Source organism: Vibrio kanaloae (assembly GCF_024347535.1).
GTDB classification, from domain to species: domain Bacteria; phylum Pseudomonadota; class Gammaproteobacteria; order Enterobacterales; family Vibrionaceae; genus Vibrio; species Vibrio kanaloae.
The window spans coordinates 1265464-1323134 of sequence record NZ_AP025497.1 but is presented as its reverse complement, the minus strand read 5'-3'; the positions used below and the strand labels follow the sequence as shown (position 1 = coordinate 1323134).

Genomic DNA, 57671 nt, shown 5'->3' with positions numbered 1-57671 from the left:
TGGATCCTGACTTTTTCGCTGAACACAGCGTAACGTCCTTGTTATCACAAACAGATTACTGGCTGGAATACCAAGGCCGAATAACCCATCCGATGAAGTACGACGCAGCATCCGACCACTATATTCCTATTTCATGGGACGAAGCCTTTTCGCTCATAGCCAAGCATTTGAAGCAACTCGACTCACCACATCAAGCCGAATTTTACACCTCGGGTCGCGCCAGTAATGAAGCAGCATTTTTGTACCAACTCTTCGTTCGTGCGTTTGGAACAAATAACTTCCCAGACTGTTCAAACATGTGCCACGAAGCCAGTGCAATTGGCATGAAAGATACGGTCGGTGTCGGCAAAGGAACCGTGATTTTTGACGACTTTGAACAAGCAGACGCGATCTTTGTGCTCGGGCAAAACCCAGGCACTAACCACCCTCGCATGCTTGAGCCATTGCGTGAAGCGGTAAAACGCGGTGCGCAGGTGATCTGTTTCAACCCATTGAAAGAACGTGGGCTTGAACGCTTCCAAAACCCTCAAGTTCCGATTGAAATGCTAAGCAATGGTTCAAAACCAACCAATACTGCTTACTTAAGACCAGCATTAGGTGGTGATATGGCGGTCTTTCGTGGGATGGCTAAATATTTACTGCAATGGGAACGTGATGCGCTCGCAACGAAAGGAAAAGCCATATTTGATCGTCAATTCATCAACGAACACACCACAGGTATTGATGAATACTTAGCAGAAGTTGATGCGACAACATGGGAGCATATTGCTGAACAATCGGGATTAGCTTTAAGCGAGATAGAAATGGTCGCTGACATGTATCGCCGTTCAGAAAAAGTGATTATGTGCTGGGCTATGGGGTTAACACAACATCGTCATTCGGTACAAACCATCAAAGAAATAGCCAATGTACAATTGTTGCGCGGCAACATCGGTAAGCCCGGCGCTGGGCTATCACCCGTTCGGGGGCATAGTAATGTTCAAGGCGATCGTACAATGGGTATCGATGAAAAACCCTCAAACCAATTGCTTGATAACATTGAACGTCGCTTTAACTTCAATGTCCCACGAGATGCAGGGCACAACACCATACAAGCGATTAAAGCGATGGAGGAAAAACGCTCGAAAGTCTTTATTGGTTTAGGTGGTAATTTTGCGCAAGCCACACCCGATACTCCTCGCACGCATCTAGCGATGCAAAATTGTGACCTAACCGTTCATATCTCAACTAAGCTCAATCGCTCTCACCTTGTTACCGGTCAAGATGCCCTGATTCTGCCATGTTTGGGACGCACGGAAATCGATACACAGGCTAATGGGCCACAAGGCATCACCGTTGAAGATACGTTCAGCATGGTTCATATCTCTTACGGGCAGCTCAAGCCTCGATCAGAACATTTACGTTCTGAGCCAGCCATTATTGCGGGTATTGCTAATGCCACTCTGGGCAGCCATCCAATAGATTGGAATTGGGTCGTTGAAGATTATGGGCATATCCGCGATCTCATTGCAGATACGATTCCAGGCTTTACCGACTTCAATCAGAAGCTGGAAAATCCGGGGGGATTTCATTTAGTTAATCCTGCCGCAAATCGTCAATGGAACACCCACAGCGGTAAAGCGCAATTTGGCTCCAATGAACTGCCAAAACAGCTAATTAATGAAGCGGTTTTGCAAGGTGTTAATAAACCCGATTTGATCTTACAAACCATGCGTTCCCATGATCAATACAACACCACGTTATATGGCTTGAATGATCGGTACCGCGGTATCTTTGGTATGCGTGAGGTTCTGTTTATCAATGAAGCAGATATATCGAAGCTCGGTTTTGAACCGGGTGACAAGGTCGATATGGTGTCACTTTGGGAAGATGGTGTAACGAGAAAAGTGAAAGGGTTTACCTTGGTGGCTTATGACGTTCCACAAGGTCAGGCAGCGGCTTACTATCCTGAAACCAACCCTTTAGTTCCTCTAGACAGTTATGGTGAACGAACGTTTACCCCGACCTCGAAATTTATAGCCATTAGATTAGAAAAATCTGTGTCTGACACCATTCCCCTTGAAACCGTCAGCTAACTTTCAATCAACAACTAACCTTCAACCGACAACTAAAAAAATCCACCTGTTTTAGCAGGTGGATTCTAATGTTTACGCTTCGCCAATATAAATACAACCTGCAGTACAGGTTTCTTTAATTTCAACTTTGCTCAAAAGCGGCAAGTTTGGTTTTAGCTCATTCCAGATCCACTTAGCCAACACTTCACTTGTAGGGTTCTCTAAACCCTTAATGTCGTTGAGGTAGTAATGATCTAAACGGTTGTAAATCGGTTTGAATACCGCTTTAATTTCCGAGAAGTCAATTACCCAGCCTGTATGTGGATCAACTTCACCTTCTACGTACAAGCGAACAAGAAAAGAGTGGCCATGCAAACGACCGCATTTATGCCCTTCTGGCACATGAGGAAGATGGTGGGCAGCTTCAAACATAAACTCTTTGTATAACTCAGTTCTCATTGTGTTTCTCAGGCTAAAAAAATGACACGCAATTTTACGTAAAACCACTACACACTACAAGTTCTATCACCGTTGGACGTCCTTACTCGAGTAAGGATTCCCCCAAAAGCTAATTATGCTGCTTCATAAAATCAATATGCACATTAATGGAAGCTCAACACTAAATTAAAACCTAATTTACATAATAGAAGCGCCACAATCTCGCTACATCACAGAAACAAAACCACAACCACAACCACAACCGGAGTATGGTCACATAATTCACCCTACTCCATAGGTAGTAGAGACTCTAACAAGTAAAGTGTGCGCGTCATTATAATTAAAAAAAACAAACACCTTATGCGCTCAACGATCACCTTTAAAATCCTAGTGGCTCTCGCCATCGTGTTCACTTTTTTGCTAGTAATATCGACCTACTTTCAATATTCGCAGCAAAAGCAGCTTGTTCATTCTGTATTAAGTGAACAGCTCCATGATAAGGCGAGCAACTATTTCGATAGCCTCAATATGATGATGCTGACTGGCACCATGGCACAGAAAGAGACGCTTCGTCAGAAAGCATTGGCACAAGAAGGTATTGAAGATGTTCGCGTATTACGGGCTGATACTGTGAGCAGGCTATACGGCCCTGGAAATGACAACCAAACACCTGTAGATGATATTGATAAACGCGCGCTAGCGGGTGAAACTGTCATCGAGTCATTTTCTGCAGATTGGGGGAAGGGCTTAGTTATCGCCCTACCTATGAAATCGAGCGAAAACTATCGTGGTACCAACTGTGTGGCCTGCCATATGGCACCGGAAGGTGAAGTGTTGGGGGCCATTCGTCTTGAATACAACCTAAATCACGTCAACTCCTTGATCAACACTCAAACGATGGCCGCAATCGGTATTATGGCAGTGATCTCTTTTGCTGGGTTTATTCTAACAATGGGGTTGGTTCGTAAAATTATTGTTCGCCCACTGCAACACACCTCGCGCTTTATGACTCAAGTTAGCAACGACAAAAACTTATCAACTCGTCTACCAGATCAAAGCAAAGATGAAATAGGTACTTTGGCGAACTCTATTAATTCATTTATGGGGACGGTGTCTGACAGCCTAAAACAGGTGCAGAATACATCTCACAAACTGAATGCTTCCGCCACCCAACTAACTAGTGTCGCCCAAATTACAGAGCAAGCCGCCAGTGATCAGCAGAATGAAACCGCTGAAGTACAAAATAATGTGGAAGGGATACAAGCTCAACAAGTCAATGTAGAACAAGCTACTTTAACGGCATCAGACCTTATCAACCATACCGCTGACGTAGCATGCCAAAGTGCCAACCAAGCACACGACGCCAGTAATGAAATAAAGAACTTAGTGGCCAGCATTGAAGAAGTTAAACAGAAAATACTAATGCTCAATGAACAAACTGGAGAAGTGTCTTCGATATTGGGCGTAATTCGGGGCATTGCGGATCAAACAAATTTATTGGCACTTAACGCTGCAATTGAAGCTGCTCGTGCGGGTGAACAGGGTCGTGGCTTTGCGGTGGTCGCTGACGAAGTCCGTCATCTAGCATCACGAACCGCTGAAGCGACAAGTAGTATTGAATCGATTATCCTCCAATTCCAACAAGGCAGCGAAGAATCATTAACCTCTGCCGATCGCGTTTGCGAACAAGCACATCAAAGTTCAACAGATATTGATACGCTGTCCAATGAAATGAACGGTGTTGTGGAAGAGATGAAACAAGTATTAACACACGCTCGAAACATTCAGCAACAGACGCAATCCACCACACTAGCGACCATGGATGTTCAACAAAAAGTCGAAGCTATTACTTCTCATGCCGATAATACCTCACAATCTGCGGCTGAAACCCGCGACATCAGCAATGGCCTAGAAGAACTTTCTGATCACCTTGAATCACTGATTAATCAATTTACTCTATCTAACTCAAGCACCCATTATAAGAACAATTCATAGCACCGCCAAACTGCAGTATTACCATCTAATCCAAAAGTGCTCAGCCATGAGCACTTATGTCTTTGCCCAATATTAGAAAGCAACCTCAGTGCACTGCCACTATCTCCGAAGAATCTACTAACCTAGTTTAATAATAAAATCGAGCCCTCTTCACCCCTTCAGCTTTACTTTAAATAGGCTCTGTTATTAGATCTGCCACAGCAACGCATTATGAGATCGAACAAAAAATAACCCTTCATGGTTTTTCTTGTCTGTAGACACAATATTTCTTTCACCGAACAAGAATAAAGGTTGAAGCTGTCCGTATGACAGGTAATATGTTCAATCGATTTAGAAAGTATATACAACTCAATGTTTCGGCCAATAATTGTTCATTATTTATATTAATTTGAGGCCATGCTAATAACATTGAGTTGAATTTGTCCCTCAATGGAGAATGAAATCAACATGACTTACGCGCCTGTAACAGACGTACTTGGCGGCAAGCTAGCGGTAGACAGTGAAGTAACTGTTCGTGGCTGGATCCGTTCACGTCGTGATTCCAAAGCTGGAATCTCTTTCCTTGCCATTTATGACGGCTCTTGTTTCGACCCGATTCAGGCCGTGGTTCCTAATAATCTTAATAATTACGAAAACGAAGTATTAAAGCTAACGACTGGCTGCTCTGTTGAAGTAACGGGTAAGATTGTTGAGTCTCCTGCGAAAGGTCAAGACTTCGAACTAGCAGCAACTGACGTTAAAGTTGTAGGCTGGGTTGAAGACGCTGACACTTACCCAATGGCTAAGACACGTCACTCTATCGAATACCTTCGTGAAGTTGCTCACCTACGTCCACGTACAAACGTGATTGGCGCAGTAGCACGTGTACGTAACTGTCTATCTCAAGCGATTCACCGTTTCTACCACGAGCAAGGCTTCTTCTGGACTTCTGCTCCGCTTATCACTGCATCTGATGCAGAAGGCGCTGGTGAAATGTTCCGTGTTTCTACGCTAGACATGGAAAACCTACCACGCACTGAAAAAGGCGACGTAGACTTCAACGAAGATTTCTTCGGTAAAGAGACGTTCCTAACAGTATCTGGCCAACTTAATGCTGAAGCTTATGCTTGTGCACTAAGCAAGGTTTACACGTTCGGTCCTACGTTCCGTGCTGAAAACTCAAACACAAGCCGCCACCTAGCCGAGTTCTGGATGGTTGAGCCTGAAGTTGCGTTTGCAGACCTTAACGATGTAGCGAAACTGGCTGAAGACATGCTTAAGTACGTTTTCGCTGCTGTTCTTGAAGAGCGCCGCGACGACCTTGAATTCTTCGCTTCTCGCATCGACAAGCAAGCAATTACTCGTCTAGAGCAATTCGTTGACGCTGACTTCGCACAAGTTGACTACACTGACGCAATCCAAATCCTACTAGACTCTGGTAAGAAATTTGAGTTTGACGTTGAGTGGGGCATCGACATGTCTTCTGAGCATGAGCGTTACCTAGCTGAAGAGCACTTCAAAGCACCTGTTATCGTTAAGAACTACCCGAAAGACATCAAAGCTTTCTACATGCGCTTAAACGACGACGGCAAAACAGTTGCAGCAATGGACGTACTTGCACCAGGCATCGGTGAAATCATCGGTGGTGCACAACGTGAAGAGCGTCTAGACATTCTAGACGAGCGTATGATTGCTATGGGTATCGACCCTGAGCACATGAGCTGGTACCGCGACCTACGTAAATACGGCACAGTGCCACACGCTGGTTTCGGTCTTGGTTTCGAGCGTCTAGTATCTTACGTAACAGGTATGGGCAACGTTCGTGACGTGATTCCATTCCCACGTACACCACGCTCTGCAAACTTCTAATTCGAAACTAATTCGATATTAAAAGTTAAGAACAAATAAAAAACCTCCGCACTTGCGGAGGTTTTTTTATGTTCGGAATAAAACGAGACGACGGTTGCTTCTGCGTACCACCGCCTAAGATTCGTTATTCAAAAGCTAATCAACATCTTGGTCGATAGCGTATTTTATTGCGAGACCGCAGATTGCCATCATAACGAACGGGATAGCCGCAGTAGTGTATTCTGCCCAGGCCATATCAGCGAATGCTTTTGCCAACAATACGTGGCCGAGAATAAGCAGAAGCGCACACACAATCGCGACAATAATCAGCTTAGCTTCGTTTCCCATAGTCATTTTCAACATAACGGTATCTCCAATATTTAATCTACCGTTATTGAATCACAATTATTTACTTTATAAGGCGTACAATTACACTACAAACAACCCGTACAGTTACAATCGCTACCTCTTATTTTAGTACGTCATCTGATGCGCGATCTTACCAAGTAGGATAAGTGCCTGTTCTTTCTCTACAGTGAGTTCATAAGAAAAATTCAATCGAATTGCATTGCCTACTCTGCCTTGCTCACTAAATAAGTCACCCGATGCCACACTGATGTCTTGTGCAATAGCTAATTGATGGAATTGCTGGCTGTCGAAGTCAGGAGAGAAACGAACCCAGACAAAGTAACCACCAGCAGGCTCTTCAATCTTGATGGAATGCGGGAAGTACTGTTTGATGACGCTAATAAAGCGCTCTTTTCTAACCAACAGGTTTTTGCGCAGTTTACGTAGGTGATTATCGTAGCTTTCATGAGTCAAAAAATGTGCAACTCCAAGCTGCACAGGTGCGCTGCTCGACAAGGTAGAAAGAAGTTGAAGCTTTTGAATCGCGTCATTAAAGCGTGTGTTCACGACCCAACCGACACGATAGCCGGGGCACAGGCTTTTCGAATACGAACCACAAAGCAAAACAGAATCGGTATTATCAAAGGCTTTTAATGGCTTAGGTTTGTGCCCCTCATAATAAAGGTCTCCATACACGTCATCTTCAATAATGTAGGCTTCATGCTGCTCCGCAATCTTTACCACAAGGCGCTTCGCCTCTTCAGACAGGCTAGTTCCGGTTGGGTTTTGAAAGGTTGTCATCAGCCAGCACGCTTTTACATCTTGGTTTTTTAAGGCACGTTCAAACTGTTCGATGTTCAATCCATTAATTGGGCAAACATCCACTTCAATCGGGTTAAGCCCTAACCTCTCAACAGCCTGCAAAGCCCCGTAGAATGCAGGCGACTCAATCACCACGTTGTCGCCCGACTTAGTAACCGTTTGTAGGCTTAAATTTAGCGCTTCCATCGCGCCTGACGTAATCACAATATCTTGATGGTTAACCGTTATACCTTGCTGCAGATAACGCTGTGCGATTTGTCTTCTTAGGGACTCGCTTCCAGGTGGCAAGTTGTTAATCACACTGGCGCCGGTCATCTTCCTGCCAGCACTGGCAAGGTTTCGAGTCAAAGTCGGCAATGGGAAAAGGTCAGGGTCTGGGAATGCGGAGCCAAAAGGAATGACACCCTCTGCAGAGCTAGATTTCAAGAACTCGAATAGGCGGTCGTTGATCGCTTTCTTTTCGCGCACGAATGGCAGTTTATAATCAATGCCATCCACTCGTGGCGCTACAAAATAGCCAGACTGAGGCTTAGCGATGATCCAACCCTCACTTTCGAGCAATTGATAAGCTTGTAAGACAGTACTGTTGCTGACGTTATAATTACGGCAACTCACGCGTACAGAAGGAATCTTTTCCCCAGTTCGCCAAGTGTTATTAGCAATCTGAGTTCGAATATCCTTTGCAAGCTCTTCATAACGCGCCATCTAATTGTACTACCTAGAGAAATTCTGTGGGCCCAGATTTTATCACTAACGTTAACAACTATTGCTGCTAACCAAGTGATTACTTCTGATTTCTATAATTGTGTGAAATAGTTCACAGATAACTTTGTAAGCTTTGATAGTTTTGTACTCAAGGCGCGAGCTAAGGTCGCTCTTCGCCTCAATTATTTGATGTAACCCAGAAAACATGCGAGACAATAATGAAAAAAATAGAAGCAGACCAACTAAGTTACAAAGGAAAGTCAAACGGTGTTCATAGTTGGACAACACCGAGTGGACAGCCATATTACTGGCACCCAGACTGGCTCCATATCGCTGAAGATGCGACAGGTTCACATCCAAAGCAGAAACTCGACGTCGATCAAAACCAAGCACCAACTGAAAAACACGCGGTGTCGGCCATTCTTAAGCATTTAAACCAATGGGCTGCAGACAAGCTAGCGTCTCATCCTGAGATTGAAACAGGCTCCATCGAAGCTGAAATCAATCTGAAAAAGTAACAGGGTAAAGTAGATAACGAACCCAATCACTCGCGATTCTAACCCAGTATACAGACTGAATAGCCTCGAACCTCGACCGAGGCTATTCAAGTATCTTCATAAAAATGCAGCAATAACCCACACCTAGCTAACAAATATCCAACACAAACCAGTTTCTTGTATCAATCCACGAAAGCTATCGATAGAATCTCCGGTCTTATTCACGTCAGTTATGCTAATCGTTCGTAATTCTAAAGTCGTGAATCAATGAATGCGTAAATCTAATAAGAATGAGAACAAAGGCTTACGATGGATACTTCAAATTACAATCAATCGCTAACGACTAAGTTATACGTCATTGCTGGCGTGCTGTTTGGCACCTATGGCAGTCGGGTGTGTCCTATGCTCGAGAGCTTAACGACGTTAGAGATTTTCACACAAGTCAGTATTGTGTTTGTCTTATTATGGCTCGCGCGTCGTTACCTATTAGCGCAACATACCTTGGTCAAGCAAGGCCGATTCGCGCAACTCGATACCCTGCTATTTTTTGTTGCAAGTGTGCCTTTCGCGCTCTACTACAACTTAAGCTATGAATTCACCATAGATAGTAATTTGAAGGTGCTGTTTGGAATGAGTCTATTCGGCTTCTTTACCGGAACCATTCTTCAATTGAACGCTAAGCTCAGCCAAATGGATAAAATGGAGACGACTGGACAATTCAACTTCCAACTGGTTGGTGAAAGAAGTTCACTAGTCAAGCAGATGATAGGCTTGGTTATCGTGCTTCTGGTAACACTGACGACTATGTTGACGATGATTGCTGTCAAAGACATCTTCTGGTTAGAACATAACCCTGACCGCTTATTGGATGGCACCGGCAAGATCAGCGTGATCAAAGAGTTTATTTATTTGGCTGTGGTACTGGGTGGCTACGCGATAACCATCATGACGCTTTGGAGTAAGCTAATTAAGCGTATTCTCCTAAGCCAAGAGCACGCATTAAACAAAGTCACCAATGGCGAGCAAGGCGTTCGCTTACCTATTTTCGGCTACAACGAGCTTGGATCAATGGCATCTATGACCAATACCATGCTTGATAGCCTTGAAACCGCGCAAAACGAAGTGAAAACCACACGTGACGTGGCCATTGTGAGCTTATCGGCATTGGCTGAATCTCGAGACAATGAAACGGGCGCACATATCCTAAGAACTCAAGAGTACGTCAAGGTGCTCGCACAAGAGCTCAGCAAATCAGAAACCCACTCAAGCTTGTTAACACCAAACTACATCGAGTTGCTTTACAAATCTGCGCCTTTACACGACGTAGGCAAAGTCGGTGTGCCTGATAGCGTGTTATTGAAGCCGGGCAAATTGACTGACGAAGAGTTTGAGATAATGAAAGGTCACCCCGCGATTGGTGCTGAAGCACTTTCTATTGCAGAAAAGCAGCTAGGAAGTAGCTCTTTCTTAAGAGTCGCAAAGGAGATATCTCTGACTCACCACGAGAAATGGAATGGCAATGGTTATCCTAATCAGTTGTCTGGTGAAGATATCCCGTTATCTGGCCGTTTAATGGCATTGGCCGATGTTTATGATGCGCTCATCTCGAAGCGAGTCTACAAGCCAGCCTTTACTCACGAACAAGCCAAACAGATCATCTTAGAAGGCAATGGGACGCATTTTGATCCGCAAGTTGTCCAAGCTTTTCTAGCTGTTGAACAAGCGTTCGTTTTAATTGCCGCGACCTACAAAGATGGAAAAAATGTAGCCAACGAACTCGAGCGCGAAAGCTTTATTGCTCAACCTGCCTAATCTATTCAAAAACCACTAACTTCTTGCACCCTATGGGTAACCCGTAGGGTGTTTTGTTATCAAATTTCCTCTTTAGTCAATAAATCTGATTGAAATGGATTTTTTTTGGTCTTTCTGTTCACTTCGTATTGTCATAAAAATCCCATACAGGTATAAATACCCATAGATACTATCCCCTCTCAATTGACATGGATGAAGATTATGTTTGAAAAAGTGTTAGCTGCTCCCGCCGATCCTATCCTCGGCCTTACTGAAGAGTTTAAAAAAGACTCTCGTGCAGAGAAAATCAACCTTGGTGTGGGCATCTACAAAAATGAAGATGGTCAAACGCCTGTACTTAAAACAGTAAAGAAAGCAGAAGCTGCACTTCTTGAAAACGAAAAAACCAAATCTTACCTAACAATTGAAGGTACAGCTGAATACGGTTTAGCGGTTCAGAAGCTTCTTTTCGGTTCAGATACTGAGATCGTTACGTCTCAACGCGCTAAAACAGCACAAGCGCCAGGTGGTACAGGTGCACTTCGCGTAGCGGGTGAATTCATCAAACGCCAACTGGGCGATGTGAAAATCTGGATCAGTAACCCAACTTGGGCTAACCACAACGGCGTTTTCGCTGCTGCGGGTATCGAAACGGCTCAATACAGCTACTACAACGCTGAAACTAAAGACAAAGACTTCGCTGGCATGGTTGCTGACCTAGAGAACGCTTCTGAAGGCGATATCGTTCTTCTTCACGGCTGCTGTCACAACCCAACAGGTATCGACCCTACTGCTGATGAATGGGAAGTACTGGCTAAACTGGTTGCTGAGAAGAAACTGCTTCCTCTATTCGATTTTGCTTACCAAGGTTTTGCAAAAGGCGTTGAAGAAGATGCTGCTGGCCTACGTGTTTTTGCTCAATACAACAAAGAGATCCTTGTTGCTAGCTCGTTCTCTAAGAACTTCGGCTTGTACAACGAACGTGTAGGTGCATTCACTCTGGTTGCAGAATCTGCAGACGTAGCAACGACAGCGTTCTCTCAAGTTAAGAGCATTATCCGCTCTATCTACTCTAACCCACCAGCGCACGGCAGTGCTGTCGTTACTCACATCCTTGGTGATGCTGATCTACGTGCTGAATGGGAAGCAGAAGTAGCAGAAATGCGTGACCGTATCCAAGAGATGCGTGAGCTATTCGTAACTACACTGAAATCTGAAGGTGTAGACGCAGACTTCACATTCATCGAACGTCAAAACGGCATGTTCTCGTTCTCTGGCCTAAGCAAAGAGCAAGTAACTCGCCTAAAAGATGAATTCGCTATCTACATTGTTGGTTCTGGCCGTATCAGTGTTGCTGGTATGACTAAGTCAAACATGGGTCCTCTATGTAAAGGTATCGCTGCGGTTCTTTAATCGTAAAGCGAAACCTGTATTTGTAGACCTATAGATATGCAAAAGCCAGCGACTAAGCTGGCTTTTTTGTGTCTGTCTTCTTTATTTATGAGCGGTTAAGACACGTTGTCTTTGCGTTACTAGTTAGTACTCTAGGAAAAACTCCACGCCCAGTTCATTAGTACGTTCACTACGAATCTTACCTTCACCATCTCGATGTTGGTATGACCCACCAATCGCAAACTTGTTGGTCACTAGATAACGTAAACCTAAATGATAGATCTCTTCATCAAACAGATCACTTCGATTCACTTGCACACTCCCGTTGGCAATCCAACGTTTCGCAAAGCCATAGTTAAGCCCAACTTTTACCCCTTGAATGAACTCCGTGTCTGAAGATTCAGTTCGGTTGGTATCATTATCTTCGACCTGACCTTTAGTGATACCAAGCAGGTAGTAAGCAACCACATCTAGATCTTTCTTAATGCCGTAACGGTAACCAACACCCGGCATAAGCGTATCAATTCGAGTTGTGGTGTCATCTGGGTGAATGAAGCGTGCACTGTAGTCGCCCAACAACAACCAACCGCCAGTCATCGCATAACTGCCACCCAATCCAAACGACGAAGCATTGTTATTTCCACCAGCATCTTCATTTAAGCTCCCCGAATACGCCGTGGCATATATATGGTCATAATCAAGAATGGGTACACTATGAGTTTCTGCCCACAAACTTGGAGAAAACATAAAAACGGTAGATACCAAACTAAGCTTCCACTTCGACATTTCTATCATCCTTAAACTAGCACTCCATTAGTTGAAAGATTAGCCTATCCATAAGACTTCAAAAAGGTTTTACCTCACAGATTGATTTGTGACGGCAAATTATTATGAAATGTTGTACCATGAAATCATACGAACTAATGGATGATCATTATGGATGCTGAGTTATTAGAGATTCAAAACTTTCTGGCACAATACCCTCCTTTCACCGATCTCCCTGAAGATATGTTGGCGAAAGTCACCAGTAGTGTGGAAATTTCTTATTATCGCCAAGACACACCTATCATTCACTTTGGTGACCAAATTCACGACCTTTACATCGTGCGAAGCGGTGAGGTTGAGGTGTATCGTCGTAAGGGCGAACTCTATAATCGCCTTGATGAAGGTCACCTATTCGGCCAAATGGGTCTACTCACTAACAACAAAGTTCGCTTCCCTGTTAAAGCAATAGAAGACACTCTGCTCTACTGTGTCCCAGAGGCAATTTTTCAAGAACTTTATGACAACTATGACTCTTTTGCTGATTTTGTCGAAGTGGAAGACAATGCGCGATTACGCCAAGCCAATTCCAATAATAACGATGCTAACGATCTATCGACATCAAAGGTAAAAACGCTGCTCACCGGCGAAGCCCCAATGATAGAGAAAACGTGCACTATCCAACAAGCCGCCACCATGATGGCAGAAGACAACGTCTCTTCCTTACTGATCATCGACCCAGATATTGTTGAAGATGATGAGGACGATTCAACCCCTGTGATCGGTATTATTACCGACCGCGACTTGTGTACACGTGTACTTGCAGAAGGTCTAGAGCCATCAAATGAAGTTTCAAGTGTCATGACGCCAGAAGTTATCTCACTCGACCACAATGCTTACGTATACGAAGCCATGATGACCATGCTTCGCTATAACGTACACCACCTGCCCGTGCTAAAAGATAAGAAGCCAATCGGCATTATCGAAGCGACTGATATCGTACGGTATGAATCTCAAAACTCTCTGCTACTGGTAAGTAGTATCTTCCAACAACAAAGTATTGAAGACCTTAAAGTGCTTTCGGAACAAGTGAAAGATAGCTTTGTACGCTTGGTTAACGAAGATGCCAATGCTCACATGGTCGGCACCGCGATGTCAGTAATTGGGCGTAGCTTCAAACAACGTATTATCGAGTTAGGGGAAGAGCAATTGGGTACGGCGCCCATTCCTTATTGCTTCCTAGCTCTCGGCTCTATGGGGCGTGATGAACAGCTGCTTGTGACCGACCAAGACAACGCCATTATTCTTGATGACACATACGACGAAGCAAAACACGGCAAGTACTTTGAAGAGCTTTCAAAGTTCATTTGTGACGGCTTAGACCAATGTGGTTATGTTTACTGTACCGGTGACATCATGGCAACCAACCCGACTTGGCGTATGACACGTAGAGAATGGGAAGAGTGCTTTGCGGACTGGATTGATGATCCAAATCCGAAAGCCTTACTGAATGCTTCTATCTTCTTCGACTTAGATGGTGTCTACGGCCGTTTGAAATGGGCTGAACAGCTGAACAGTTTCATCGTAAGACGCGCACGCAAGAACAACCGCTTCCTAGCGTGTCTTGCTCGTAACGCACTCAATCGAACACCGCCTCTGGGCTTCTTCAAAGATTTCGTTATGGAAAAAGATGGCCGCCATAACAACTCAATCAACCTTAAGCGTCGCGGTACTGCACCGTTGGCGGATCTGATTCGTGTTCACTCTTTGGCGGTGGCCTCTCGTTCGAAGAACTCATTTGAACGATTAGATGACATTATCGACGCAGGTATTTTGCCAAAAGGCAGAGCACAAGACCTGAAAGATGCCATGGAGTTCATCTCTTTGGTTCGTATTCGCCACCAAGCGCACGATGTCGACAACAACATCGAGCCTGATAACAACATCGAGCCAGAGAACCTGTCTGACTTCGAGCGACGTAACCTAAAGGACGCATTCCAAATCTTAAGTAATGCGCAAAACTTCCTTAAGTTCCGTTACCAAGCTAGCAATAAGTTTAAGTAGGGCCTATGAACAAACTATTTAGATCACCTGCGGTCGATTGGCCTTTTAAATTTGCTCAAAAACTAGAGCGTTCAAAGGATAAGCGTTTAAAGAAGTTCTACAGTGAGCCACTTCCCGATCCAGACACTCCGCTGTCTGAGGTGACCTTTTTAGCTGTGGATTTTGAAACCACAGGCTTAAATTCGGCGAAGGATGGCATTATTACCATTGGACTAGTACCTTTTACACTCAATCGTATTTATCTAAGACAAGCAAGGCATTGGACGCTAAGGCCTAAGCAAAAACTGGAAGAAGAATCTGTCGTTATTCACGGTATCACACACAATGACATCATCGATGCGCCGGACTTAAACGAGGTGCTTGATGAGATTTTGGACGCAATCGCCGGGCATATTCCTGTTGTTCACTACCGCCGTATTGAGCGTGAGTTCTTAGACAACGCGTTGAAAGTAAGGTTAGGAGAAGGTATTGAATTTCCAGTATTAGATACACTAGAAATCGAATCTCAAATTCAGAATAGATTGGTTGGTGGTTTCTGGAATAGACTAAAAGGTAAGAAACCCGCATCAATAAGGCTTGGACAAAGCCGACGTCGCTACCATTTACCAGATTACACCCCACACCACGCTTTGACTGATGCCATTGCAACAGCAGAGTTACTACAAGCGCAGATTGCGCATCATTTTAGCCCTGACATGCCGGTTAAAGATTTCTGGTTATAGCTAGATTTAAATACTGTTTAAATCGTACGTGAAGCGATTAGGCATTAACCATTAGCCATTAGCCGTTTTACACCTTAATACTCATAACGCTCACATCATCTAAATAGTGAGCGTTTTGTTTTTGCGTATTAGGAAAAGCTTACTCCGCTGTCGGACCAACTAATCGCATTTCCCAATCTTCGACTTTGCCGGTTTCAAGGCGACGATCTATAAGTGCTCCCCAAGATTCGACTAAAGGTAGCTCCGCCAATTCTTTAAGATCTTGTTTATCTAAACAACCTGTGAACACCGCTCCCATGATTCGAGTTAACGACCATTCTGGATAAGGTCTTTCACATAGAATGATCTCATCTCCAGCACCGATATCCCCCTCTTCCAATACACGGAAATACCAGCCAGTTCTTAGCGTATCTTGCAGCCTTCTTGCCATATCATTTTGATCGAATCTCACGTTCAGCTTCCAGCACGGCATACGCCCTTGCGAGACTTCCAACAATGTTGAACCAATACGAATCTTATCTTTCAAGCAAATGGAGTGCTCCGTGATGCCGCTTGAGCTTAGGTTCTCGCCAAATGCGCCTGCAGATTGAAAGATGATTTTGTCACCTAACTCTTCCTGCCAAACTGGGTAGTGCTCGCTTGGGTAGATATGAAGGGCTTTTTGAATACCACCGTGAAAGCGAGGGTCGCCTTGTTCATCAGTGGTAAAACCAAGTTCTGTGGCATGCTGACGCTCAGGTGAAATCTGCTTGTTGATGGCACTATTTGCACCGTATGCAAAGGCAACAGTTTTACCAACCAATACGCTATTTACTAAGCCTAACTTCTTCATATCTTTCCCTTTTACCTAAACTTATTTGCTGTTTTATACGAGCTAAAGCCAACTTATTGCTCGCCCAGTGATTTAAATACCGGAACCGCTGCTAATACTTCAATGTGGTTTTCTGTGCTCTTTAAGTAACGCGTTTCGCTGTTCGAAAGCAATAGATGACGCTGATAACCTTCTGTTTTCGGAAACTTAGCCAAGACCGTTTCGAGCGATGTTTCACACTTATTTTGGTTAATACCTTCAATATCGACTTTGAATAGTAGTTGGTTTTCTTTCGATATTTCAACTTGATATCGCATACGCGTGCCCTCTCTACTTCATTCACTCTGCCGGGCATGATAGCCTAGTCTCGCCACGTCAGAATAGGGATATAAAGACACTTAACCATGCTAACCCGCCAAATAGATTCTCACTCCGGAGTCATCACCTCAAATGAGATGATGGTCGCTAACCCGAATTCGCCCGCGTTGGTGAAGACCATCGATATGCCCAAGGGTTACGTCGATGCAATGCACCAACATACATGGCATCAAGTGATCTTCCCGATCAAAGGTCTGCTGCAAACGAAAACCGAGCACTACCAACATCTTGTGCCCCATACCTCGGCTTTGTTTGTGCCTGCAGGGATTCAACATGAATCTATCGCACTCAGCCATACGACGTTTGTCGGCATTTACCTCAATCCAGCCTTTGGTACTAAGTATGAACCTCAAGTACGAACCATTACCCTTACACCGTTTTTAAATGAGTTATTACAGGAAATTCGCAGACAGTGCGAAGGATTTGTGAGTGATGAAGAGGTATCGCGATTGCTTTCGGTATTGCACGATCAGATCATGAAAGACAACGTTCAGACCTATCAATTGTTGCTACCCGAAGACCGACGATTGAAGCTTATATTTGAAGCGCTGACAGAGGCACCAACGTTGGATTTATCGTTGAAGGAATGGGGAGATAAAGTCGGCGCATCAGAGCGAACCTTATCGCGCTTATTCTCAAAAGAGTTCAACACATCATTTCAGTTGTGGCGACAACAAATCCGCCTGATTTACTCGTTGTCTTTGCTCGATGAAGAGCTTTCGATCCAACATATTGCTGACCAAGTTGGCTATCAAAACGACTCATCCTACATCAAAGCATTCAAGGCTTCCTTCAATGTCACCCCGCAGCAGTTTCGCTTAAATGGTCGACGAAGATAATTTTAGCCTCTATATTTTTAGCATCTGTAGAGATAAAAAAAGAGGAGCCCCAGGCTCCTCTCTTTATTGGTTAATATCGAAGTTCGCCTATTGAATTAAGCATATTTCTCTTCAAAATCTTTCATGAAGCTCACCAATGTTTGGACACCTTCCAATGACATTGCATTGTATAGTGATGCTCTCATTCCGCCTACAGCTCTGTGCCCTTTTAGCGACTTCAAACCAGCAGCGTCTGCCAGCTCTAAGAACTTCGCATCTAGCTCAGGTTTCGCTAGTTGGAATGGTACGTTCATTCTTGAACGGTTTGCTGTGTGAACGTCGTTCTTATAGAAATCAGAATCATCAATCGCGTTGTAAAGTAGTGCCGCTTTTTCTTGGTTAACACCTTCCATCGCTTCAACCCCCCCCTGAGCTTTCAGCCATTTGAAGACTAGGCCAGATAGGTACCAAGCGTAAGTTGGTGGTGTGTTAAACATAGAATCTTTTTCAGCAAGCACTTTGTAGTTGAGAATGCTTGGCAATACTTCGTTCGCAAGCTCGAGCAGATCATCACGCACGATAGCGATGCAGATACCCGCAGGGCCAATGTTCTTTTGCGCGCCAGCATAAATAACACCATATTGAGACACATCAATCTTGCGAGACAAGATATTCGATGACATGTCTGCAACGATAGGCTTGTCAGTTTGTGGTAGCTCACTGATCTCAATACCGTCGATGGTTTCATTTGGACAGAAGTGAACATACGCCGCTTCTGGGTCGATTTTCCAATCTTTTGCTGGAATAACAGCCGCTTTACCATCAATCGATGTTTTGGCATTAAATACATCAATTTCACAATACTTACTTGCTTCAGTCACTGCACTTTCGGCCCAGTAACCCGCGTCAATGTAAGTCGCCTTCGTCGCGTCACCTAAAAGGTTTAGAGGCACAGCTGCGAATTGAGCACGAGCGCCCCCCTGACAGAAAAGCACTTTATAGTTGTCTGGAATGTTCAGAAGATCACGTAGGTCTTGCTCCGACTCATCAGCAACTTGAATAAACTGCTTGCTGCGATGGCTGATTTCCATAACGGAAGTCCCTAAACCATTCCAATCAATAAAATCAGCTTGCGCCTGTTTCATTACCGGTTTAGGAAGTGCCGCTGGACCAGCACTAAAATTGAATACGTTATCTAATGTAAGTTCCATGGGGATGATTGCTCCTGCTATCCTGCTAAATAATAACTAAGCAATTAATACCATGTTTTCTCCAACATAAAAACAACAAAAGAGGTCTTAAGACCTCTTTTGTTTCGTACATTATCAAATGTTTAACTTATCCCGCTAGATCACCCACCAGTAATAAGCTCAACTGTTTTTATTGAACAAAAACTGGCATAAGAAGTGCGATTAATGGGATTTCTTGCCCATTTTCAAACACTAGATTTCCATTTTCTAATTCAGCGCTGATTTCATAACCACTATCGGTTTCCTTGATCATTTCCATCACAATCAATTCATCGATACCCTCACGGATGAATGGGTACTCTTCAACCAGTTCATATGAGAAGCTCGAGTGAATATTTCCCGTCAATGCTGGCAGAATTGTCGAAGGGTTATTGCTAATGTTCTCTGTCCCTTCAGGTACGCTCACCAACCAGTTTGATTGAAAATCCCCCTTGCCTAGAGCTAATGACATATTATTCATTGAGAGGTCGAAACCTTTAGCAAACAATATATCGATAAATGGAATGATCTTCGAAACGTCTTCTTGAGTCAAAACAGGACTCGATTGGTAGATCTCAAAAATTTTCTCAAACGACTGACTATCCAGTTTCGACATTTCAAAATCGACGTTTAAGTTATTGACTTGCCCATCATTGGTCTCAAGATTTTCGACACCCAACTTCAAGTTACTGCGCAGTCGCTTAGTCTCTTCATCTAAATGAGATTCAAAGTCGTACTGTGAGTTTTCTATGGTCATGAACGGTTGCATGGTTGAATCTGAAACCAAAAATCGATCTACAGTAAAGCTCTGTGAACCCAGCCAGTAGCCTTGCGCTTGTTGGCCAGAGCCTGTGCCCTTGAGATTTGATAGTGTCGCTTCTTCACCTGTTTCAAAATCAATTTGTACAGAAGGAACAGAAAGCGTGTAATCAACCTGACCTAACACGGTAGCATGGCCAGATAACGTAGACTTAGTGATGGATACAGACGTACCATTTTCACCAGAACCTTGGTGGTTGAACTGGTCCAATTCAAAATTAAAATCTGTATTACCGTTGAGCTCAGTGCTAGTCGTCAGAGTTAGAGGCAAAGTTTCTAAGTTCTCAAGCGTCGACAACGCATTCAGACTCACTAAACCGTGGCTGACCGAACTGTTGACCACGAACTCACTCGGCAGCCCATCAAGCGCTAGTTGCTGCTTCAGGTTATCATCGGTCACTGTTAGACGAGTCTTAACATTAGAAGACAAGTATCCCCTATCATATTCGACTATTTCAGCCAGAATACTTGAATTGTTAAGTTTTGCGACACCATCAGTAATAGCATTCTGCCCAATTTGCCCAACCGCCAGCGGCCAACAAAGTGCCAATGAGATTGCTCCGCCAATTGCACCAATTTTTCTTAACTGTTTCATGAGTTCTCTTCTACGCTAGTCTGTTTTTTTTCAGTCTACCCCATCAGTAGCCAACAAGGAACATTGAGTTAAATCAGTCTATTGCTAGATACCTCAACCCACTCAACAAATTAACGTCTAGCTCTCATCCTTATTCAATAGTTCTTGTTAAGCTAAAAGCATCACTACTACAAAGGTTGAGCTGTGAATCAATACGCTGTTATTTGTTTGGACAATAATCCAGTTAGCATTGAAAGAATACATTCGGAGTTAGCTCCACTGTCTTCGGTATTCGACATTTATACTGCCGAGAACATAGAAGATGCGTATCATGCATTACAAGATATCGGTGACAATCACCAGACAGTTGCCCTAGTTATTACTCATCATCACTCTCATTTTAATGGCGTACAATTTCTTATTGAAATTGAGCAACTGCCTCACAGTAGTATCGCAAGAACAATATTAATCAGTGCTTCGTCAGAGATTCAATCAATTCTGACCGCGGTGAATGAAGGTCGGCTCAATCACTGCCTGACCAAACCAGTTCAAGATCAAGTTCTATTCAAGTCAGCACAAAAAGAACTGACTTCTTTTGTAATCCAATACGACTCCGAAAACCTCCTATTCTACAGCGACACGTTAGACCAACAGCGTCTATTGAGAGCTCACATCGAACAAAAAATTCATTCGTTCCAATCCGGATTTATCCACGATTATCATCAGCTTTCAGATAATGCTTTAGCAGAGCGTGTCGTCAGTGCCTTGCAAGATATATTCTCTATCGAGGATAAAACCAAAGCTATTAGGGAGTACTCGCCGGAACATTTACTTACTGTAGAAGGTGAAGACAATTGCTTTTTATGGTTGATCATTGAAGGTCAAGCAGCGCTCTACAAAAAGGATGAGTTAGGACAACAACGAGAAGTAGTACGACACTCCAAAGGCAATATTGTCGGTGGTATGTCTTTTGTGACTGGTGAACCTTCGTTCTCTACAGCGATAACCCTAACCCAAACACGAGTGATTAAGCTTGATAAAGATAGCTTTGCTCAGGTTATGCACTCAAATAATACCCTACTGCCGTTATTTACCAATCTGCTGTTGCGTCACTTCAATCGACGCTTACAACGAAGCATCACTAATAAGATCAAGCTACAGCAAACGTTGGAGTCACTGGAATCAGCCCACCAGCAATTGATTGAAAAAGAGAAGATGGCGATGCTGGGGCAACTTGTCGCAGGTGTTGCTCATGAGCTGAATAACCCGATTGCAGCGATCTTGCGAAGTATTGAAACTCTGTCGGAGCATCTCGACCATATACTCGAAAATTCATTACTTCCAGAGTCAAATAGAGGTACTGATGTATTAACGTATTCAAAGCTAGCGAAGCCACTATCTACGGCGCAAGAAAGACTGCTTGTAAAACACCTTACATCGACTATCAATGATCGTGCTTTAGCCAAAAAAGCCGTGAGGCTCAACCTAAGTCAAGATTTGACGTTTTTAGACACTCTGAAAGAAGCCCCTATTGCAGGTAAAGAACTACTTAATGACTTAGAGCATTACCACTATGTTGGGAATTCTATTCGCTCCATCCAAGTGTGTAGTAAACGTATTGCCGATATGGTGAAAAGCTTAAAAAGTTATGCCCGCGAAGATAATGAGATTCATCACTACGCGGATATCCATGAAGGGCTTGAAGATACGTTAGTGATTTTTGAAAACCGACTCAAGCATCACAAACTAGAAAAGCACTACGATACAGACTTACCACCTTTGTTATGCCAATCGCTTGCGCTGCAACAAGTGTGGACTAACCTAATCTCCAACGCGCTCGATGCCCTTTCTGGCACTGGTAAAATTACCATTACCACTTCTCGACAGGAAAAAGGCGATGATAGCTTTTTAGTGGTTAGAATATCGGATACTGGGCACGGTATTGCCAAAGAAGACATCAATACTATTTTTACCCCAAACTTCACCACCAAAAAAGAAGGTAACTTTGGTTTAGGGATTGGGTTGTCCATTTCACAACAAATCGTTTCGGCTCATCAAGGATTTATGTTGGTGGAGTCTGAGGTAGGAAGCCATACCACCATGCAAGTGTGGCTTCCGTTCAAACAAAAAGGAGCACCTCATGAATAAGTACCTAATTTTATGTGTCGATGATGAACCAGAAGTTCTCAATAGTGTCCTTCAAGATCTGGCTATGTTTGAAGATAACTTTATCGTTGAAGGTGCTGAATCGGTAGATGAAGCCAAGCAAGTGATTGAAGAAATGGCTCAAGACGGCATTAAACTCGCCTTAATCTTGTGTGACCACATCATGCCAGAAAAAACCGGAATCGACTTTCTCATAGAACTCAACCACCAAGATTCAACTAAGGCTACACGAAAGCTTTTGCTCACAGGGCAAGCAGGCCTTGAAGATACGGTAACGGCTATCAATAATGCGGCACTTGATTTCTATATCTCTAAACCTTGGCAAGGTGATCAACTCAGAGGCACCATTACTCAACAACTTACCGATTTTGTAATCAAAAACGACGAACAACTGTTAAACTGGACTTCCATCTTAGATACAGAACGTATACTCACCTCAATGTCGGATAAACGCACAAGTTTTGGTGAATAGCATTTAGAATTTGATGGTTAGCTTTCAAATTAAAGAGAATAACGCCATAAATATGAGATCTCAGTAGCAGAGTATCACTAAAAGTGATTGTTTTTTATTCGAATAACAAATGATTGGCATTTTTATGGATTACTTTTCCGTGAGTTAGATTAAACTATCTTGATGTTTATGGTTTGCCTGATTTTTCTCAAACCAAAGGAATTAACACTAATAAAGGTTTACGATCGTTATGCGCAAAATACTACTTACTACCGCTATGCTATTGGCTTCTAGTCAAGCGCTAGCTGTCGATGAACAACCACAAGTAATGAGCAACTTCAGCTACGATTACTTCGAAGCACGTATCGGTGCTAGCCCAGTTACATTTGGTGGTGCGTTCAGTAAGTCAATCCATCCGAATGCTCACGCTGTGGCGCGTATCGATTCAGAATTTGAAGGCGATTACGACTCAGCTGTAGGTCTTGGTTTCCACGCACCAATCAACAACTGGGCTGATCTAACAGGTGAAATGCTAGCGCGCATCGTTCAGCCTGAAAATTCAAGCTCTACTGATATCGGTATGGAGATCAACGTTGGTGTTCGTCAATGGCTTGGTCCACAACTAGAGGTTGGTGGTAAAGGTGGTTACGTTTCTATCGATGACAACGATGATTGGACAGGTTCTGTTTACGCACGTTTCCACTCTACTGAACTATTCTCTATCGGTGCTGAAGCGCGTATCAACGACTTCTACGGTGATCAGGTAATGTTCACTACTCGTTTCAAGTTCTAAAACTCAACGAGCCAGCTCCAATGAGCACTTACTTTTCTTATTAGGAAGGTTAAGCCAGAAACAAAAAACCGAGGACATTCCTCGGTTTTTATTTATTTACAGTAATCTTAAGCATATAAGGAGGGTTTCTTTAATGGCAGCTCTTTAATAATTGCTGCTTGCGTGGCTCTTGCAACAGCTTCCAATGGATACCATCAATTGCACCTGCAAATTTCCAAAGTAGTTTTAAGTCAACATCATTTCCGTACGCTTTGCGAACCTTATTAAACACTTCAGGCGCACCCAACTGCATAAACATTGAAACATCATCCACACCAGCCTTTTTCACCATACGTTCTAGTGTAAGTTGCATGTTGGGCAGATCTCTTAACCTGCGGCTCGCTGAAGATTTTTTGAAACTACGTTGCTGTATTGAATTATCGATTGAAGTACGAATAATGCTATCCAATTCAGGATGTTCACATGTAAACAGGTCAGTAATATCGTAATAATTTACCGTTGCTATTGTCTGCTTTTTAACATGGCGATATTTTTCACAATCAAGGTCCGTCAGTTTTTTATCTAATGAATTACCACCTCTAATGAATAAACAACCTCCTGTCAATAAAGCGAACATAGCGTCGTTTTGAAAAAGGCCAAGACCTCCAAACATAGAACGTTTTTGATGTTTGCCAAATTGATTCACGTAGTTAATAAATGCTGTCTCTGTCATTTCCGTTGATCCTTAATCAAATTACCCCGATTAGGTTGATCACCAGACAAGCAGCTTTTTATGCGAAATTTTTAAATCTATCTATTATAGTTAGGTGAATATTATAGTTGCGTTTTCCACCTTTAAATAAATGATACTTTGAAAAGAAAAATAAGTCTGGACCTAGTTCACATCAATCCAATATGCATTCGCTTTAATCATGATTGACATCACAATAAACTATCGAGCTAAGCTTGAATCTTGACGTTCGGTGATACATCGGTTCAAGTTTCTGGAGTTTATATGATCCAATCAGTATTGCCTCGCAGCATCGCGGCTTGTAAAATGGTATGACATACATATGGTTACTTCTTATATGAATCATTTATCGTTTTTCTGGCTACCACAAAATAAGGCTCTTCTCTTAAAGGGTCTGGAATCAGAGTTTGCTCAACTTGTTGGACATTCTATCTCAGCGGGAAAAATAACACTTCCTCCTATCCCTAACGTTGTACTGAAGATTCAAAAGCTGTGTACCCTTGAATCAACGGGGATTAGCGAAGTTGCCGAGTGCTTACTTGAAGACCCAGGCCTCACTGCTATCGTGATTCGTGTCGCTAACTCAGTCGTCTTTAACCGACGCAACATTACTTGCGTCGATATCATGACGGCGGTATCACGTCTTGGCATATTAAGAGTACGAGACATCGTTACTGCACAAGCTATTGAACAACTCAAGCATTCCGTGGATCTAAGTAAAGAGTGTAATCAGTTGTTGGTTCAGAGTGCTTCTGTATCCAAAGAGCTAGGCGCCACTATGGTACTAGTGACTAACGGATTCAAAGCGCTTTCGCCTGTTGAATATCGCTACCTTGAGCACGAGAAATCATTGCTTGTTGGGTTACTGGCCGACATCGGCTTGTTCTGCTTGGTTAATGAATACCACCTCTATCTCGAAAACGGCAACTACCTAGACCATGACATTGCCCTACAGATCTTCCAAGGCCAATGCTCTGCAACCAGTAAACTGGTACTTAATCGTTGGGGTTTTGACAGTGATTTCATCGATGTGTGCAGTAATACAATCAATCAACAAGAAGCACGTGAAGTCTCTTACTTAGATATAGCACGAATCGCAAGCCACTTGCTGATGTTCAGAAATAAGGATGAGAATATCGACGATCACGAGGTTGAGCTGAACGTGACGGGTGCAGAAGTGCTTTATCAGTTAAGCAACTTGAGTAAACATGATTTTAATGCAAAGCTAAACGGCGTTATCAACACTAGCGGCTTCTAGGTCACTAGTAATTGCTAAATAAGTGCACGATGAAGTAAATGCAATGGGGAAAGCATGTTTACAGGGATGATCTTTATATTTGCGCCACTCGTCGTGGGGTATCTGTTTTCTATTTCAAACGCTCAAACGTTAGAATTTATTAACCGCTCAACATCGCGTTTGATCTACGTGATTTTAGCCCTGATGGGCTTAAGCTTAGCTGCGTTAGATAACCTAGGCAGTAACTTGCAAACAATTCTTCTTTATACTGTCACTTTCTTTGTCTGCTTAAGCGTTTGTAACCTAATGGCGCTTCCCGCGATTGATAAGCTACTGCCACTCAAAACGGACAGCAGTAAAAAGAAGCTCCCCCTCTCTTCTATGGCGATGGAGTCGGCTAAGCTGATCTTGGTAGTGGGCTCAGGTCTTATTACAGGTTTAGTACTGCCTATCGGCCTTGACTGGGTAGATACAGCAAGTGAATGGATTTTATTTGTGCTGCTGTTTTTTATTGGCATTCAGCTGCGCAATAGTGGACTCACACTTCGACAGATCTTACTCAATAAACACGGTATGGTCATCGCTGTTACAATCATCATTACCTCAATGTTAGGCGGTGTTATCGCGGCTTACCTATTGGATATTCCACTGTTCAAAGCTTTAGCGATGTCTTCTGGCTTTGGTTGGTACTCTCTGGCCGGTATCTTAATGGGTGACGCGTTTGGCCCTGTCTATGGCGGTGCGTCATTCATGCTAGAGCTATTAAGAGAGTTGGTCGCGTTAGTGTTGATTCCAGTATTGATTCGCAGCTACCCATGTACCTCTATTGGCTATGCGGGTGCAACAGCAATGGACTTCACCTTACCTGTGATTCAAACAACAGGTGGCGTTCGATGCGTTCCTATCGCGATTGTCAGTGGCTTTATATTAAGCTTACTTGTCCCTGTTTTGATGTTGTTCTTTGTATCTCTTGCTAACTAGATCGCAGGAATAGCGTTTGTTTTAGATTAGAATGCGTCTCGAATACCAATGCCCAAGACACCAATACAGTTACCGAAATAAAAAGGCACTAAGTGTCATTGCTCAACAAATAACGTTCACGGTACTCTGTAACGACAAAGTTATAAAAAGAATAAACTCACAAAAGGAACCACTATGAAACGCCTTTGCGTCGCATTACTGCTAGCTACAACTTCTACTTTCTCTTTTGCAGCAGATTCAATGTCTGAGACAAATCAGTGCCAAGCAAAAAAATATGATGCGTACATCGATGCTTCTTTAGGTTGGTATGCTGATCTTGCTGCATTAACTTCTGAGCAATACCCAGAGCTAACAGAAGTAAGTGAGTGGTTCCTAGAAGGTCGTAAGCACCACTTTGAGCTTAGCCGTGCTGCGGTAAATTATTATCTAGTGAATGATTCAAGCAAAGTAGCAACCGCACAGCCTGTTGAAGGTTGGTTGCAACTCGAACAGCATGACATAAAGACGCTCTCAAAACGTGATGATGAGCTTGGCCAAATTGCGAAAACGACGTTCGACGACCGCCAATCAACGCCTCACGCTCAAAACTACGAGTTACGCTCAGCATTTGCAGAACTGCTTAGCCACCCTAAGCAAATCGACACAGCGCTTCAACGTTACAACCAGTCGATTGCTAAGCTGGAAGCAATTAAGTGTAAGTAGCCCCTCACCTAATAGGGTCTTATGAGAAGTTGGATTTCATAATTAAGACGGGACATTGTTCCCGTTTTCGTTTAGATTATTCCGCTCGCGTCAATATTAGAAAAATAACTCGCTTGCTATGGTTACGGAACAAAAAACAGCAGATGTTAGCTTCGACAGTCTTCTACGTATCTTCACGGTACCGGAAGGCCCAGATTCAACACTCACTCAAATTGAAGACAAACTTTCACGAAACCTGAATCAGTTCTTACGTGAACATATTGTGGCTGAAGAAAAGCCGCTACGTGAAATTGAGAAAGATTTTTCAAATGCTCATATCCCAGAGCAACCTGAGTTTGTTTCAGAACATACTGAGCATCTCCTAGATTCTCTCGTGTCTCATTCGGTCCATACGTCGTCGCCAAGTTTTATTGGCCATATGACGTCTGCGTTGCCGTACTTCCTGATGCCGCTTTCTAAAATCATGATTGCGCTAAATCAAAACCTAGTAAAAATAGAGACCTCCAAAGCTTTCACTCCCCTAGAGCGTCAAGTTCTGGGCATGCTACATCGCTTGATCTATCAAGATAATGACCAGTTTTATTCTCGTTGGATGCACAGCGCAAACCACTCTTTAGGTGCGTTTTGCTCTGGTGGTACCATCGCGAACATTACTGCGCTTTGGGTTGCACGTAACAACGCACTAAAAGCGCAAGGTTCGTTCAAAGGTGTGGAAAAAGAGGGCTTGTTTAAAGCCATGAAGCACTACGACTACGAAGGCCTTGCCATCTTAGTCTCTGAACGTGGTCACTACTCTCTGAAAAAAGCTGCAGATGTGCTTGGTATTGGCCAAGAAGGTTTGGTATCGGTTAAAACGGATAACGACAACCGTATTTGCACTGATGACCTGAGATTGAAGATCGAGCAGCTCAAGCAGAACAAGATCAAACCTTTTGCGGTCATTGGTGTGGCAGGAACAACCGAAACCGGTAATATCGACCCGTTAAGGAACATTGCAAAGGTGTGTGCCGAATCCGATTGTCATTTCCACGTTGATGCGGCTTGGGGCGGTGCAACTCTGATGTCTAACAACCATCGTCATCTGCTTGATGGTATTGAACTGGCAGATTCAGTTACGATTGATGCGCATAAACAGCTTTATATACCTATGGGTGCTGGCATGGTTTTGTTTAAGAAGCCAGATGCGATGACGGCGATTGAACACCACGCTCAATATATCCTGCGTAAGGGCTCTAAAGACCTAGGTAGCCATACTCTAGAAGGCTCTCGATCCGGTATGGCGATGCTAGTGTATGCTTCGATGCACATTATTAGTCGACCTGGTTATGAGCTACTTATCGATCAAAGCATCAACAAAGCACGCTACTTCGCCGACCTGATTAAAGAACAAAGCGATTTCGAGTTGGTATCAGAACCAGAGCTTTGCCTACTAACTTATCGCTACATACCTGAATCAGTAAAAGCTGCACTGCTTAAAGCGGAACCAGAACAACGCGTAGCATTGAATGAGTTGCTTAATGAACTCACCAAGTTTATTCAAAAGAAGCAACGTGAAACAGGCAAATCTTTTGTATCTCGAACTCGCTTAAACCCTGAAGTTTGGGCACATCAACCGATCATCGTTTTTCGCGTAGTGTTAGCGAACCCATTAACGGGCAAGGAGATTCTTTCTTCAGTGCTTGAAGAACAGCGTGAAATCTCTAAACTAGCGCCTAACTTAATGGGCAAAATCACTAAACTCACCATGCAAATAAGTGCATAGTCATTCAATTTTAGTTGCATCAAATTGAAAATTTCTTTCTTTTTGATGTAACTAAGCTGTCAGTTCATACTTAAATTGCATTCTTTTTGCTCAAACTCTCTTCCAATTCTGTAGTTTTCTAAAATTTTGTTGAGGTTTGTCATATTCTTAAGCATTCGTGCCGTGTTTTTGTATTAGTAAATAGTATGTTGGGTTTATACTGACTCTACGGTGCTAGTTAGCTTGATATCTATTTGATGCAGCAGTATTTACAATACCGAATATAAGTCTGGTTTTGTCATTACGGATATTTGTTTCAGCCATACCCCCTGGTAAAAGATATTAACTAGCAAGTTGTTCTCTATACCCTTGTGAACACTATGAATACATTAGAAAAAATACAAAAAAACCTGGAAAATTTCAGCAAGTCTGAGCGTAAAGTAGCCGAAGTAATCATGGCTTCCCCTCAAACTGCAATTCATTCTAGCATTGCTACCTTAGCTAAAATGGCTGACGTGAGTGAGCCTACAGTTAACCGTTTCTGTCGTCGTTTAGACACAAAGGGTTTCCCTGACTTCAAACTTCATCTGGCTCAAAGCTTGGCGAACGGTACACCTTACGTGAACCGCAATGTTGAGGAAGATGATGGCCCAGATGCTTATACCCATAAGATTTTCGAATCGACGATGGCCTGTCTGGACGTAGCTAAAAACAGTTTAGATGCGATGCAAGTCAACCGCGCAGTTGACTTGTTGACTCAAGCAAAACGCATTTCGTTCTTCGGACTGGGTGCATCTTCTGCCGTCGCTAAAGATGCTCAAAATAAGTTTATTCGTTTTAATATCCCTATTACGTGTTTCGAAGACATCGTGATGCAACGAATGAGCTGCATTAACTGCAGTGACAACGATGTCATCGTACTTATCTCTCACACTGGCCGTACAAAGAGCCAAGTTGAGATCGCGAACCTAGCTCGTGAAAACGGTGCAACCGTTATTGCTATCACAGCAAAAGATTCTCCTTTAGACAAAGCAAGCTCGCTTTCTATTTGTCTGGATGTTCCAGAAGACACTGACGTTTATATGCCAATGGCAAGCCGCGTTGTCCAAATGACGGTTATTGATGTGTTGGCGACAGGCTTTACGCTTCGTCGTGGCTCTGGTTTCAGAGAGAACCTAAAACGCGTTAAAGAGTCACTGCGTGATTCACGTTACGAGAAGTACTCTCAGTTCTAAACTGCTAAGACAAGAACTGAACACAAGTAGAACTAAAAAGCGGAGCCTAGTGCTCCGTTTTTATTGGTTTTAATAGCGCTTATACGACATTGATAAACTTTATATAATTAGGTAGCCGAACTGTAACCCTTCACAGTCACAAGCGCTCTAATGTAAAACCAGTAACCAATAGCACTTTGCAGCCATATTGATTAAACAGAGACAATGCAGATCCATCTCCAAAAATAACCTTTGATGATGGAGTATCATTCATAGAAAACAACTACAATCTTTTTTATGAACATTATTTGCTCTGATAGGTAAAACCTATTGTATTAAGAGGCAATTCCACCTTTATTTCCCTAATGCATTAAGGCATAGTTGGATTCAAGAATTTTGAGTCATATTCATTTAAGAATAGTTGACGTATTTTAGGTTAACGAGCCTCATCCCGTATTTAGGAGAAATGAAATGTTTGTAGTTATTTTTGGTCGCCCTGCTTGCCCATTTTGTGTTCGCGCAAAAGAGCATGCTGAAACTCTTAAAGCTAAGCGTGATGACTTCAACTATCGTTATGTTGATATTCATGCTGAAGGCATAAGCAAAGCAGACCTAGAAAAAACAGTAGGTAAGCCAGTAGACACTGTGCCACAAATCTTCATCGATCAAGACCACATTGGCGGTTGCACAGAATTTGAAGCATACGCAAAAGAAAACCTAGGTCTTTTCGATTAAGATTCTGTTTAGTTATAACTAGTTTTCTAGCATATTTCACAGCCCGCTATTGTTTGCGGGCTGTTTTATTTCTGACCCAAGCTAAGTAGAAGTAAATTTAAAGTAAAAAGGCAAAATACCGCTTATAATTTATTTATATTTAGATACAATTCACCTCTGTAACTTACCCCTGTGTTCCACGCCAATTATTGAGCGACCACTGTGAATATCGACGTTGTTTTTTTGCTAGAACAAAACCCTATCCTTCTCATCTTTGTTGTTTTGTCGATTGGCCTTGCCATTGGCAAAATTCGGTTTGGTAGCCTCCAACTTGGCAACTCTATAGGTGTACTTATAACTTCCCTGATCATGGGGCACCTTGGTTTTTCCTTTAACGCAGACGCTCTCACCATAGGTTTTATGCTCTTTATCTATTGTGTCGGTATTGAAGCAGGACCAAACTTCTTCGGTATATTCTTCAGAGACGGTAAACATTATCTCATTCTAAGTCTTGTGGTGCTTTCTACCGCGATCGCCTTAACCTATTTCAGCAGCCACTACCTTGGTCTCGGGTTTGGTTTATCTGCAGGTATGATGGCGGGAGCCTTGACTGCAACACCAATCTTAGTAGGAGCTCAAGACGCTCTGAATTCTGGGCTTGCAGAAATACCAAGGAACATGGATTTAGGCCTGATCATTGAAAACCTTTCTGTTGGTTACGCAATGGCTTACTTGGTTGGCTTGATCAGTATGATTATGTTCGCCCGTTTAATTCCAAAGCTTCAGAAAGTAAACCTGCACGATTCAGCAGAGCAAATAGCTCAAGAGCGTGGCCTGGGTTCTTCAGGGCAACGTAAGGTTTATCTTCCAATTATTCGTGCTTACCGTGTGGGACCAGAACTTGTTTCGTGGACAGGCGGTAAGAACCTGCGTGAGCTGGGTATCTATCGTCAAACTGGCTGTTACATCGAGCGTATTCGCCGTAATGGTATTCTTGCCCACCCTGATGGTGATGCCATTCTGCAAGAAGGTGATGAAATTGCTTTGGTTGGTTTCCCAGACAGCCACGCGCGTCTTGACCCGAGTTTTCGTAACGGTAAAGAAGTTTTCGACCGTAACCTTCTTGATCTTCGTATCGTAGAAGAAGAGATCGTCGTTAAGAGTGACAGTATCGCGGGTAAACGACTGTCGGACCTGAATTTGTCTGAGTATGGCTGTTTCTTAAACCGAGTAGTGAGAGCTCAGATTGAGATGCCAATGGACTTAAACATTGTGCTTTCTAAGGGTGATGTATTACAAGTCAGTGGTGAGAAAAGTCGAGTCCATGGCTTAGCGGAGCAAATAGGCTTCATCTCAATCCATAGTCAAATGGCAGACTTGATGGCTTTCTGTAGCTTCTTCATTCTGGGTATTTTATTCGGCTTGATCACAATGACATTTGGTCAGGTTTCATTTGGGTTAGGTAATGCTGTAGGCCTTCTTCTATCAGGTATCATGCTTGGGTTTTTAAGAGCTAACCACCCTACCTTTGGCTACGTTCCTCAAGGGGCGTTAAACATGGTCAAAGATCTTGGCTTGATGTTCTTTATGGTTGGTATTGGCTTAAGTGCTGGTGGAAAGATGTTTGAGCACATAACTCAAGTAGGTCCCCAGGTGATCGGTATCGCTCTCATAGTAAGTGTACTGCCAGTTTTCTTCGCTTACTTAGTTGGCGCTTACGTCTTGAAAATGAACCGTGCTCTGCTGTTTGGAGCCATCATTGGCGCACGAACCTGCGCCCCGGCAATGGACATAGTCAATGGCCACGCTCGCTCAACCATCCCAGCACTAGGTTACGCAGGGACTTACGCGATAGCGAATATTTTGATGACCCTAGCAGGTACTTTTATCATCATTATTAGCTAGCGTTTGAGACTTTAAAGGCAGTCAAGCTTAGATATTTCGAATGCACTAGTCCACTTTGGGTTAGTGCATTTTTTATTACTTCTTCTCTTTCACTTGCTCTTAAATCCCTTCGCATCTCGCAACTCGAATTCCCTATCTGATCTTTACCTCTTTACTCAAACAACAGACAAAAAAATAGGCGCTCAGTGAGCGCCTATTTCATTTGAATCGATTGTTGGAATTAGATGTCAGCTACATCAAATTCAACCGCTGGGTTGACATCAGCTTCGTAATCAACACCTTCAACACCGAAACCAAATAGCTTCAAGAACTCTTCTTTGTACTCTACGTAGTCAGTCAACTCTTTTAGGTTTTCAGTTGTGATTTGAGGCCATAGGTTACGACAATGCTCTTGAATGTCGTCACGAAGTTCTAGGTCATCTAGACGTAGACGGTTCACTTCATCCACTTCTGGCGCGCTGCCGTCTTCTTTGTATAGACGCTGGCTGAACATACGGAAGATCTGTTCCATACAACCTTCGTGAATACCTTCTTCACGCATCTTCTTGAACACCATAGCGATGTAAAGAGGCATAACAGGAATGGCAGAGCTTGCTTGAGTCACAACAGACTTAAGAACAGCAACGTTTGCAGTGCCGCCAGTTTGGCCTAGTTTCTCGTTAAGCGCTGATGCTGCACGATCTAGATCCATCTTAGCTTTACCTAGTGCGCCATCCCAGTAGATTGGCCACGTTAGTTCAGTACCGATGTAGCTGTAAGCAACCGTCTTACAACCGTCAGCTAGAACACCCGCTTCAGAAAGTGCATTGATCCAAAGTTCCCAATCTTCACCGCCCATTACAGTAACAGTGTCTTTGATCTCTTCTTCAGTTGCAGGCTCCACGCTTGCTTCGATGATCGCATCTTTGTTTGTATCTACCGCTGTAGATGTGTACGTTTCGCCGATAGGCTTAAGAGCTGAACGAATGACTTCGCCAGTCTCTGGCATTTTACGCACTGGAGACGCCAGTGAGTACACAACCATATCGATCTGACCTAGATCTTCTTTGATCAAGTCAATTGTTTTCTGTTTTGCTTCGTTAGAGAAAGCATCACCGTTTAGGCTTTTTGAATACAGACCTTCTTCTTTAGCTAGCTTGTCGAACGCTGCCGAGTTATAAAAACCAGCTGTGCCAGGTTTTTTCTCAGTACCGGCTTTCTCGAAGAAAACACCGATAGTTGAAGCGCCGCCACCAAATGCAGCCGCAATACGTGAAGACAAGCCGTAGCCACTTGAAGAACCAACAACTAGTACACGTTTAGGTGCGTTTGCGATTGGGCCTTGAGCTTTTGTGTAAGCTATTTGTTCTTTTACATTAGCTTCACAACCGACTGGATGTGTTGTAGTACAGATGAATCCGCGAATTCGAGGTTTGATGATCATATTCAACTTCCTTAAAAAATCAGGTTAAGGATAAGAGTTTCGTGCGCAAATGGCATCTAATTTCTGTAAAAATGTGGTGAAAATGCAAGTGGTTGGATCACTCAGCTCATATTTGCTGACTAAGTCACCACTTGTTAACGCGTCTATTGCAATTTCTACGACAAAAACAAAAAAGGCACCTTATTAGGTGCCTTTTATCATTTCTTTATCTAAGCAACGCTATTTAGCTTAGGTTTTAACTCTTTTCGCGTCAAAGTTTCACTAAAGTCATGACTGAAGTGGTCAACTTGAATCGCTGTATAGCGTAGTTTATCAGCAGCAACAATTTGGTCGACTTCTTCTTGTGTCAGAACATCAGCAGCAAGTGCTTGAGCCAGTTTATCCGCAAGCAAGCCTTTACGAGCTACTTTGCCCTCTTTCACTGCTTTGAAGATCTTACGCTCCAGAGGCTTGATGCTGTACATCGCATTGAAAGCATTCTCCATAAGGCCAACACTATCATCTTCCTCTTTGCCAATGTAACAAAGGTGAGTCAGACGTTCACGGTGTGCACCTGGAGTCATCAAGCTCTCTGCTAGTTGAACTGTTAGGTTATCACTCGGTTTCTCGAAGTGGTTACCTACAGGGAAAACTAGACCTTTAAGTACTTTACCCACCATCTTGTTCGGGAAGTTTCTGTACGCTTCTTGTAGCGATTTAGCCGCGTTGTGGAAACAGTGTTGAACCGCGTAATGTACGTAGTCTAGGTCAGCTTGTTGACGACCTTCGTCTTCATACTTCTTAAGCGCAGCAGACGCCATGTATAGGTAACTGAGACCATCACCCAAACGTGCAGAGATAAGCTCTTTACGTTTCAGTTCGCCACCTAGCGTCAGCATTGCGAAATCCGCACTGACTGCAAGCGCACGGCTCAAACGAGTCAAATCTTGGTAGTAAGGTTTCGTTGGGCCACTCATGTTCGCTTTAATGAACTTAGAGCCCGTTAATGCAGCCCCAAATGCACCGAACGTGTTCTTAGTCGCGTGTGAGATATGCTTGAACAACAATTTATCGAAATCCTTCGCACCTTGCTTCTCATCAGGGTTCGCTGCTGCTTCCATTTCGCTCAATACGTATGGGTGACAGCGTGTCGCACCTTGACCAAAGATCATCAGGTTACGAGTTAGGATGTTCGCACCTTCTACTGTGATAGCAACAGGAATACCTAAGTAAGGTGCTGCCAAGTAGTTCATTGGGCCATCTTGAATGGCACGACCTGAGTGAATGTCCATTGAATCATTCAGAATAGTACGTGCCATCTCTGTCATGTGATATTTTGCGATAGCCGTTACGATACCCGGCTTTTCTTTCATATCAAGTGAAGTAGTTGTCAGTGTACGAGTCGCTTCTAGTAGATACGTTAAGCCACCAATACGGCCTAAGCTCTCAGCAACACCTTCAAATTTACCAATCGACATACCGAACTGCTTACGAACATAAGCGTACGCACCAGTCGTTTTCGCCGTTAGATGGCCCATCGCCGTGCCAAGTGCCGGTAACGAGATACCACGACCGGCAGACAGACATTCCACCAGCATACGCCAGCCTTTACCTGCATAATCTGCGCCACCGATTAGCCACTCCATTGGGATAAACACATCGTGACCGCGTGTTGGACCATTCATAAATGCAAGACCAAGTGGGTCATGACGTTCACCAATCACAACACCTTCGTGGTCTGCCGGGATTAGCGCACAAGTGATGCCGATGTCTTCTTTGTCGCCAAGTAGTTTCTCAGGATCGTGCAGTTTAAAAGCCAGCCCAAGTACAGTCGCTACTGGTGCTAACGTAATGTAGCGTTTGTTCCAGTTAAGCTTAATACCTAGTGTCTCTTTACCTTCGTGCATTCCCATACACACAGTACCGACATCAGGGATACCGCCCGCATCAGAACCTGCTTCAGGGCCGGTTAATGCGAAACATGGGATATCTGTTCCGTCAGCAAGACGAGGCAGCCAGTAGTCTTTTTGATCTTGAGTACCGTAGTGAGACAGCAGCTCACCAGGACCAAGAGAGTTTGGAACCATTACCGAAACCGCAGTGCTGATACTACGCGTCGCAATCTTAGTTACTATAGTAGAGTTGGCGTGTGCTGAAAATTCACGACCGCCATACTCTTTCGCAATAATAAGAGAAAAGAAACGCTCTTTACGTAAGAAGTTCCACACCTCTTCAGGAAGGTCTCGATCTTCTTTTACAATTTGGTGGTCATCAAGCATAGCGAGCAAGGTTTCAAGCTCATTATCCATGAACGATTGCTCTTCTGCTGTCAGCTGAGGTTTTGGGTATTGGTGCAGCTTAGTGAAATCTGGTTTACCAGAAAACAGCTCTCCGTCCCACCACACGCTACCCGCTTCCATCGCTTCTTTTTCGGTGTTAGATAGTGGTGGTAGTACTTTTTTAAAGAGTTTAAAAGCTGGGTCACTTACCCATTTTTGTCTTAGAGAGCTCATAGTTCAGATCCTTTTGTTCACTATATTGGTTGTGAATATTTCGCTTTTTATTGTTTTATTCTTCTGCTGACATGCCAGCGGCTAAATATGGAATAAGAATATCGACCACTGCCTTAGCATCTATCTTTCTGTCGTAGTCATTTTCTGCAATTTCTACCAGAGCCTGACTTGATGCCATGGTGAATACACAAGCCCCTAAAGTGAAGTGTAATCGCCAAAATAGCTGTTCTTGAGTGAGGTTCGGATTCGCCTTCATTACTGACGTCGTAAATAAAGAAAGTACTTCGCTATAACGAGTTGTAATGAACCAACGCAAGTGCCCTTGCACATCCGTATAGCCTCTGCCGATAAGTAACATAAATCGACTTGTGCCATTAGGCCTAACATCATTAAGGGCTCTTAGTGGTTGCCTTAAAGACTCAAACACATCATTCATAGAATACGTTTCGTCCAAGTTTAAGTTCACCAAAGCGTCTTGCAATGCTGGCATAAATGCCTCTAAATAACGATTGAGAACTGCACGAACCAGAGTTTTCTTATCGCCAAAGTGGTAATTGACCGAAGCTAAATTGACATTGGCTTTACCTGTAATAGTGCGTAAAGAGGTGTCATTGAAACCGTGCTCAGCAAATAAGCCTTCAGCTACATCTAAGATTTTGTCTTTGGTTGTACTTCTTGGTGCCATTTCAATCACTCGTATTAAACAACTGTTTGAAATATACGCCTAGTACATTTATTTAACAAGCAAGCAACATCACATTTTCACAAATTGGTCGTACCAGTTAATAAAACTCAGCACTAACCGCTTGAATCGATGTGTGTTTACAAAAAAAGAAAAAATAATGAATTTTCTTGGAACTGAAATGGAAATGGAAGGTCATAAATTAGGTAGAAAACAGAGTATTTAGAAGTTTAACAGGCCGTCAAACTTGTGCTTCTCACTGCTTTCTTAATTACTGCATTTTCCTTATTAACTCCTAGACTTGTATCCGCCCAAACCACGTTGGTTTGGGCTTTTTTTTGATTTTTAGCACAAAAGATTATGGCTCGATGAAAAAGAAAGCCTCCAAATTGAAGGCTTTCTTCTCTTACTTAACGTTGTTGCGATATTGACTTAACTGATTGTTATTTAAATTAACGGTTACTTAAGCTGCATCGTTTTTGATAAGTTCTCCCAATATCGCGAGATCATTACCAAGGTCAACTGAAGCCCCCATGTCCGTTGTAATTCCTTCTATGATTATGGTTTGAGCATCACCCCCACCATTAATTGGAATAGACAGAGCAATATCTTCACCATCAACCGTCACCTCAATCATACTAAGTAACTCAGCCATTTGAGTTTCATCTTGTGGATCTTCAATGAGATCATTCAGGTCAATTAAATCACCTACGCCACTAGTATAAAGATCAAAGCCTTTAATGATGTCGATACCGTTATCGATCGCAGAGTCTAACCAAGTAAAGATGTTGTCCTCACTATCACCAATCAATAAATCATTGCCAGCAACAGCAAACAGCGGTTCGTTACTCGCAGCACTAATCACGTTATATAGTTGTGGTTCTTCAGTATCAACGGTCACCGTTTCGACCGTGCTTTCAGCGCCACTTGAATCTACAGCGACATAGTCAAACTGAGGGTCATCGGTTACAGTCTCGTTACCTTGAACATAACGCAGCTCCCAGTTACCACCCGAAGATGAAAGCTCCATACCCACAATAGGATTACTTGGTGACGAGTAGCTGAACTCGTAAAGAATCTGCTGGTTTCCTGTATCGCCTTCGTCTTTTTGATATTGCTCGCTAGCCGTTGTCCCGTCAGCAAACGTGTAAATAACTTCAATATGTACGCTGCTGTTGGTATTAAACTCTCCTCCCATACCATCTAATCCAAAGTGAACGACATCAAGCGGGTTGTTGGTAAAGTCGATGATCAAGGTCTCCTGCATGTTCATACCTCTACCATCAGTATCACCAATCCCATAACCAACATGAGGCTGCTCACCTTGATACTGCTTAAGTGGCTTGTCATTATTATCTTCGATAGTTAATGTAATGGTATTGCCGTTGGCTAAGGTGATCAGTCTTTCTGTTGGAGATACCGCCACTCCCCAATTATGGAAGCCATCGACAAGGTCAGGCATGTCCTCAGGATCGCCACTGAAGCCCATTTCAAACAACTCTCCAGCCCCAGCGACAAAACTAATATTATTTGGAACAAACAGCACGCCGTTATCCACATCAGACTGCACTATCTCTCTCGTGACTCCATTTTCATCCGTATAAAGAAGCGTGCCACTGGTTGGTAGAGTATTAATACGAACATTTAAAGGGATCTCATTGTAATCATCTTCTATGTCTGAGATGTAATCTGGCATGCCACCATCTTCAGAGTCGAACAGAATAGGAATAACGGCGTCGTCATCATTGACCACCACAAAGCTCGTTGCTTCAGGAGCATCGTTAACACCATTGATCGTTATTTCGATAACATGTTCAACACCATCAATTGCGGTGACCACATAATTCTCAATAACTGTATCGTCGTCACCTAGGTATTGAACGGCATCATTATCAACCACGTAACTCCACGCCCCCTCAGGTGTGATAGTTAACATACCCAGTGCTAATGCATTGGTAGAACCCACCGGTGTAAACACACCATTAGGCTTAAAGGCCGGCATATCATTAGTATCAACATCGGAAATCGTGAGAGTACCCGACGTCATGAGTTCGTTTGTCTCTAAGTCGACATTCAAGTCTTCGGTCACTTCTCCAGTATCAGAGTCACCTTCACCAACGGTAATTTCAGATGGATCATCCGCACCATTGATGGTAATCGTGACTTCGCTTGTTGTACCGTCAATTGCAGTAACAGTGTAAACCTCGGTAACGAACTCATCGTCGTCAAGGTATTGCACATCATCGTTGTCCACGACGTAAGTCCATGCTCCATCATCGGTTATGGTCAACATACCCAACGCGGTCTCATTGGTCGAACTTTCCGGATTAAACGTTCCGTTGGGCTCAAAAGCCGCGACATCATTGGCATCAACATCTGTAATGGTAAGTGTCCCAGAGGTCATCAAGTTATTGCTTTCTAGATCAACATCTACATCCTCTGTTACTTCTCCCATATCCGAATCGCCTTCACCAACGGTGATTTCCGACGGATCATCCGCACCATTGATGGTAATCGTGACTTCGCTTGTTGTACCGTCAATCGCAGTAACAGTGTAAACCTCGGTAACGAACTCATCGTCATCCAGGTACTGCACAGCATCATTGTTGACGACATAAGTCCATTCTCCATCCGGAGAAATAGTCAACGCTCCCAACGGTGATTGATTCGTCGACCCCTCAGGTTCAAAATCGCCATCAAGCAAGAAGGTCGGAGTTTCATTATCGACATCAGATATTGTGATTTGACCCGATGTCTCGAGCTGATTTGTCAGTTCATCAACGTTAACATCTTCTGTTACGCTTCCCGAGCCATTAGTAGCAACAGCAAGGTCATCTGTACCAATAATAGTTACGTTAATCACTTGTTCTCCCCCATCGGAGGTTTGAACAGTAATGGTATCTTGAATTTCCTCACCTTCAGAGAGTTCGTTGAATGGGCTATTGGCAACAAAGGTCCAAGTGCCATCTTCGTTTATAACAAATAAACCTAGTCCATTTTCCCCTTCTTCTTCTTTGGCCAGAAAAACAACATCTGGTTGGTCGGTAGTCAGAACTCCCCCAGTTTCAATTGGTTCATCTAGCTCAAATTCAAATACATTAGTTTCTCCAGAGACAAGCACCAACGCAATAATGTCAAACAACGCAATACTTTGGGTCTCTGATAACCCTTGCGACTCAAAACCTTCCGTTTCAAAGTTAGTTTGAGCGAGAGTCTCTGCACCAGTTCGTTCTATTCTTCCGCTGTTGGTTAAACTCGAACCTTGCTCACCGGCTCCAGTATCAAATTCTTCTCCTAATTCAGTTGGATCAAACCCTTCTTCGATAGCACGTTGTACTTGAGCGATCGCGTCATCAGTATCTAGCACATTTTGTTGGCCCTGGTTATCTACAAAACGTGCAGAAACACTTGGTACACTCTCTTCACTAGTATCAAAACTGATAATTACGTCGCTAGCGGCTGGTTGTTCGCCCGGAGACAAACGTCTAACTTGGCCTTGAGCGTCGAGCACTACACTCCCGCTAGCAAGACCTAGTATATTTAGGTTGATATTTCCCATATCTAAGTTCCCACTTCCTCTACCCAGAACACCCTCAACGCCGACTTACTCACAGTTCTGCATTATGGCTGTCGCATACAATAAATTTAGTACCGACATTATTGATAATCAACTCACTAAATGAGTGTTGTTATAGCGGTTTTAAAATTAGTCAATAGCAATAGCGACTTACCAATGAAAAAAAACAAACAAACTTCGCATTTTTTGACATATGTCCTAAGCTTCGTTTATACAGTCTGTCTCTCAATGAAGCAGAAAATACTGCTGAGAGAATGGTCAAAACATATAAAAGTAGAAGGAGAGCTACTTTGAAATTGTTTAAACTATCCATCATGTGTTGCTTAATTACTGCAACACCGCTTGCAGCTCAAACTCTAGAACAATCTGTTGCGATCACCTTGGCAACGAATCCAGAGATAAAAAGTATATTCAATGAGTATGTGAGCGTAAAAAAACAAAATGACGCCTCTGGTGGCGCTTATAAGCCTAGTATCGACCTAGATGCAGGTATCGGTTACGAAGGTATAAACCCAGCACCAAATAACGGACCTGATACGGATCTAACCAGAAAGGAAGCGACGATATCCCTAACTCAATTATTATGGGATGGTTCCGCGACTCTATACGACATTGACCGCACCGCCGCTGAAGCCGAATCGGTTCGCTTGCAATTGCTCGCGGACGCCGAAGACAAAGCACTTGAGGTTACCCAAATCTATCTAGATGCAGTAAAAGCTACGGAGGTATTAGCCCTATCGGAAAGTAACCTTGCGATACACAAAAAAATCTATAAAGACATCAAAAAACGAGCTAATTCTGGTATAGGCTCAACGGCAGACGTTTCCCAAGTAGAAGCTAGGATCGCAAAAGCTCACGGTAATTTATTGGCCGCGCAAAATAATTTGATTGATACCCATACCCAATTTAGACGAATTGTGGGTCAAGAACCGCTAGGCTTAGTTTACCCGAGAGCTGATATCTCTATGATTCCTTTGTCACTAACAGACGCCATTGTTGATGCTTTGGATAAGCATCCAGTCATCAAAGTCGCTTCTGCAGATGTTGATTCAGCATATTTCCAATACAAGCAGTCGAAGGGAGTAAATTACCCAACTTTCTCTATTGAAGCTTCTCAATCATGGCGTGATGACGCTGGAGGGGATGAAGGTTCGAGCCAAGAAACTCTGGCAATGTTAAGAATGCGATATAACCTATATAACGGAGGTACTGACAGTGCGAACTCTGAATCGGCAGCTTACCAACTGAATAAAGCCAAAGATCTGAGAGATCGTGCTTACCGCCAAGTAGAGGAGGGCCTTCGCCTATCTTGGAGTGCTTTGGATCTTACGTTACAACAAAAGAACTTCTTATCTGATCACGTAGATTCAGCTTCGGAAACCGTTATCGCTTATGAAAAACAGTACCGAATAGGTAAACGTACTCTGCTTGACTTGCTCAACACTGAGAATGAATTATTTGAAGCCCGTAAAGATTACTTGGATGCCCATTACTCTGAACAGTACGCTAAATATCGTGTAATGAACGCTACCGGTTCTCTATTGAACGCTCTACTGGTCGATATACCAGACGAGTGGACAACGGCCGTGGAGTATTAATGATGAAGACACCTTACTTATTACTTTCTGCTTTAACGATAACGTTATGTGCATGTTCTAACCAAAATGAAGAGACCTACATCGAAACGCCGGAAGCAGAACAGATTTCCGACCTGCAAGACGATGATAACGATGGCGTGGTTAATGCTCGAGACACTTGCCCCGGTACACCTGAAACGTCACTCGTTGACAATGAAGGTTGCGGAGAGACAGTTCGTTCGCAAGACGTCAGACAGTTGAGAATTCTGTTTGCCAATGATTCGTTTGAAGTTAACCCGATCTTCTCTGATCAAATCACGACCATGGCTGAGTTCTTAGAAACCTATCAAAGCGCGTCTATTGAGATTCAAGGTTACGCAAGCAAGGTGGGAGCTAGTGAATACAACTTAGAGTTATCGAAAAAACGCGCTCACCAAGTTGAAGATGAATTGTTATCAAATGGCGTCGACCCGAGTCGAGTGAGAGTTATAGGCTACGGTGAAGAGCGTTTAGAAAAAGATGGCGATGACCCTAAGTCTCACGCACTAAATCGAAAAGTAACGGCGACGGTAGTAGGGCTAAGTGAACAAATCGTCGAGGAGTGGACAATATTTACCACGCTTGAAAAGTAGCGTAACACTCTAGTCTCTAAAGGTTTATGGATTTTGCTTTAGAAGCAACAGCACGAAGCAAGAAAATGCCTGACACAACTAGTTGCTAGAAAAATAATTGCTAGAGAATAAGATAAAAAGCCGTGATAGGGTTACCCTCCACGGCTTTTTTATTTGTTGTCACATGAATCATTGTAATACCCATGTGACTCAGTTCTGGTTACTTGGTGAACCGATTAAATTCCCACTTACTGTTGGTTTGTTTTCGGTAGAGACAGACGCAGTAAGATATAACCCAAAATCGCAGCTGTCGTTGACCCCATCAGGATACCGAGTCGAGCAAACGTATCAAACTCCGCGTTCGTGGGGCCAAACGCCAGTGAAGAGATAAAGATTGACATTGTAAAACCAATACCGCACAACACAGATACTGCGAATATGTTCATAAAGTTCACACCTTCAGGAAGCTTAGCGATACCAAGTTTCACCGCACCCCAGCTAAATGCAAAGATGCCAAGAGGCTTACCAATCAATAAACCCATAGCGATGCCTAAAGGCAACATACTTGTTAAGCTTGAGATTGAGATGCCTTCCAAAGAAATACCTGCATTTGCAAATGCAAAAATTGGCAAGATCGCAAAAGCTACATATGGGTGCAATGCATGCTCTAAATGTTTCAGCGGAGAATGCTCCCCTTTGTTACCTTTCAGCGGGATAGCAAAACCAATAACTACACCTGCCAATGTTGCGTGAACCCCAGACTTCAGTACTGCGAACCAAAGAATTGCCCCAACAATTAGGTACACACTCAGCTTAGTTACATGTTTGTTGTTTAACATGAACAGCACGCCAGTCGCAATAAAGCCAATAGTTAATGCAAGTGTGGATAGGTCGCTTGAATAAAACAGTGCAATAATGACAACAACACCAAGGTCATCAATAATTGCCAACGCAAGTAAGAATACCTTCAAACTTACTGGCACACGGTTGCCTAGTAGAGCCATTATACCCAATGCGAATGCGATATCAGTTGCTGCAGGGATAGCCCAACCTTGTAAGGCTTCTGGGTTACCAGAATTGAATAACACGTAGATAAGTGCAGGAGCTAGCATACCGCCCACGGCTGCGATAGCTGGGAAGATTGCTGTTTCTTTAGACTTTAATGCGCCTTCTAAAAGTTCGCGCTTTACTTCCAAACCGATGAGAAGAAAGAACACGGCCATTAAGCCATCGTTAATCCAGTGAGACATAGACATACCAAGAACGTAACTGTGAAGTACACCTTGGTACATTTCGTTCAGTGGTGAATTTGCTACAAACATTGCGATCGCCGCAGCGATGACTAGTATGATGCCGCCAGCAGATTCCATTTTAAAGAAGTCACGAATGACGTCGGTCATGATTTCGCCCTTATATTTATTATTTAAATAAACGAATAACAAAGAATAGCTATGAGTTTATATCCAAGCTTTAACGATAGATAATCACTTCTTCGGATGTTTAGCTTCGGTTTTTCCTACAAATACTAAACAATACGTCGTAAATTCCATAATGTTAATATGCTCCATTAAATAAGTATAGATGAGATAAACGAAGCTGTATTCACAATTTTTTTAATCCGGACGGAAATGATTCACATAAAAAAAGGCTATCAAATGATAGCCTTAGGTGTTTTTCTAGTAACCGGTTAATTGCATAAAGCCTTTCGCTTCATGGCTGCCACTCGCCATAATTGGTCCTTCCCAATAAGGTATAACAAAAGGCAACCACATATCTCTGCGTTGGATACGTGTCGTAAGGTTGATATCGTACTGTGGCACGTTGATTATCCACTGTAATGGCATTCTTCTGCCATTCAATAACGTCGTGTTCTGCAAAGGCTTAATAGAAATATCAGAATCCGTTAATTGGTAGACTTTGCCTGAACGAGTGGCTAATGTTCCAAACACATAAGGTAACTGTTGGTTATGGCGATAGCGGCTAATACTCAGAGCTGTACCATCATCGAGGTTGAAAACAAACCAGTCCCAGCCTTGTTGCCCGACGCCCAGCAAGCCACTACCCCACTCTTTATGTACCCATGCAGTACCTTTAACTTCCTTGGTAATACCATCTAGGTTCAACACACCATTCAATGATAAAAAGGGCGCACTGAAGTTGTATGACGCGACAGGCAGTAAGTCGTGTTTTTTCTGATACCCATGCTCATCATTGAACACATATGGCCCTTTTGCCACGGTATCCAATTCAAGACTAAATGTATCCGTTTTGACTTGAAGACGACTAGGAAATGGTGTGTTCCCCAGCGAACGCCAGTTCCAGTTATCAATCCAAATTCTAAACGGGCGATTGGTCATTCCAGCTTGACCAATACCACCACGCGCCAAACGCTGCTCCTTCCAGACTTTAGATTCAGAAGAGATCACTACATTTGAAATATAGATCTGTGGACTTTGCCATCCCGAAGCCTCGCGCTCATCTGTTGCGATACGAAAGAAACTCCATTGAACCGAGTATTTTTTACCATCTTCCCCTATTAACGACGCAAAGTAGTGCCACCATTCGTGTTGGAAGTCTGGATGAAATGAGAAATCTCGCGGTAAAGAAACGTCTCTATCTGGCAGCACTGGTTCAAATACATTGAAATGCTCACTGACCAGCACCGAATTGACTTCATTGACTCCCTTTTCACCAGCATCAGCGAAATATGAATAATAGGCCCAAATACCGATAAGAGCACCAAAAAAACTGACTAATAAAAGAGAAGAGACAACTCGGTGTCTTAGTTTAGTAGTACGATTCCGTTGAGACATATTAAAGCGCATCCCTAAGTGATTTCATCGGCGTGTTCCGAATCATTCTCATAACAGGTAAAGCTCCAGCAAGCATTAATGCAGCCATTGCCCACGCAAATGTCACCAAATAATCCCATGGAATCACTTGCAACTCGAGTGACCAACCAAAAGATTGCTTAATAACAATATCAACAATCAAACTCGCTAAAGCCAAACCAAGCGGAACGGCTATCAAAGAGGAAATGAGTCCAAATACAAACAACTGTAAGCTACCAGTTAAAATCAGTTCTTTTGCAGATACACCTAAACACCGTTGTAAAGAAATGTGTCTTTGACGCGACACCTCCCCTGCGACAGTAGCAAAGAAAATCCCGAAAACCGCAATAACTAAAGTGATGTTACCTAATGTGTCGGCAATCGCGAACGTTCTATCAAACACACGCATGGCTTGGCTGTGGATATTGTTATTGTCGAAAATACGTTCAGATCCTAATCGAAATATACTCTCTAGCCGGCTACGTAACCCTACAGAGTTCACATCATCTTCTAATATAACGCCAAGCCCTACATTGCCTCTGCCTGCAAATCCATACAACCAGTTTCGATGTGACATCATCACCTGATGGTAAGGATTGCCATAATCGTAATACACACCAACAACCTGCCAACCGGAACCTAGGCTGTCATAAAGGTCAATGTAGTCCCCAGGACGAATACCCAACTTTAAAGACATCGACTCGCTGATCAACACGCCTCTAGAGTGGTGTAAATGATACCAATAATTTGGAATACCTAACTTAATCGTCAGAGCTTCCAGTTCCCCCTCAGAGGAACCTGTACTCACCATTTGAATACTACCGACAGGTGAAGCGAGATCTTTCTCCCAACGCCACCACACAGAGTCTACTTCAGGTTGTTCTGACAACCAACTACTCATACGAGCAGCAGCATTGTTGGTTGGGTAGATATATAAGTCCGCCGCCAAACGCTGTGTTAACCATTTGTCAGTGGTATCCCTAAAGCTACCAACCATGGTCTCAACACCAATATTTGCCGTTAATGCCAACATAAAAGCCATGGTCGCAACACCACGATAGCTCATGCTTGAGGCAGCGTCAGCGAAGAACCAACGAGCACGAACCCAACGTAAAGAATAAGAGAGACCATTGAATAGCTTCCACATCAAGAAAGGTGTAAACAGAGCGACACTAACCAGCATCAGAGCGATAATAGCAAAGCCGGATTCTTGGGTCTGGGGAGCTTGATATACAGCAACAGCTGCGACACAGAAACCACAGCCAATCAAAGCCTGCCAAGTAAACTCAGTACCAGCAAAACGCATCAATGAAAGCCGCGAGGTCAAACGAATAGGTTGAGACTTAAGCAAACGAACCAACGGCCAAGCGCAAGCTAAAAATGCACCAAGCAATGCCATTAATAAGCTATAGCCACTCCAACGCCAACTCCAGCTTAACGTTAAACCAACATTAGCATCATAAAGGTCGCCCAAACTTGAAGAAACAGCGGGCAACAGTTGGTTAGCTAGCATTACGCCAAATATATTGCCGCATATCCAGCTCAGTAGAACCAAAAGCAACAACTCTAAACAAAGTGCTTTTGTTAACTGCCACCCTGAAACACCGGTTTGTCTTAGAATACCGACTAACGGTTGACGCTGAATAAAAGAGAGCGACATCGCTTGGTAGAAGATAAATAAACCTACCACAAAAGACAGCATACCCATCGCGGTCAGGTTCATGTGAAAAGCACTGGTCAGAGACTCAAGTTCCGCCTTCGAACTACGAGAAATAGTTAATCCATTCGGTAATATATTTTTGAGTCGTTCAAACTTCTCCGTTGGCATGTCTGAGCACGCAATCACCGAAAGCCCTGAACTGCGTTTGAGCATTCTAAGCAAAGAAATATCCGCAATGAGACGAGTGCCGTTGATCTGGTTATTTTGGTCAACGACGATTGGCCCTAACTCAGAGCCATCTATAAGGTGGATATAGTCCCCATTTATCCACTCCATATACTCAGCAAGATCATGGCTAACAAGAATTGGGTATGGTGGCTTCATTAAGTTTAAAGTCGTGAGGTCTTTTAAGGCAGTACCAGGCTGAAGTTGGAGCATAGACACAGGGTCTAAACCAGTCAGCATAAAGTTTGCCCCGTTTTCATCGGTGATACGATGATAGTCAAAAGGAGAGCACTGCTGAAATCCATCACGGCGAAGCTGAATATAAAAACCTTGTGGAATTTTATTGGCGTTGTGTTTTGGTCGAATACGGTAAGGAAGAGGATTTGAAAACAGTCGTTCGCCATGTGTATAGCTTTGTTTGGCATGTTGGTTGATGGCTGTAACACCAACCAGTAGTGAGACGCCAAGGGTTAAACCAAGCCATACCAAGAGAATCTGAAGAGGGTAACGTCGATAGTGACCAAGTAGCGCTTTAACTACGGGCCATAACATGTAATTGCCCTCCTTGCAGACGGATTCGACCATCCATGTGTAGCGCCACTTTTTCACTGTGAGTGACAAGCAACAGTGTACATTCTAATTGACGAGTCAACGAAGTCAGTAAACGCATTACCGCTTCTGCATTGCGCTCATCCAAACTACCCGTTGGCTCATCAGCCAATAGAATCTTTGGTTCCATATACAAAGCTCGTGCAATCGCTGCACGCTGTTGTTGACCACCAGACGCCTCTTCTGGGTAACGTCCAAGTAAAGGCATTAAATCGAGAGCGGATAGGATTTGTCGCCACAAACCTTTATCTTCAGGTAAGCCCTTTAGTTGTCGGCAAAAGCGGATGTTATCGGCTATGTTAAGCGTTGGAAGTAAATTAAATTGCTGAAAGATGTGACCGATATTATTTCTGCGATATGCAGTACGATTGCGCTCAGTCGAATCATGCATATTGAAGTTAGGGAAAGCGATTTCACCAGAATCGGCAAGGTCTAAACCCGCAATAAGATTCAGTAAAGTACTTTTACCAGAACCGCTTTCTCCCATTAAAGCTAGCTGATCACCTTGGTTTAACGTTAACTCTGCACCTTGCAAAACAGGGTGAAACTCCCCCCCATCGACATAGCCTTTACATAGGTCTGACAGCTTTAACATTAAACCGCTCACATTAGTTAGAATTTGGAAGAAGAATCTACACTAATTCCCTGTTAGGAGGAAGTATTTTGAAAGATAGATCACACGCCAATAATAAAGTGATGTGATAGATGCGCTCTACTTCAATTTTCTATTAAATTTTTAATCCATTTCCTTGTTTTTATCCGATAGAGCGAACCGCCCCATTTAATCACCTCTTCAGTTAAGAACAGCAAATACACCCACTCAGGCGTGAACTTCAGATAAATTGCAGCGATCGCTGCCAATGGAATACCGATAACCCACTGAGCAATCAAGTCTTGATAGAGACAAAACTTAACATCCCCTCCAGCTCTCAGTACCCCTACAATGACCGTCATCGGAATTGAGCGAAGCACAATCCCTACGCTTAGAATCAGAATAAATTTTTCCGAAAGAGCTCTGGTTTCCTCAGTCAAAGCGCTAAACGAATTCAGTATTGGTGTTTGCATAAAGTAGAGAAAAATCGCAACAGCAATACTGGTCAAGAAACACAAAATCGTTAAGCCCAAAGCTTGATAGTAAACCGCTTCATTGTGCTTAGCACCAAGTTGATTGCCGACCAAAACCGCAGCCGCATTCGACATGCCAATCAATAGGCTCAATGAGATAGACTCAACCGGCGTCATGACTGACAGTGCAGCCAAGCCTTGAACGCCCGATTGTCCCATGATTGCGTGATAAACAAAAAGACCACCAGCCCAAGCTAAGAAATTAAACGTCGTCGGTAACGATAATTTCAAGAAACGAACCACTTTCTCAACAGTCGCTGCCGCTTTTATATCGCAGAATTTAAAGGCTAATAAATGCTTAGATAAATAAAGGTAACCAAACAAGGTCGCCACCTCAATAGCCCCACTCATTACCGTCGCAATCGCAGCGCCTTTAATTCCAAGAGCAGGAAAGCCCAAATTACCGAAGATCAGCACCCAGTTTAAGAACACATTAGAAAGGATACCAATACCACTAAAGAAAGTACTGAGCCCCGGCTTATGCATCGCTCTCAAGCCAACAGCCATGCTGCTAACACACGATACCGCCAACATGCTAAATGAGGTGATAACGATGTATTCCATACCCAAATTAATGACTTCTTGAGAGTCTGTGGTCACGCCCATGATTTGCGCAGGGAAAGAGACAAAGAAAACAATAGTCAGTAACGCAAACAACGTCGAGACCAACCACGTTAGTGCTGTGCTTTCTCTCACACCTTGTTTGTCGCCCGCTCCCCAATATTGTGCTGTCAACAATGCGCCACCCGTGGTCACACCCACCAACATAATGGTGGTCACGAACATAGCACGGCTTGCGACACCGACTGCGGCAATGTCTGCTTCTCCAAGCTGACCCAACATCAACACATCCACTAACCCTCGGCTTGAAAACATAATGCTCTGCAAAGTGATAGGCAAAGCAATCGCAATAAGCCTACGAACAAAATCACCGCGAGTGTGATGAAGAATGGAAGAGAGCAACATAGAGATACCTAAACGGAACGTATTGATGAATAAAGATAAATATCGCGCTATTATATCAATGTTCGGTTTTTAACCACAGAGATAAATGGAGTAACAATGAAGAAAGTACTGGTTTTAGGCGCTTCTGGATATGTTGGTTCACAACTCCTCCCTCTCCTGCTTGAACAAGGCTACCAAGTCACTGCAGCAGCAAGACATATCGACTACTTAAAAGCGCGAACTGAGCCTCATGAGAATTTGTCACTCAAATATCTCGATCTGGCAGACCAAACGGCAACACAAGCTTTGGTTCCCGACTTTGACCTTATCTTCTTCCTTGTCCACGGGATGGCGGAAGGCCACGACTTCATTGATTACGAACTCAGCTTGGCGCGTAACTTTATTGCAGCGCTTGGGCCGAAGAATCAACACGTTATCTATCTCAGCTCTCTTCAGCCTCAAACCGGTGATTCAGAACACCTTCAAGCGAGAAAGAAAACCGGTGAGTTGCTTCGTAAAGGGCCAGTTCCGATTACCGAGCTTCAAGCAGGCGTCATCATAGGCCCAGGCTCTGCGGCATTCGAGATCATGCGAGACTTCGTTTACAACCTACCAATCATGATTGCGCCAAAATGGGTCGACTCGAAAGCCAACCCTATCGCCTTAAAGAACCTTAATCATTACCTACTCAAACTCGCACAATACACACCAAGTGATAATCAAATCTTTGAGGTGGGCGGTCCAGACATTGTCTCTTACCGCAACCAGTTTGCACATATTGCCAAAACGGCCGATCGACCACTGAGGCTTTGGGCTACATCCCTGCTAACACCTAAAATCGCCTCCTATTGGTTAGGCGTGGTAACTTCTGTCCCTTCAAATATAGGCAGAGCACTTCTTGCAGGTTTAAAGCATGACTTTATTGCTAGTTCGACGACCATAAGAGAAATGTACCCTCAGAAACTTATCTCCTTCGAAAGCATGGTTGAACAAGCCATTCACGCTGAAGGAAATTTCGTTAAAAGTAATGTCTGGGGCTTCGATAAAACCGCGTTCAAACGATGGCAAGCTGGGTATGGCTACTACCCCAAGAAAACCGGTGCAAGTATCAATTCAACTGCATCATTAGAATCACTATGGTATGTCGCACAGCAAATAGGCAGCCCTAAGCAGGGTTACTTCTTTGCTAATGCTCTATGGCGCACACGCGAATGGTTAGATGTTCTGTTCGGTGGCGGTATACCCGTTCGACAAATGCCTGAAGGCCCAAACTTAAAAGTGGGTGACAAAATCGATTCGTGGAAAGTGATCCGTTGCGAAGAGAATCAGTTCTTATCTCTGCTTTTCGGAATGAAGGGCCCAGGTTTAGGGCGACTCGAGATTACCGTTTCTGACCACGGTGATTCTCGCGAGCTGAACATCTCGGCTTGGTGGCATCCAAAGGGCTTTCTAGGATTACTGTATTGGTTTGCGATGATGCCAGCTCACCTGTTTATTTTTAAAGGCATGGTGAAGGCGATTGAGAAGCAGGCACAAGAGCAGATGCGAGATTCGGATGACGGGATGCGAAGAGATTAAAAGCAGGTGCGAGATTCGGGGGACGGGATGCGAAAAGACTAAACAGCAAATTTGCGACACGCGCTATGAGAGGCAAAAAAAAGAGCGGATAATTCCGCTCTTCGTATCCCGAATCCGCTACTAGCCAATAAAGCTAATTGGAATCTCAGCCAATTGATTGCCTTGGTTTGCAGGATAAACGATATATTCACCGTGGTACTTCACCGCAGACTTGTAGTCCGTCACTTTGTGAAGCATAAAACCCGCTTCCATCGCCGCTTGAATAAACTCAGCGTGGTTTCCGCGAACAAACCAGTTCATTGGCTTAACCATCAACTCGCCGTCGAAAGAGTCGTCACACTGTTTGCCACACAAGGCAAATGAGTGCTCACCATCGGTAAAGAATTGGATTTTTCCACCAGTGGTTAGCTCGTCTTCGCTTGATACGCTCCAACCCATCTCGTACATCTTGTCCATAAACGCTTCAACATCGCAGTCTTTTAGCGCTTTCGGCTCCTCGCCTTCAGGGAAAAACTGACCGTAGAAAGCAGAGATACGTTTGAAGGTAAAGGTTAAATCAGAGTTGTTACCCTTTGAGCGCCCCTGCTTTTGCCAGCGAACTAAGTCCGGCACAATCACGCGATCGTAAGATTGAGCCTTAATCGCTTTGGTTACCCAACGAACAAGGTAAAGGTTGTTTGCAATAGGTGCGTCAATCGCTTTACCTGACTTATGCAGAGCGTATAACTCACCTAGCGCATCATTCACTAACTTCTGAATTTCAATATAGTATTTTGACATTATGCCTTCTTTCCTAATGTCCAATATAGTAATGCTGACATTACTGCACACGCAGCCATTACCATAGCCATAGACCCAGCACTGTCACTTGGTAGCATCGCAACGATCGCTCCAACGACAGAGCCAGTACCAAATCTTAATGTTCCCGCAAGCGATGAAGCCGTGCCTGCCATGTTTGGATAACCACTTAGCAATAGACCCATGGAGTTACTGCCAATTGTAGAAATAGTACCGATAAACAGCATCACAAACGGCACAATACCCCAAAGCCCGAGATCCAATGCCCAACCGGCCAGTAAACCCACGCCAGCCAGTAATTGAATGACCAACGCTGTTCTTAGCATGGTATGAGAACCGACCTTTTTAACGATTCGACCATTGATTGTCGTCATTAGAATCATCGCAACAATGTTCAGGCCAAACAGATAACCGAACAGGTCAGGGCGTACGCCATAAATATCAATGTAGACAAAAGAACCCGCGGTTAAGAATGCAAACATCCCAGAGAACGAGAACGCACCCGAGAAAATCAGGCCCATAGCGGTCGGGTTTTTACATAAACGAGCGTAATTGCGGATCGTCGTTTTAAAGCGCAGTGGCTGGCGATTTTCAACAGACAGTGTCTCAGGGATTTTGATTATTACCGCGAGAATCACAATCACCGCAAAAATAGCCAAGACCCAAAAGATTGAACGCCAGCCGAACCACAATGCCAAGTAACCACCAATCATAGGTGCGATAAGTGGCGCAACCGTCATCACCAAGGTAACGAACGACATCGTTCTTGCGAAATCTTCACGGTCAAACATATCACGCACAACGGCTTGGATAATAACCGCCGCCGCCGCCCCTGCAAAACCTTGAGCAGTACGAACTAACGTTAACGCTTCAATACCATGAGTAGTGGCACTCACAACAGACGCAATCGCAAAGAAGAAAACACCAATCAGTAGAACTGGCTTTCGACCATAACTGTCGGCTAATGGACCATGTAACAACTGACCTAACGCAAAACCTGCGGTGTACGCTGTGAGTGTGATTTGTACTTCACCCGCTGTTACGCCGAGATCTTTGGCGATCGTTGGCATTGCGGGCAGGTACATATCGATGGCGAGTGGTGTCAGTGCACCAATCGCACCCAGAACCAAAAATAGCATCCAACCTAACTGAGGAGTTTGTGGTTGTGAATTTGGGGTCTGTTGGGTAGACGTTTGCATAACTCTCCGACTAAGTACGAGGTTTATGTGAGCAGGAATATTCGCACAACAATACACGAATATGGACATAACAATATACAAATAGGAATAATGGCTGAAACTGTCCTAGTGCCAGTCAACATCATCAGCCGACGCTATCCTTAGTCGGCTACATCTTACGACAGAAAAGACTACTTCCAGATAGAGTCGACTTCTTCTTGCGTTAGGTAACGGTATTCACCTAATTCTAAAGATTCGTCCATCTCAATTTCGCCAATACGCTCACGGTGTAGTGCTTCTACCTTGTTACCAAGTGCAGCAAACATACGTTTTACTTGGTGGTATTTGCCTTCGTGAATCGTTAAAAGCACTTCACGCTCTGCACGAACATCAAGATGTGCAGGAAGTGTTAGGCTATCTTCACTCTTAAGCTGAATACCTTCTTTGAACTTCTCAACGTAGTCAGCTTCAACAGGATCAACCAACCACACACGGTATGTTTTTTCGCACTTGTGCTTTGGCGACGTGATGCGGTGAGACCACTTACCATCGTCAGTAATCAATACAAGACCAGTGGTATCAACATCGAGACGACCTGCAAAGTGCAGCTTGTCCATTTTGATTTCATCAAGCAATTCAAACGCAATACGATTTGCGCCATCTTCATGCGAACAGACAAAGCCTTCTGGCTTATACAGCATGATATAACGTGGACCGTGAACATGCAGTTCATTCCCTTGCCATTCTACCACGCACTCTTCAGTTACCTTAAGTGAGCCGCTTTTTTGAATGACATCATTAACTGTCACTGCTTTTGATTTTAATAAGTGTGTTGCTTCTCTTCGCGTGACGCCTAATGCATCGCACAGAAATTTATCTAAACGCATGAATACCTCAACTAATCTAAGTCAGGTATTATAGTCACCTTTGCTCAATTAGTTGAGCTATTTCACACTATTTGTTTTTCATTTTACAAGATGCTATATGTATACACTCCGCCCGTACCAAGCTGACTCCGTAAAATCAGTGATTCATTACTTCAGAAAACACCAAACTCCAGCGGTTTTGGTACTGCCAACCGGGGCAGGCAAAAGCCTTGTAATTGCTGAATTAGCAAGGCTTGCGAAGGGCCGCGTTCTGGTGCTGGCTCACGTTAAAGAGCTGGTAGAGCAAAATCATGAAAAATATGAAGGTTATGGGTTAAAAGGCTCAATTTTTTCTGCGGGTTTAGGCCGCAAAGAGACCGACCAACAAGTGGTATTCGCGTCGGTTCAATCCGTGGTTCGCAATCTCGATTCATTCTCCAATCAATTTTCACTTTTAGTTATCGATGAATGCCACCGTGTGCCTGACGAAAAGAATAGTAGCTACCAGAAAGTAATCACTCACTTACGTGAAAATAATTCGGGAATTAAGGTGCTTGGATTAACAGCGACCCCTTATCGTCTTGGTATGGGATGGATTTATCAATATCACACCCGCGGTCAAGTGCGTTCAGACGAGCCACGTTTCTTTCGAGACTGTATCTTTGAGCTGCCCATTCGTTACCTACTTGATGAAGGCTTCTTAACCCCTGCCCGCATGATAGATGCGCCAGTATTGAGTTACGACTTCTCGCAATTAAAGCCCGCGAGCACTGGTCGCTACAAAGAAGCAGAACTCGACATGGTGATCGAGCAATCGAAACGAGCGACCCCGCAGATTGTCGACCAAATCATTCACCTAGCCCAAGACAAACTAGGCATCATGGTATTCGCTGCGACCGTTCGACACGCGCAAGAGATCCTCGGCTTATTGCCAGAAGGTGAAGCATCGCTTGTCATTGGTGACACACCTACGTTAGAACGCGACCAAATCATCAATGACTTCAAAGAACGTAGAATCAAATTCTTGGTCAACGTGTCAGTTTTGACAACAGGTTTTGATGCACCGCATGTCGATTTAATAGCCATATTGCGCCCCACAGAGTCCATCAGCTTATACCAACAAATCGTAGGCCGTGGCTTACGTTTATCTCCAGGCAAGAAAGAGTGTTTGGTGCTCGATTACGCGGGCAACAGCTATGACCTTTACCAACCAGAAGTCGGCGATCCTAAACCCGATTCAGACAGTGAGATCATTACTATTCCCTGCCCTGCTTGTGGCTTCAACAACAATTTCTGGGGCAAACTAGACAGTAATGGCTTGTTACTCGAACATTTTGGTCGTAAATGCCAAGGCTACTTTACCGATGAAGACACGGGCGAACGCGAACACTGTAACTATCGCTTCCGAGCGAAATATTGTGGTGAGTGTGGTGCGGACAACGACATTGCCGCGCGAATTTGTCATGAGTGCGATGCAACTCTGGTTGACCCAGACAAAAAGCTTAAAGAAGCACTCAACCTAAAAGATGCCTTGGTGTTTGAGTGTCTGGAAATGGATCTCAACGTGCTTAAAGACGACAAAGGCAAATCACAACTTAAAGTCACCTACCGCGGCGAAAACCAGGCACAAGTACATGAATTTTGGTCATTAACCACCAAGAAGCAAAAGCAAAATTTTAAGGATCAGTTTGTTCGCCCCCACCTTGCCGACAGACACAGGCCATTTGAAGAGTCCTCACCTACAAAAGTGGTCGCTCACCAACATAGATTCCGCCCTCCTCAATTCGTGATTGCACGCAAAGTTGGGCGCTTTTGGAAAATGAGGGACAAGATATTCGAAGACGAACTCCAACATCGCTAGCGTATCACTTTCCAAGAACCTAAATCTCAGAATGAATCTGGTTCATTTTCTATTCAGAATAACTTTTTTATACTGCAGGCTATCAACCTTCCCAAGGATTCGCTATGTTTAATAAAACTATGATTTCTTTGTTTTCTTTAAGCTTAGGCTTACTGGTTTCTGTTGGCGTATGGGCTGATTCAGCTCATAACGGCCATGACCTTGTACAAGATGTCCATAAAGCAGGAACCCGTATCGAATTTGAAGAAGATCAAGATGAAGTCTATGACGCTGTACGAGCAGGCTATATTCGTCCTTTCTCAGAAATGTACGCAGCGGTCGAAAATGATCTGCACGGCAGAATTATAAAAGTAGAGCTAGAAGAAGACGATGACGTCTGGGTCTATGAGCTGAAAATCAATTTTCAAAACAACATTATCAAAGTTGAATACAATGCTGAAACATTAGAGATGCTGATGATAAAAGGTCGCAACTTTAAAGAAGCTATCAAAAACGACCATCACTAGTAAGCGCTGAAAAGTTAACCAGCGATATCAGCAAGATTTAGCCTAAAAATAAGAAGAAGAACCAGTCATGAAAATTTTAGTCGTTGAAGACGAGCCGCGTTTGGGACAACAGATTATTGAAACACTCGAAGAAGCCGACTGGGTTCCAGAACTTTCTCGAGATGGTATCGATGCACTTTACCGAGCAACATCAGAAGCATGGGACGCGATCGTTCTTGATTTAGGTTTACCAAAGCTTGATGGGCTAACAATATTAAAAGGCATTCGAGATGAAAACATCAATACACCAGTTATTATCTTGAGCGCTCGTGACACCCTAACTCAGCGTGTAGAAGGATTAAACGCAGGGGCCGACGATTACATCACTAAGCCTTTCGAAATGGTTGAGCTAATCGCTCGGATTCGAACTCAACTACGTCGTGCATCTGGTAGTGCATCGCCTATCCT

At 43.6% G+C, this 57671-nt stretch carries 46 protein-coding genes (2 of these 46 only partly in view); 25 read left to right on the top strand and 21 right to left on the bottom strand.

The features are described from left to right. Positions 1–2075: the 3' portion of an FdhF/YdeP family oxidoreductase gene (locus tag OCV24_RS06195; RefSeq protein WP_150878441.1), read on the top strand. The gene continues 250 nt to the left of window position 1, outside the view; only the last 2075 of its 2325 coding nucleotides appear in the window; its start codon lies off the left edge, out of view; it ends in the stop codon at positions 2073–2075. Positions 2076–2147: 72 nt separating this feature from the next. Here OCV24_RS06195 and queD read toward each other — a convergent pair whose 3' ends face one another. Further along, positions 2148–2513, bottom strand: a complete 366-nt coding sequence (gene queD / locus OCV24_RS06190) for a 6-carboxytetrahydropterin synthase QueD (RefSeq protein ID WP_017057536.1) — start codon at positions 2511–2513, stop codon at positions 2148–2150. A gap of 339 nt (positions 2514–2852) precedes the next feature. On the opposite strand from queD, the gene OCV24_RS06185 reads away from it, so the two are divergent. Next, a complete protein-coding gene (locus OCV24_RS06185; protein ID WP_150878439.1) occupies positions 2853–4487 on the top strand; it encodes a methyl-accepting chemotaxis protein in 1635 nt (544 codons plus the stop codon). Between the two features lie 447 nt (positions 4488–4934). Beyond that, the gene (gene asnS / locus OCV24_RS06180) at positions 4935–6335 is read left to right on the top strand and encodes an asparagine--tRNA ligase (RefSeq protein WP_017060416.1); all 1401 of its coding nucleotides are present in this window, start codon (positions 4935–4937) and stop codon (positions 6333–6335) included. A 135-nt stretch (positions 6336–6470) separates the two neighbouring features. Here the strand turns inward: asnS and OCV24_RS06175 are convergent, their stop codons facing one another. Both OCV24_RS06175 and OCV24_RS06170 read right to left on the bottom strand, forming a co-directional pair. Then, positions 6471–6677: a hypothetical protein gene (locus tag OCV24_RS06175; protein ID WP_017057539.1), complete on the bottom strand. Its 207-nt coding sequence runs from the start codon at positions 6675–6677 to the stop codon at positions 6471–6473. A 111-nt stretch (positions 6678–6788) separates the two neighbouring features. Next, complete coding sequence (locus tag OCV24_RS06170; RefSeq protein ID WP_137026101.1) at positions 6789–8189, bottom strand: aminotransferase-like domain-containing protein; 1401 nt, start codon at positions 8187–8189, stop codon at positions 6789–6791. Between the two features lie 218 nt (positions 8190–8407). Here OCV24_RS06170 and OCV24_RS06165 point away from each other — a divergent pair, with 218 nt between their 5' ends. From OCV24_RS06165 to OCV24_RS06155, 3 genes are all read left to right on the top strand, one after another. Then, a complete protein-coding gene (locus OCV24_RS06165) occupies positions 8408–8707 on the top strand; it encodes a hypothetical protein (RefSeq protein ID WP_102506139.1) in 300 nt (99 codons plus the stop codon). 288 nt (positions 8708–8995) lie between these two features. After that, complete coding sequence (locus tag OCV24_RS06160; protein ID WP_150878437.1) at positions 8996–10498, top strand: HD-GYP domain-containing protein; 1503 nt, start codon at positions 8996–8998, stop codon at positions 10496–10498. Between the two features lie 201 nt (positions 10499–10699). Next, entirely contained in the window at positions 10700–11890 is a 1191-nt protein-coding gene (locus OCV24_RS06155) for an amino acid aminotransferase (RefSeq protein WP_017057543.1), read from the top strand. A gap of 123 nt (positions 11891–12013) precedes the next feature. Here the strand turns inward: OCV24_RS06155 and OCV24_RS06150 are convergent, their stop codons facing one another. Then, the gene (locus OCV24_RS06150; RefSeq protein ID WP_017057544.1) at positions 12014–12655 is read right to left on the bottom strand and encodes an outer membrane beta-barrel protein; all 642 of its coding nucleotides are present in this window, start codon (positions 12653–12655) and stop codon (positions 12014–12016) included. A gap of 150 nt (positions 12656–12805) precedes the next feature. Here OCV24_RS06150 and OCV24_RS06145 point away from each other — a divergent pair, with 150 nt between their 5' ends. Together OCV24_RS06145 and OCV24_RS06140 are read left to right on the top strand one after the other, a co-directional pair. Beyond that, the gene (locus tag OCV24_RS06145) at positions 12806–14695 is read left to right on the top strand and encodes a DUF294 nucleotidyltransferase-like domain-containing protein (protein ID WP_017057545.1); all 1890 of its coding nucleotides are present in this window, start codon (positions 12806–12808) and stop codon (positions 14693–14695) included. A gap of 5 nt (positions 14696–14700) precedes the next feature. Next, the gene (locus tag OCV24_RS06140) at positions 14701–15417 is read left to right on the top strand and encodes a 3'-5' exonuclease (protein ID WP_077680534.1); all 717 of its coding nucleotides are present in this window, start codon (positions 14701–14703) and stop codon (positions 15415–15417) included. A gap of 139 nt (positions 15418–15556) precedes the next feature. Here OCV24_RS06140 and OCV24_RS06135 read toward each other — a convergent pair whose 3' ends face one another. Beyond that, the gene (locus OCV24_RS06135) at positions 15557–16249 is read right to left on the bottom strand and encodes an MOSC domain-containing protein (protein ID WP_077680535.1); all 693 of its coding nucleotides are present in this window, start codon (positions 16247–16249) and stop codon (positions 15557–15559) included. A gap of 53 nt (positions 16250–16302) precedes the next feature. Next, entirely contained in the window at positions 16303–16545 is a 243-nt protein-coding gene (locus OCV24_RS06130; protein WP_004734698.1) for a hypothetical protein, read from the bottom strand. An 87-nt stretch (positions 16546–16632) separates the two neighbouring features. Here OCV24_RS06130 and OCV24_RS06125 point away from each other — a divergent pair, with 87 nt between their 5' ends. Further along, the gene (locus OCV24_RS06125; protein ID WP_077680536.1) at positions 16633–17445 is read left to right on the top strand and encodes an AraC family transcriptional regulator; all 813 of its coding nucleotides are present in this window, start codon (positions 16633–16635) and stop codon (positions 17443–17445) included. Positions 17446–17540: 95 nt separating this feature from the next. On the opposite strand, the gene serC is transcribed toward OCV24_RS06125, so the two are convergent. Further along, entirely contained in the window at positions 17541–18635 is a 1095-nt protein-coding gene (gene serC / locus OCV24_RS06120; RefSeq protein ID WP_046224607.1) for a 3-phosphoserine/phosphohydroxythreonine transaminase, read from the bottom strand. A gap of 169 nt (positions 18636–18804) precedes the next feature. After that, on the bottom strand, positions 18805–20067 hold the full coding sequence (locus OCV24_RS06115) for a DUF945 family protein (RefSeq protein ID WP_017057548.1): 1263 nt from the start codon (positions 20065–20067) through the stop codon (positions 18805–18807). A 183-nt stretch (positions 20068–20250) separates the two neighbouring features. Between OCV24_RS06115 and OCV24_RS06110 the strand changes: the two genes are divergently transcribed. The 3 genes from OCV24_RS06110 to OCV24_RS06100 all read left to right on the top strand — a co-directional run bounded on the left by OCV24_RS06110 (position 20251) and on the right by OCV24_RS06100 (position 23456). Beyond that, positions 20251–22194 carry an ATP-binding protein gene (locus OCV24_RS06110; protein WP_077680537.1) on the top strand — a complete coding sequence of 648 codons (1944 nt, stop codon included), beginning with the start codon at positions 20251–20253 and terminating at the stop codon, positions 22192–22194. Next, the gene (locus OCV24_RS06105) at positions 22187–22684 is read left to right on the top strand and encodes a response regulator (RefSeq protein ID WP_017057550.1); all 498 of its coding nucleotides are present in this window, start codon (positions 22187–22189) and stop codon (positions 22682–22684) included. The genes OCV24_RS06110 and OCV24_RS06105 overlap by 8 nt, the downstream gene beginning before the upstream one ends. Positions 22685–22913: 229 nt before the next feature. Beyond that, positions 22914–23456, top strand: a complete 543-nt coding sequence (locus tag OCV24_RS06100; RefSeq protein WP_017057551.1) for a hypothetical protein — start codon at positions 22914–22916, stop codon at positions 23454–23456. A 130-nt stretch (positions 23457–23586) separates the two neighbouring features. Here OCV24_RS06100 and OCV24_RS06095 read toward each other — a convergent pair whose 3' ends face one another. After that, complete coding sequence (locus OCV24_RS06095; RefSeq protein WP_017057552.1) at positions 23587–24168, bottom strand: TfoX/Sxy family DNA transformation protein; 582 nt, start codon at positions 24166–24168, stop codon at positions 23587–23589. 355 nt (positions 24169–24523) lie between these two features. Here OCV24_RS06095 and OCV24_RS06090 point away from each other — a divergent pair, with 355 nt between their 5' ends. The 7 genes from OCV24_RS06090 (at position 24524) to OCV24_RS06060 (ending at position 32680) form a co-directional block, all read left to right on the top strand. Beyond that, on the top strand, positions 24524–25444 hold the full coding sequence (locus OCV24_RS06090; RefSeq protein WP_029627151.1) for an HDOD domain-containing protein: 921 nt from the start codon (positions 24524–24526) through the stop codon (positions 25442–25444). Between the two features lie 54 nt (positions 25445–25498). Further along, complete coding sequence (locus OCV24_RS06085) at positions 25499–26404, top strand: lysine exporter LysO family protein (protein ID WP_017057554.1); 906 nt, start codon at positions 25499–25501, stop codon at positions 26402–26404. Positions 26405–26578: 174 nt separating this feature from the next. After that, complete coding sequence (locus OCV24_RS06080) at positions 26579–27106, top strand: hypothetical protein (RefSeq protein ID WP_017057555.1); 528 nt, start codon at positions 26579–26581, stop codon at positions 27104–27106. A gap of 118 nt (positions 27107–27224) precedes the next feature. Beyond that, a complete protein-coding gene (panP, locus tag OCV24_RS06075) occupies positions 27225–28868 on the top strand; it encodes a pyridoxal-dependent aspartate 1-decarboxylase PanP (RefSeq protein WP_017057556.1) in 1644 nt (547 codons plus the stop codon). 359 nt (positions 28869–29227) lie between these two features. After that, positions 29228–30082 carry a MurR/RpiR family transcriptional regulator gene (locus OCV24_RS06070; protein WP_017057557.1) on the top strand — a complete coding sequence of 285 codons (855 nt, stop codon included), beginning with the start codon at positions 29228–29230 and terminating at the stop codon, positions 30080–30082. A 450-nt stretch (positions 30083–30532) separates the two neighbouring features. Further along, positions 30533–30796: a GrxA family glutaredoxin gene (locus tag OCV24_RS06065; protein ID WP_009847069.1), complete on the top strand. Its 264-nt coding sequence runs from the start codon at positions 30533–30535 to the stop codon at positions 30794–30796. 201 nt (positions 30797–30997) lie between these two features. Further along, on the top strand, positions 30998–32680 hold the full coding sequence (locus tag OCV24_RS06060) for an aspartate:alanine antiporter (RefSeq protein ID WP_017057558.1): 1683 nt from the start codon (positions 30998–31000) through the stop codon (positions 32678–32680). Positions 32681–32900: 220 nt separating this feature from the next. Here the strand turns inward: OCV24_RS06060 and fabV are convergent, their stop codons facing one another. The 4 genes from fabV to OCV24_RS06040 all read right to left on the bottom strand — a co-directional run bounded on the left by fabV (position 32901) and on the right by OCV24_RS06040 (position 40836). Further along, entirely contained in the window at positions 32901–34103 is a 1203-nt protein-coding gene (fabV, locus tag OCV24_RS06055; protein WP_017057559.1) for an enoyl-ACP reductase FabV, read from the bottom strand. Between the two features lie 209 nt (positions 34104–34312). Beyond that, entirely contained in the window at positions 34313–36595 is a 2283-nt protein-coding gene (locus tag OCV24_RS06050) for an acyl-CoA dehydrogenase (RefSeq protein ID WP_017057560.1), read from the bottom strand. Between the two features lie 55 nt (positions 36596–36650). Next, a complete protein-coding gene (locus OCV24_RS06045) occupies positions 36651–37280 on the bottom strand; it encodes a TetR/AcrR family transcriptional regulator (protein ID WP_017057561.1) in 630 nt (209 codons plus the stop codon). 460 nt (positions 37281–37740) lie between these two features. Beyond that, the gene (locus OCV24_RS06040; protein WP_017057562.1) at positions 37741–40836 is read right to left on the bottom strand and encodes a VCBS domain-containing protein; all 3096 of its coding nucleotides are present in this window, start codon (positions 40834–40836) and stop codon (positions 37741–37743) included. Positions 40837–41144: 308 nt separating this feature from the next. Here OCV24_RS06040 and OCV24_RS06035 point away from each other — a divergent pair, with 308 nt between their 5' ends. Next, positions 41145–42452, top strand: a complete 1308-nt coding sequence (locus tag OCV24_RS06035) for a TolC family outer membrane protein (RefSeq protein ID WP_046224598.1) — start codon at positions 41145–41147, stop codon at positions 42450–42452. Continuing rightward, positions 42452–43063, top strand: a complete 612-nt coding sequence (locus OCV24_RS06030; RefSeq protein ID WP_017057564.1) for an OmpA family protein — start codon at positions 42452–42454, stop codon at positions 43061–43063. The genes OCV24_RS06035 and OCV24_RS06030 overlap by 1 nt, the downstream gene beginning before the upstream one ends. Positions 43064–43290: 227 nt before the next feature. On the opposite strand, the gene nhaA is transcribed toward OCV24_RS06030, so the two are convergent. The 5 genes from nhaA to OCV24_RS06005 all read right to left on the bottom strand — a co-directional run bounded on the left by nhaA (position 43291) and on the right by OCV24_RS06005 (position 50458). Next, positions 43291–44442 (bottom strand): Na+/H+ antiporter NhaA, encoded by a 1152-nt coding sequence (gene nhaA / locus OCV24_RS06025; RefSeq protein ID WP_077680541.1) that lies wholly within the window; start codon positions 44440–44442, stop codon positions 43291–43293. A 276-nt stretch (positions 44443–44718) separates the two neighbouring features. Continuing rightward, positions 44719–45867 (bottom strand): lipocalin-like domain-containing protein, encoded by a 1149-nt coding sequence (locus tag OCV24_RS06020; RefSeq protein ID WP_017057566.1) that lies wholly within the window; start codon positions 45865–45867, stop codon positions 44719–44721. After that, complete coding sequence (locus tag OCV24_RS06015) at positions 45857–48310, bottom strand: ABC transporter permease (RefSeq protein WP_150878435.1); 2454 nt, start codon at positions 48308–48310, stop codon at positions 45857–45859. Before OCV24_RS06015 ends, OCV24_RS06020 begins: the two co-directional genes overlap by 11 nt. After that, a complete protein-coding gene (locus tag OCV24_RS06010; protein WP_017057568.1) occupies positions 48291–48962 on the bottom strand; it encodes an ABC transporter ATP-binding protein in 672 nt (223 codons plus the stop codon). The genes OCV24_RS06015 and OCV24_RS06010 overlap by 20 nt, the downstream gene beginning before the upstream one ends. 122 nt (positions 48963–49084) lie before the next feature. Next, on the bottom strand, positions 49085–50458 hold the full coding sequence (locus OCV24_RS06005) for an MATE family efflux transporter (protein WP_046224596.1): 1374 nt from the start codon (positions 50456–50458) through the stop codon (positions 49085–49087). Positions 50459–50554: 96 nt separating this feature from the next. Here OCV24_RS06005 and OCV24_RS06000 point away from each other — a divergent pair, with 96 nt between their 5' ends. Further along, the gene (locus tag OCV24_RS06000; protein WP_150878433.1) at positions 50555–52015 is read left to right on the top strand and encodes a DUF2867 domain-containing protein; all 1461 of its coding nucleotides are present in this window, start codon (positions 50555–50557) and stop codon (positions 52013–52015) included. 120 nt (positions 52016–52135) lie between these two features. Here OCV24_RS06000 and OCV24_RS05995 read toward each other — a convergent pair whose 3' ends face one another. From OCV24_RS05995 to rsuA, 3 genes are all read right to left on the bottom strand, one after another. Next, positions 52136–52795, bottom strand: a complete 660-nt coding sequence (locus OCV24_RS05995; protein WP_017057571.1) for a DUF2913 family protein — start codon at positions 52793–52795, stop codon at positions 52136–52138. Further along, complete coding sequence (locus OCV24_RS05990; protein WP_150878431.1) at positions 52795–54012, bottom strand: Bcr/CflA family multidrug efflux MFS transporter; 1218 nt, start codon at positions 54010–54012, stop codon at positions 52795–52797. Before OCV24_RS05990 ends, OCV24_RS05995 begins: the two co-directional genes overlap by 1 nt. A gap of 170 nt (positions 54013–54182) precedes the next feature. Further along, on the bottom strand, positions 54183–54878 hold the full coding sequence (rsuA, locus tag OCV24_RS05985) for a 16S rRNA pseudouridine(516) synthase RsuA (RefSeq protein ID WP_077680545.1): 696 nt from the start codon (positions 54876–54878) through the stop codon (positions 54183–54185). Between the two features lie 97 nt (positions 54879–54975). On the opposite strand from rsuA, the gene OCV24_RS05980 reads away from it, so the two are divergent. The 3 genes from OCV24_RS05980 to OCV24_RS05970 all read left to right on the top strand — a co-directional run. Continuing rightward, the gene (locus OCV24_RS05980; RefSeq protein WP_137032876.1) at positions 54976–56718 is read left to right on the top strand and encodes a DEAD/DEAH box helicase; all 1743 of its coding nucleotides are present in this window, start codon (positions 54976–54978) and stop codon (positions 56716–56718) included. 104 nt (positions 56719–56822) lie between these two features. Then, positions 56823–57224 (top strand): PepSY domain-containing protein, encoded by a 402-nt coding sequence (locus OCV24_RS05975; protein ID WP_017057575.1) that lies wholly within the window; start codon positions 56823–56825, stop codon positions 57222–57224. 67 nt (positions 57225–57291) lie between these two features. Next, on the top strand, positions 57292–57671 hold the 5' portion of the coding sequence (locus OCV24_RS05970) for a response regulator transcription factor (protein ID WP_017057576.1). It continues 280 nt past the right edge of the window; only the first 380 of its 660 coding nucleotides appear in the window; the start codon lies at positions 57292–57294; its stop codon lies off the right edge, out of view.

What these genes read in the sequence shown, in the direction of transcription:
- OCV24_RS06160 (WP_150878437.1), top strand. Translation starts at nt 8,996, where the DNA reads ATGGATACTTCAAATTACAATCAATCGCTAACGACTAAGTTATACGTC.
- queD (WP_017057536.1), bottom strand. Translation starts at nt 2,513, where the DNA reads ATGAGAACTGAGTTATACAAAGAGTTTATGTTTGAAGCTGCCCACCAT.
- OCV24_RS06015 (WP_150878435.1), bottom strand. Translation starts at nt 48,310, where the DNA reads ATGTTATGGCCCGTAGTTAAAGCGCTACTTGGTCACTATCGACGTTAC.
- OCV24_RS06065 (WP_009847069.1), top strand. Translation starts at nt 30,533, where the DNA reads ATGTTTGTAGTTATTTTTGGTCGCCCTGCTTGCCCATTTTGTGTTCGC.
- asnS (WP_017060416.1), top strand. Translation starts at nt 4,935, where the DNA reads ATGACTTACGCGCCTGTAACAGACGTACTTGGCGGCAAGCTAGCGGTA.
- fabV (WP_017057559.1), bottom strand. Translation starts at nt 34,103, where the DNA reads ATGATCATCAAACCTCGAATTCGCGGATTCATCTGTACTACAACACAT.
- OCV24_RS06100 (WP_017057551.1), top strand. Translation starts at nt 22,914, where the DNA reads ATGCGCAAAATACTACTTACTACCGCTATGCTATTGGCTTCTAGTCAA.
- OCV24_RS06125 (WP_077680536.1), top strand. Translation starts at nt 16,633, where the DNA reads ATGCTAACCCGCCAAATAGATTCTCACTCCGGAGTCATCACCTCAAAT.
- OCV24_RS06150 (WP_017057544.1), bottom strand. Translation starts at nt 12,655, where the DNA reads ATGTCGAAGTGGAAGCTTAGTTTGGTATCTACCGTTTTTATGTTTTCT.
- OCV24_RS06175 (WP_017057539.1), bottom strand. Translation starts at nt 6,677, where the DNA reads ATGTTGAAAATGACTATGGGAAACGAAGCTAAGCTGATTATTGTCGCG.
- OCV24_RS06070 (WP_017057557.1), top strand. Translation starts at nt 29,228, where the DNA reads ATGAATACATTAGAAAAAATACAAAAAAACCTGGAAAATTTCAGCAAG.
- OCV24_RS06000 (WP_150878433.1), top strand. Translation starts at nt 50,555, where the DNA reads ATGAAGAAAGTACTGGTTTTAGGCGCTTCTGGATATGTTGGTTCACAA.
- OCV24_RS06185 (WP_150878439.1), top strand. Translation starts at nt 2,853, where the DNA reads ATGCGCTCAACGATCACCTTTAAAATCCTAGTGGCTCTCGCCATCGTG.
- OCV24_RS06130 (WP_004734698.1), bottom strand. Translation starts at nt 16,545, where the DNA reads ATGCGATATCAAGTTGAAATATCGAAAGAAAACCAACTACTATTCAAA.
- OCV24_RS06080 (WP_017057555.1), top strand. Translation starts at nt 26,579, where the DNA reads ATGAAACGCCTTTGCGTCGCATTACTGCTAGCTACAACTTCTACTTTC.
- OCV24_RS06155 (WP_017057543.1), top strand. Translation starts at nt 10,700, where the DNA reads ATGTTTGAAAAAGTGTTAGCTGCTCCCGCCGATCCTATCCTCGGCCTT.
- OCV24_RS06005 (WP_046224596.1), bottom strand. Translation starts at nt 50,458, where the DNA reads ATGTTGCTCTCTTCCATTCTTCATCACACTCGCGGTGATTTTGTTCGT.
- OCV24_RS06135 (WP_077680535.1), bottom strand. Translation starts at nt 16,249, where the DNA reads ATGAAGAAGTTAGGCTTAGTAAATAGCGTATTGGTTGGTAAAACTGTT.
- OCV24_RS06030 (WP_017057564.1), top strand. Translation starts at nt 42,452, where the DNA reads ATGATGAAGACACCTTACTTATTACTTTCTGCTTTAACGATAACGTTA.
- OCV24_RS06165 (WP_102506139.1), top strand. Translation starts at nt 8,408, where the DNA reads ATGAAAAAAATAGAAGCAGACCAACTAAGTTACAAAGGAAAGTCAAAC.
- OCV24_RS05975 (WP_017057575.1), top strand. Translation starts at nt 56,823, where the DNA reads ATGTTTAATAAAACTATGATTTCTTTGTTTTCTTTAAGCTTAGGCTTA.
- OCV24_RS06140 (WP_077680534.1), top strand. Translation starts at nt 14,701, where the DNA reads ATGAACAAACTATTTAGATCACCTGCGGTCGATTGGCCTTTTAAATTT.
- OCV24_RS05980 (WP_137032876.1), top strand. Translation starts at nt 54,976, where the DNA reads ATGTATACACTCCGCCCGTACCAAGCTGACTCCGTAAAATCAGTGATT.
- OCV24_RS06145 (WP_017057545.1), top strand. Translation starts at nt 12,806, where the DNA reads ATGGATGCTGAGTTATTAGAGATTCAAAACTTTCTGGCACAATACCCT.
- OCV24_RS06040 (WP_017057562.1), bottom strand. Translation starts at nt 40,836, where the DNA reads ATGGGAAATATCAACCTAAATATACTAGGTCTTGCTAGCGGGAGTGTA.
- OCV24_RS06170 (WP_137026101.1), bottom strand. Translation starts at nt 8,189, where the DNA reads ATGGCGCGTTATGAAGAGCTTGCAAAGGATATTCGAACTCAGATTGCT.
- rsuA (WP_077680545.1), bottom strand. Translation starts at nt 54,878, where the DNA reads ATGCGTTTAGATAAATTTCTGTGCGATGCATTAGGCGTCACGCGAAGA.
- OCV24_RS06090 (WP_029627151.1), top strand. Translation starts at nt 24,524, where the DNA reads ATGAATCATTTATCGTTTTTCTGGCTACCACAAAATAAGGCTCTTCTC.
- OCV24_RS06105 (WP_017057550.1), top strand. Translation starts at nt 22,187, where the DNA reads ATGAATAAGTACCTAATTTTATGTGTCGATGATGAACCAGAAGTTCTC.
- OCV24_RS06115 (WP_017057548.1), bottom strand. Translation starts at nt 20,067, where the DNA reads ATGAAACAGTTAAGAAAAATTGGTGCAATTGGCGGAGCAATCTCATTG.
- nhaA (WP_077680541.1), bottom strand. Translation starts at nt 44,442, where the DNA reads ATGACCGACGTCATTCGTGACTTCTTTAAAATGGAATCTGCTGGCGGC.
- OCV24_RS06020 (WP_017057566.1), bottom strand. Translation starts at nt 45,867, where the DNA reads ATGCGCTTTAATATGTCTCAACGGAATCGTACTACTAAACTAAGACAC.
- OCV24_RS06010 (WP_017057568.1), bottom strand. Translation starts at nt 48,962, where the DNA reads ATGTTAAAGCTGTCAGACCTATGTAAAGGCTATGTCGATGGGGGGGAG.
- OCV24_RS06050 (WP_017057560.1), bottom strand. Translation starts at nt 36,595, where the DNA reads ATGAGCTCTCTAAGACAAAAATGGGTAAGTGACCCAGCTTTTAAACTC.
- OCV24_RS06085 (WP_017057554.1), top strand. Translation starts at nt 25,499, where the DNA reads ATGTTTACAGGGATGATCTTTATATTTGCGCCACTCGTCGTGGGGTAT.
- panP (WP_017057556.1), top strand. Translation starts at nt 27,225, where the DNA reads ATGGTTACGGAACAAAAAACAGCAGATGTTAGCTTCGACAGTCTTCTA.
- OCV24_RS05995 (WP_017057571.1), bottom strand. Translation starts at nt 52,795, where the DNA reads ATGTCAAAATACTATATTGAAATTCAGAAGTTAGTGAATGATGCGCTA.
- OCV24_RS05990 (WP_150878431.1), bottom strand. Translation starts at nt 54,012, where the DNA reads ATGCAAACGTCTACCCAACAGACCCCAAATTCACAACCACAAACTCCT.
- OCV24_RS06045 (WP_017057561.1), bottom strand. Translation starts at nt 37,280, where the DNA reads ATGGCACCAAGAAGTACAACCAAAGACAAAATCTTAGATGTAGCTGAA.
- OCV24_RS06095 (WP_017057552.1), bottom strand. Translation starts at nt 24,168, where the DNA reads ATGACAGAGACAGCATTTATTAACTACGTGAATCAATTTGGCAAACAT.
- serC (WP_046224607.1), bottom strand. Translation starts at nt 18,635, where the DNA reads ATGGAACTTACATTAGATAACGTATTCAATTTTAGTGCTGGTCCAGCG.